Source organism: Alteromonas confluentis, from assembly GCF_001757105.1.
Lineage (GTDB): Bacteria > Pseudomonadota > Gammaproteobacteria > Enterobacterales > Alteromonadaceae > Alteromonas > Alteromonas confluentis.
In genome coordinates this window covers 1-57671 of the sequence record NZ_MDHN01000010.1, presented here as the reverse complement: position 1 = coordinate 57671, position 57671 = coordinate 1, and the positions used below count along the sequence as shown (strand labels likewise).

53 protein-coding genes (1 of these 53 running past the window's edge) are annotated in these 57671 nt (G+C 47.2%); 32 read left to right on the top strand and 21 right to left on the bottom strand.

The features are described from left to right. Positions 1–496, top strand: partial view of a sialate O-acetylesterase gene (locus BFC18_RS04790; protein WP_070124060.1) — the 3' portion only. 419 nt of this gene lie to the left of the window's left edge; only the last 496 of its 915 coding nucleotides appear in the window; its start codon lies beyond the left edge, outside the window; it ends in the stop codon at positions 494–496. 68 nt (positions 497–564) lie between these two features. On the opposite strand, the gene BFC18_RS04785 is transcribed toward BFC18_RS04790, so the two are convergent. Beyond that, a complete protein-coding gene (locus BFC18_RS04785) occupies positions 565–1311 on the bottom strand; it encodes a YciK family oxidoreductase (RefSeq protein ID WP_070124280.1) in 747 nt (248 codons plus the stop codon). A gap of 313 nt (positions 1312–1624) precedes the next feature. Between BFC18_RS04785 and BFC18_RS04780 the strand changes: the two genes are divergently transcribed. Then, positions 1625–4219 carry a VolA/Pla-1 family phospholipase gene (locus BFC18_RS04780; protein WP_070124059.1) on the top strand — a complete coding sequence of 865 codons (2595 nt, stop codon included), beginning with the start codon at positions 1625–1627 and terminating at the stop codon, positions 4217–4219. Positions 4220–4316: 97 nt separating this feature from the next. On the opposite strand, the gene BFC18_RS04775 is transcribed toward BFC18_RS04780, so the two are convergent. The 4 genes from BFC18_RS04775 to BFC18_RS04760 form a co-directional block, all read right to left on the bottom strand. Further along, entirely contained in the window at positions 4317–5813 is a 1497-nt protein-coding gene (locus BFC18_RS04775) for a TolC family protein (RefSeq protein ID WP_083272921.1), read from the bottom strand. Next, positions 5806–8988: an efflux RND transporter permease subunit gene (locus BFC18_RS04770; RefSeq protein WP_070124058.1), complete on the bottom strand. Its 3183-nt coding sequence runs from the start codon at positions 8986–8988 to the stop codon at positions 5806–5808. The genes BFC18_RS04775 and BFC18_RS04770 overlap by 8 nt, the downstream gene beginning before the upstream one ends. Positions 8989–9000: 12 nt before the next feature. Beyond that, complete coding sequence (locus tag BFC18_RS04765; RefSeq protein ID WP_070124276.1) at positions 9001–10086, bottom strand: efflux RND transporter periplasmic adaptor subunit; 1086 nt, start codon at positions 10084–10086, stop codon at positions 9001–9003. 202 nt (positions 10087–10288) lie between these two features. Beyond that, positions 10289–10561 carry a hypothetical protein gene (locus tag BFC18_RS04760; protein ID WP_170826564.1) on the bottom strand — a complete coding sequence of 91 codons (273 nt, stop codon included), beginning with the start codon at positions 10559–10561 and terminating at the stop codon, positions 10289–10291. A gap of 405 nt (positions 10562–10966) precedes the next feature. On the opposite strand from BFC18_RS04760, the gene sohB reads away from it, so the two are divergent. The 4 genes from sohB (at position 10967) to BFC18_RS04740 (ending at position 14256) form a co-directional block, all read left to right on the top strand. Further along, positions 10967–12001, top strand: coding sequence for a protease SohB (sohB, locus tag BFC18_RS04755; RefSeq protein WP_070124274.1), 1035 nt, complete (start codon positions 10967–10969; stop codon positions 11999–12001). Positions 12002–12013: 12 nt separating this feature from the next. After that, the gene (locus tag BFC18_RS04750; protein WP_070124056.1) at positions 12014–12643 is read left to right on the top strand and encodes a TetR/AcrR family transcriptional regulator; all 630 of its coding nucleotides are present in this window, start codon (positions 12014–12016) and stop codon (positions 12641–12643) included. Between the two features lie 28 nt (positions 12644–12671). Then, positions 12672–13433 carry a Nif3-like dinuclear metal center hexameric protein gene (locus BFC18_RS04745; protein WP_070124055.1) on the top strand — a complete coding sequence of 254 codons (762 nt, stop codon included), beginning with the start codon at positions 12672–12674 and terminating at the stop codon, positions 13431–13433. Between the two features lie 67 nt (positions 13434–13500). Further along, positions 13501–14256, top strand: a complete 756-nt coding sequence (locus tag BFC18_RS04740) for a methyltransferase domain-containing protein (RefSeq protein WP_070124054.1) — start codon at positions 13501–13503, stop codon at positions 14254–14256. A gap of 47 nt (positions 14257–14303) precedes the next feature. On the opposite strand, the gene BFC18_RS04735 is transcribed toward BFC18_RS04740, so the two are convergent. Next, complete coding sequence (locus BFC18_RS04735) at positions 14304–15320, bottom strand: 2-hydroxyacid dehydrogenase (protein WP_170826563.1); 1017 nt, start codon at positions 15318–15320, stop codon at positions 14304–14306. Between the two features lie 18 nt (positions 15321–15338). Then, positions 15339–15818, bottom strand: a complete 480-nt coding sequence (locus tag BFC18_RS04730) for a glutathione peroxidase (RefSeq protein ID WP_070124271.1) — start codon at positions 15816–15818, stop codon at positions 15339–15341. A gap of 144 nt (positions 15819–15962) precedes the next feature. Here BFC18_RS04730 and BFC18_RS04725 point away from each other — a divergent pair, with 144 nt between their 5' ends. Beyond that, complete coding sequence (locus BFC18_RS04725; protein ID WP_070124053.1) at positions 15963–16829, top strand: NAD(P)-dependent oxidoreductase; 867 nt, start codon at positions 15963–15965, stop codon at positions 16827–16829. Positions 16830–16860: 31 nt separating this feature from the next. On the opposite strand, the gene BFC18_RS04720 is transcribed toward BFC18_RS04725, so the two are convergent. After that, positions 16861–18516 carry a response regulator gene (locus tag BFC18_RS04720; protein WP_083272920.1) on the bottom strand — a complete coding sequence of 552 codons (1656 nt, stop codon included), beginning with the start codon at positions 18514–18516 and terminating at the stop codon, positions 16861–16863. A gap of 250 nt (positions 18517–18766) precedes the next feature. Here BFC18_RS04720 and BFC18_RS04715 point away from each other — a divergent pair, with 250 nt between their 5' ends. The 5 genes from BFC18_RS04715 to BFC18_RS04695 all read left to right on the top strand — a co-directional run bounded on the left by BFC18_RS04715 (position 18767) and on the right by BFC18_RS04695 (position 24490). Further along, positions 18767–20254, top strand: coding sequence for a CoA-acylating methylmalonate-semialdehyde dehydrogenase (locus BFC18_RS04715; RefSeq protein ID WP_070124052.1), 1488 nt, complete (start codon positions 18767–18769; stop codon positions 20252–20254). A 12-nt stretch (positions 20255–20266) separates the two neighbouring features. Continuing rightward, entirely contained in the window at positions 20267–21421 is a 1155-nt protein-coding gene (locus BFC18_RS04710; protein WP_070124051.1) for an acyl-CoA dehydrogenase family protein, read from the top strand. Between the two features lie 67 nt (positions 21422–21488). Continuing rightward, on the top strand, positions 21489–22634 hold the full coding sequence (locus BFC18_RS04705; protein ID WP_070124050.1) for an enoyl-CoA hydratase/isomerase family protein: 1146 nt from the start codon (positions 21489–21491) through the stop codon (positions 22632–22634). Then, the gene (gene mmsB / locus BFC18_RS04700) at positions 22631–23521 is read left to right on the top strand and encodes a 3-hydroxyisobutyrate dehydrogenase (RefSeq protein WP_139138958.1); all 891 of its coding nucleotides are present in this window, start codon (positions 22631–22633) and stop codon (positions 23519–23521) included. Before BFC18_RS04705 ends, mmsB begins: the two co-directional genes overlap by 4 nt. A gap of 141 nt (positions 23522–23662) precedes the next feature. Then, positions 23663–24490, top strand: coding sequence for a putative RNA methyltransferase (locus BFC18_RS04695; protein ID WP_070124048.1), 828 nt, complete (start codon positions 23663–23665; stop codon positions 24488–24490). 91 nt (positions 24491–24581) lie between these two features. On the opposite strand, the gene BFC18_RS04690 is transcribed toward BFC18_RS04695, so the two are convergent. Beyond that, entirely contained in the window at positions 24582–26099 is a 1518-nt protein-coding gene (locus BFC18_RS04690; RefSeq protein ID WP_070124047.1) for a DUF3413 domain-containing protein, read from the bottom strand. 9 nt (positions 26100–26108) lie between these two features. Then, the gene (locus BFC18_RS04685; protein WP_070124046.1) at positions 26109–26324 is read right to left on the bottom strand and encodes a YejL family protein; all 216 of its coding nucleotides are present in this window, start codon (positions 26322–26324) and stop codon (positions 26109–26111) included. Positions 26325–26474: 150 nt separating this feature from the next. Between BFC18_RS04685 and yejK the strand changes: the two genes are divergently transcribed. The 3 genes from yejK (at position 26475) to BFC18_RS04670 (ending at position 29404) form a co-directional block, all read left to right on the top strand. Further along, complete coding sequence (gene yejK / locus BFC18_RS04680) at positions 26475–27530, top strand: nucleoid-associated protein YejK (RefSeq protein WP_070124045.1); 1056 nt, start codon at positions 26475–26477, stop codon at positions 27528–27530. 171 nt (positions 27531–27701) lie between these two features. Continuing rightward, on the top strand, positions 27702–28574 hold the full coding sequence (locus BFC18_RS04675; RefSeq protein WP_070124044.1) for a 6-carboxytetrahydropterin synthase: 873 nt from the start codon (positions 27702–27704) through the stop codon (positions 28572–28574). Continuing rightward, positions 28574–29404, top strand: coding sequence for a M23 family metallopeptidase (locus tag BFC18_RS04670; RefSeq protein ID WP_070124043.1), 831 nt, complete (start codon positions 28574–28576; stop codon positions 29402–29404). The genes BFC18_RS04675 and BFC18_RS04670 overlap by 1 nt, the downstream gene beginning before the upstream one ends. Before the next feature lie 84 nt (positions 29405–29488). On the opposite strand, the gene BFC18_RS04665 is transcribed toward BFC18_RS04670, so the two are convergent. Then, positions 29489–31261, bottom strand: a complete 1773-nt coding sequence (locus BFC18_RS04665) for a M61 family metallopeptidase (RefSeq protein WP_070124042.1) — start codon at positions 31259–31261, stop codon at positions 29489–29491. Positions 31262–31371: 110 nt separating this feature from the next. Between BFC18_RS04665 and BFC18_RS04660 the strand changes: the two genes are divergently transcribed. The 4 genes from BFC18_RS04660 to BFC18_RS04645 all read left to right on the top strand — a co-directional run bounded on the left by BFC18_RS04660 (position 31372) and on the right by BFC18_RS04645 (position 34603). Beyond that, positions 31372–32049 carry a flagellar brake protein gene (locus BFC18_RS04660; RefSeq protein ID WP_070124041.1) on the top strand — a complete coding sequence of 226 codons (678 nt, stop codon included), beginning with the start codon at positions 31372–31374 and terminating at the stop codon, positions 32047–32049. A gap of 47 nt (positions 32050–32096) precedes the next feature. Then, positions 32097–32558, top strand: coding sequence for an Mpo1 family 2-hydroxy fatty acid dioxygenase (locus BFC18_RS04655; protein WP_070124040.1), 462 nt, complete (start codon positions 32097–32099; stop codon positions 32556–32558). 142 nt (positions 32559–32700) lie between these two features. Further along, entirely contained in the window at positions 32701–33765 is a 1065-nt protein-coding gene (locus tag BFC18_RS04650; RefSeq protein ID WP_070124039.1) for a sensor histidine kinase, read from the top strand. Positions 33766–33775: 10 nt separating this feature from the next. Beyond that, complete coding sequence (locus tag BFC18_RS04645) at positions 33776–34603, top strand: LytR/AlgR family response regulator transcription factor (protein WP_070124038.1); 828 nt, start codon at positions 33776–33778, stop codon at positions 34601–34603. A gap of 70 nt (positions 34604–34673) precedes the next feature. Here the strand turns inward: BFC18_RS04645 and BFC18_RS04640 are convergent, their stop codons facing one another. Continuing rightward, positions 34674–35672 (bottom strand): 6-phosphofructokinase, encoded by a 999-nt coding sequence (locus BFC18_RS04640; protein WP_070124037.1) that lies wholly within the window; start codon positions 35670–35672, stop codon positions 34674–34676. Between the two features lie 236 nt (positions 35673–35908). Here BFC18_RS04640 and BFC18_RS04635 point away from each other — a divergent pair, with 236 nt between their 5' ends. Further along, positions 35909–36754: a DUF6279 family lipoprotein gene (locus BFC18_RS04635; protein WP_070124036.1), complete on the top strand. Its 846-nt coding sequence runs from the start codon at positions 35909–35911 to the stop codon at positions 36752–36754. Beyond that, positions 36755–37714, top strand: a complete 960-nt coding sequence (locus tag BFC18_RS04630; protein WP_245680340.1) for a DMT family transporter — start codon at positions 36755–36757, stop codon at positions 37712–37714. On the opposite strand, the gene BFC18_RS04625 is transcribed toward BFC18_RS04630, so the two are convergent. Beyond that, positions 37685–39355 carry a response regulator gene (locus BFC18_RS04625; RefSeq protein ID WP_245680339.1) on the bottom strand — a complete coding sequence of 557 codons (1671 nt, stop codon included), beginning with the start codon at positions 39353–39355 and terminating at the stop codon, positions 37685–37687. The genes BFC18_RS04630 and BFC18_RS04625 overlap by 30 nt on opposite strands. A 32-nt stretch (positions 39356–39387) precedes the next feature. On the opposite strand from BFC18_RS04625, the gene BFC18_RS04620 reads away from it, so the two are divergent. The 3 genes from BFC18_RS04620 (at position 39388) to BFC18_RS04610 (ending at position 41374) form a co-directional block, all read left to right on the top strand. Then, complete coding sequence (locus BFC18_RS04620) at positions 39388–39951, top strand: VC2046/SO_2500 family protein (RefSeq protein WP_070124034.1); 564 nt, start codon at positions 39388–39390, stop codon at positions 39949–39951. A gap of 122 nt (positions 39952–40073) precedes the next feature. Beyond that, entirely contained in the window at positions 40074–41072 is a 999-nt protein-coding gene (trhO, locus tag BFC18_RS04615) for an oxygen-dependent tRNA uridine(34) hydroxylase TrhO (RefSeq protein ID WP_070124033.1), read from the top strand. A gap of 59 nt (positions 41073–41131) precedes the next feature. Next, positions 41132–41374 (top strand): EF-hand domain-containing protein, encoded by a 243-nt coding sequence (locus BFC18_RS04610; protein WP_070124032.1) that lies wholly within the window; start codon positions 41132–41134, stop codon positions 41372–41374. A gap of 57 nt (positions 41375–41431) precedes the next feature. Here BFC18_RS04610 and BFC18_RS04605 read toward each other — a convergent pair whose 3' ends face one another. The 3 genes from BFC18_RS04605 to BFC18_RS04595 form a co-directional block, all read right to left on the bottom strand. Further along, entirely contained in the window at positions 41432–42763 is a 1332-nt protein-coding gene (locus BFC18_RS04605; RefSeq protein WP_070124268.1) for a DEAD/DEAH box helicase, read from the bottom strand. A gap of 142 nt (positions 42764–42905) precedes the next feature. Next, a complete protein-coding gene (locus BFC18_RS04600; protein WP_070124031.1) occupies positions 42906–43562 on the bottom strand; it encodes a CoA transferase subunit B in 657 nt (218 codons plus the stop codon). Between the two features lie 2 nt (positions 43563–43564). Next, the gene (locus BFC18_RS04595) at positions 43565–44272 is read right to left on the bottom strand and encodes a CoA transferase subunit A (RefSeq protein WP_070124030.1); all 708 of its coding nucleotides are present in this window, start codon (positions 44270–44272) and stop codon (positions 43565–43567) included. A gap of 104 nt (positions 44273–44376) precedes the next feature. Between BFC18_RS04595 and BFC18_RS04590 the strand changes: the two genes are divergently transcribed. Continuing rightward, positions 44377–45261, top strand: a complete 885-nt coding sequence (locus tag BFC18_RS04590; RefSeq protein ID WP_070124029.1) for a LysR family transcriptional regulator — start codon at positions 44377–44379, stop codon at positions 45259–45261. Positions 45262–45413: 152 nt separating this feature from the next. On the opposite strand, the gene BFC18_RS04585 is transcribed toward BFC18_RS04590, so the two are convergent. Beyond that, a complete protein-coding gene (locus BFC18_RS04585) occupies positions 45414–46175 on the bottom strand; it encodes a hypothetical protein (RefSeq protein WP_139138953.1) in 762 nt (253 codons plus the stop codon). Positions 46176–46248: 73 nt separating this feature from the next. Further along, positions 46249–46947 carry a sensor histidine kinase gene (locus tag BFC18_RS04580; protein ID WP_070124027.1) on the bottom strand — a complete coding sequence of 233 codons (699 nt, stop codon included), beginning with the start codon at positions 46945–46947 and terminating at the stop codon, positions 46249–46251. A 268-nt stretch (positions 46948–47215) separates the two neighbouring features. On the opposite strand from BFC18_RS04580, the gene cysB reads away from it, so the two are divergent. Then, positions 47216–48190 (top strand): HTH-type transcriptional regulator CysB, encoded by a 975-nt coding sequence (gene cysB / locus BFC18_RS04575; protein WP_070124026.1) that lies wholly within the window; start codon positions 47216–47218, stop codon positions 48188–48190. Between the two features lie 30 nt (positions 48191–48220). Here the strand turns inward: cysB and BFC18_RS04570 are convergent, their stop codons facing one another. The 3 genes from BFC18_RS04570 to pabB form a co-directional block, all read right to left on the bottom strand. Continuing rightward, complete coding sequence (locus BFC18_RS04570; protein WP_070124025.1) at positions 48221–49594, bottom strand: L-serine ammonia-lyase; 1374 nt, start codon at positions 49592–49594, stop codon at positions 48221–48223. Positions 49595–49743: 149 nt separating this feature from the next. Beyond that, positions 49744–50319 carry a CoA pyrophosphatase gene (locus BFC18_RS04565; RefSeq protein WP_070124024.1) on the bottom strand — a complete coding sequence of 192 codons (576 nt, stop codon included), beginning with the start codon at positions 50317–50319 and terminating at the stop codon, positions 49744–49746. Between the two features lie 18 nt (positions 50320–50337). Next, positions 50338–51756 carry an aminodeoxychorismate synthase component I gene (pabB, locus tag BFC18_RS04560; RefSeq protein WP_070124023.1) on the bottom strand — a complete coding sequence of 473 codons (1419 nt, stop codon included), beginning with the start codon at positions 51754–51756 and terminating at the stop codon, positions 50338–50340. A gap of 171 nt (positions 51757–51927) precedes the next feature. On the opposite strand from pabB, the gene BFC18_RS04555 reads away from it, so the two are divergent. From BFC18_RS04555 to BFC18_RS21825, 6 genes are all read left to right on the top strand, one after another. Next, positions 51928–53457, top strand: a complete 1530-nt coding sequence (locus BFC18_RS04555; protein WP_070124022.1) for a fumarate hydratase — start codon at positions 51928–51930, stop codon at positions 53455–53457. A gap of 89 nt (positions 53458–53546) precedes the next feature. Beyond that, positions 53547–54986 (top strand): DNA recombination protein RmuC, encoded by a 1440-nt coding sequence (gene rmuC, locus BFC18_RS04550; RefSeq protein WP_070124021.1) that lies wholly within the window; start codon positions 53547–53549, stop codon positions 54984–54986. A 252-nt stretch (positions 54987–55238) separates the two neighbouring features. Further along, positions 55239–55646, top strand: a complete 408-nt coding sequence (locus tag BFC18_RS04545) for a hypothetical protein (protein WP_070124020.1) — start codon at positions 55239–55241, stop codon at positions 55644–55646. 120 nt (positions 55647–55766) lie between these two features. Beyond that, the gene (locus BFC18_RS04540; protein ID WP_070124019.1) at positions 55767–56150 is read left to right on the top strand and encodes a hypothetical protein; all 384 of its coding nucleotides are present in this window, start codon (positions 55767–55769) and stop codon (positions 56148–56150) included. Between the two features lie 660 nt (positions 56151–56810). Next, a complete protein-coding gene (locus tag BFC18_RS04530; RefSeq protein ID WP_070124017.1) occupies positions 56811–57206 on the top strand; it encodes an energy transducer TonB in 396 nt (131 codons plus the stop codon). 126 nt (positions 57207–57332) lie between these two features. After that, positions 57333–57671: hypothetical protein (locus BFC18_RS21825; RefSeq protein WP_070124016.1), on the top strand; the 339-nt coding region annotated here is incomplete at its 3' end.

Sequence of the window (57671 nt, the reverse complement as noted above, 5' to 3'; positions counted from 1 at the left end):
CAAAGAGAAAACTGGGGTTAATCAATACGATCATTTTCTGACCGCCTTACGGCATGCTTTTGAGCCGACTGATATCGATTTAGATGGTGAGCTGGATACGCTAGTGCCTGCTGGCATCGTGTGGATGCAGGGAGAGTCTGATGCAGCGGAAAGTAAAGAAGTGGCAGAAGCTTATGAAGCAAACCTAAAACAGTTGATGACACTGATCCGCGCTGCATTGCGGGATGATGATTTGCCGGTAGTCATTGGCAAAATCACGGACTCTGGTATGGATGAAACTGACGGCAAGCGCATGGATTATCACAGGATTGTTCAGAAAGCGCAGAAGTCTTTTGTTGATAATGACGTATGTGCTGCGTTTGTCACCACGCTCGATAATGAAAAGCATGTAGCAGACGGCTGGCACTATACATCAGAAGGTTATGTTCATCTAGGCGAAGCGTTTGCCGAGGCGATGATGAAACTACACCAGAACTGTGATAAATCTGTCATCTGAATCACCCAATAAAACGGGGAGCGTTAAGCTCCCCGATTCATGTTAATAACGTACTGTTTCTGTTCTCGTTACTTCGGCTGACAGTCAATTGACTGACCATTCACGTTCAAACTGTCATCACCCATCAGGTAAAGATAAACCGGCATCAGGTCGGCAGGGGTTTTCAGCGTCATTGGATCTTCCGCAGGATAGGCACTGGCGCGCATTTTGGTGCGGGTGGCACCAGGGTTGATACAGTTAAAACGTAACCCCCTGTTTTCAAACTCTGAAGCCAATACCTGCATCATACCTTCTGTCGCGAACTTAGATACGGCGTACGTGCCCCAAAATGCACGGCCTTTTTTGCCCACACCCGAACTGGTAAATACCACTGAAGCATGCTGCGCTTTTCTAAGCGCAGGGATCAACGCTTGCGTCATCAGTGCCGCACTGTTTACGTTTATCTGCATCACATCCATCCACTCCGTTTCTGGAATGTCTGAGAAAGCACTTAAGTGACCAAGCATAGAGGCATTGTGTAAAACTCCATCAAGCTTTCCAAACTGATCAATGATGGTTTGCGCCATATCTTGGTAGTTTTTCGCTGTCGCCCCTTTTAAATCCAGCGGAATGATGGCTGGCTGCTGGCCTCCGGCCTCAACGATGTCATCATAGACTTTTTCCAGCTTGGATACCGTTTTACCTAATAAAATGCAGGTGGCACCAAAACGGGCGAAAGTTCTGGCTGCTTCAGCGCCAATACCATCTCCTGCGCCAGTGATCAGGATAATTTTATTTTCGAGTAATTCTTCAGCTGCCTGGTATTTAGTGGGCATAGATTCTAACCTTGAATTCGACACTACTGAGGGCGCAGCGCCTTGAGTGACCTGATAATACTCAGCGTCATGCACTTGTAAACCATTAGTCATGAAATTTCCCTGAAGAATTCAGGTTATTAAATTTAATTTACTAATTTTTAACAAACCTTTGCAAAATTTGGGTAATGCTCATAATATTAAGCCATACTCAACTGGTCATACTTGTTTGAACATTGGTTGTTTTACAACGATATAATTCTATCAAGCAGTGACTCGTGCATGACTTTATCCATGAAGCACAATAACAACAAAGCCTATTAAGGGAGAAAAAATGAGAAAACTCTTTATTAGTACCAGTGTGGCCCTGGCACTGGGTCTAACGGGTTGTGGTGGCTCAGACACACTCGAGGACATTCAGGCTGATACGCCGGTCCAGACGCCTTTTTCTCGCATTGTTTTTGACCCGGCAGCGGGCGATCTCAACATTCCAAACGATTTACTCATGCTGCCCGGTGATGACGGTTTTTTTGATTACACGCTCAATATTCCTGTTGCAGACCCTTCTGATTTTTCCGATCCACAAAACGCCTTGAATGTGTTGGATGGCTGGTCAACACAACATCCGTTTGTTATTGAGGTGACGACGCCGAGTGGGGTTTCTCTCGATGCTTCGACATTGGCTGATGGAATAATGTTGTTTGAAGCGACGTTAGGTTTGGATCAAAGCGATCCTGATTGTGCCAGCCTGGCCATTCCATCGTCGGGTTGTAAAGTGGGTGATCAGCTTCAGTATGGTGTGGACTATGTTTTGTCACTGGTCGATAGCGACACGATTTCTGTGGTACCGCTGCAACCTCTGAAACCTGCACATGGTTACATGCTGGTTATGACAACCGACTTAAAAGACAGCAGTGGTAATGGTGTGATGGGTTCAACATCCTGGGAGTTAGTGAGACAGGATATTAATACACTGCCACTGAGTTCATCGGCGCAGTTACAGTTACAAACATTGGTTAATTCCTTGGTCGATCCCATCATTGATATGGGCTACGCCCGTGAAGATATCAGCTATGTTTCGGCCTTTACCACCCAAAGTACAGACATTGCCTTGAACTCGGTGAAGCGTGTCATGGTGGCGGAATTTGCTGGCCGTGCAGCAGCGGGAGACCCTACCGCAGCGCAAGCATTACCGGTAATCACGATTACTGATCCCGAGGGCGCGACCAATGCAATGGAAGCGCTAAACCTGGTTGACGATGCAACGTTAGCGGGTGCGGTTCAACAGGGTATTGCGGCGTTACCTGAAGCGTTCGCTGCTTTTATCCCTACCATTGAAGCCACACTGGCGGCGGGCGGGTTTGACAGTCTACAAACCTGTTCTGGCTTACTTGGCACCTCGTCTGGTGCGATGGCGGGTACATGGGGAGCACTCAATGATTTCGCCGTGGGTGTCTCGACAGGCATTTTGGCCCAGGCGGGGCCATTCTGTGCTGCATCTCATTATCAGGGCAGTGTTTCATTACCTTATTACCTGGCGTTGCCTTCTGCGGAAGATCCATTAGCACCCACCACGGGATTCTGGCAAGCAGCCTGTGATAGCGGCATCGTGCTTGCTGGCGCACCGGATGAAGCGTTAGCGGCCGCGACACCGGGGCCCAATTATACCTTGTGCGAACAAATCGGATTAGCCGACCTTCGTGTAAATGGCGAAATGCTGGATTCGGCCCGGAACATCACGAAGTTTAACCCTGTGCCACAGACAAATGTTGTTCAAGCGTTAGATGTGCAGGTAACCGTACCAGAACCCACTGTGGCAGCTGGCTTAGGCTTCCCAATCAGTCAACCTGAAGCGGGTTGGCCGGTAGCCATTCTGATGCACGGCATTACCAGTAAGAAAGAAGATATGTTGGCGATTACGGGTGCGTTGTCACTGGCTGGTATTGCCACCGTTGCCATTGATCACCCCCTGCACGGCAGTCGTGGTTTTGATTTAAACGGTGACGGTACGGATGAAATCAATGCAACCACGGTAAGTGCAACCCATTATATGAACCTGCTGTCGCTGCCAACGGCCCGTGACAATGTGCGTCAGAGTGTGTCTGACTTACTGGGTCTGCGATTAGGCTTAAATGCGGTTAATGATATGACCACCATGAGTGCGGCACAGTTTGATCTTAGTCGTGTGTACTTCATGGGTGTATCGTTAGGCGCAATGACAGGCGCTGACTTTGCAGCGGTAACCAATTCAACCATGGGTGGTGATTTAGCGGCACTCGACAGCATGTATGCAGTGCAAGCTGCTTCTCTGGAATCACCGGGTGGTGGTGTTGCGCAATTTTTAATTGACTCGCCACGTTTTGGTCCGCTGATCAAAGGGCTGCTTCTGTCCGAAGCGTCTGAAGACTTCCAGGGCTTGCTGGTACAACTTTATGGCACAGTCGATGTGACGCAGGAGCAACTCGTAGCCGCCGTCGCCGTGTTTGAAGAGAATGTGACAGAGGCCCAGGCCGCGGAAGTACAAGCCGTGCTGTCGCAGTTTGCTTTTGCTGCACAAACCGTGCTGGATGCGGGTGATCCGAACAACTATGCGCAAACCATGACGGCAACCACACCAGTGCACATGATGACCGTGGTCGGTGATGGTGGTGAAAACTTACCTGATCAGGTGATTCCGGTAACGACTTCGCTGCCTCTGGCGGGTCAGGCTCCTTTTGCTGCTATCGCTGGCCTGGAGCAAATCAGTGTAACGGCGACGGGCGATCCGGTAAGTGGACTGGTGTTATTCAATCAAGGTGCGCATGCATCAAGCTTGAGTCCTGAAGCCAGTGCCGCAGCGACAACTGAGATGCAGCGAGAAGTAGCGGGATTCTTGTCTAGCGATGCGACAGTTATCCCAATCACGGATACATCGGTGGTGGCAAACTAGTCAATTAGTTATTCACAAAAATAAAGCCGGCTCATTAATGAGCCGGCTTTTTTCTGGTCTTCAAGAACACCGTTAACTTAACGGGTTAACAGGGCAGCTAACCGGTACTTTTGTCAATTCCAGCAGAATTGGCTTTTTCAGATATCGCTTCTTTCCATCCCCCACCTAATGACTGGTAAAGCTCAACCAGCGCCGTTAACTGATCTTTACGAGTATCGATGAGCGCATTTTTAGCTTCCAACGACTCCCGTTGGGCAAGCAGAACTTCAAGATATTCACCTCGCGCCGATGCGAAGAGCTTATTAGCCACATCCACAGACTGATCTAGTGCTTCTATCTGTCTGCTTTTCAATGCAAAGCTGTTGTTGAGGTTGTCCAGTTTCGACAGCCCCGAAGACACTTCAGACACGGCGCGTACAATGGTGTACTCATATTCGTATGCAGCCTGAATTTGCGCTGCACTGGCATCTTTATATTGCGCTTCAATGGCACGCCGGTTGATAAGCGGCGCGAAAATATCGCCAGACAAGGAATATGCTACCGATTCTGGGGTGTTAAAAAGGTATTTCGCATCGAACGCTTCCAAACCTACGCCCGCATGCAGGGCAAACGAGGGATAGAAATTGGCTTTTGCGACACTGATATTCAGTTTCGCAGCGGCTAATTCCAGTTCGGCTTCCCGGATATCGCTACGGTTACTTAATAATTCCGACGGCACCCCGGCAGCAGGTTTATGCAGTTTGGCCGACATTAACTGATCCGCATCGCGTTCGATGTGCTGCGGTGCGCGTCCTAGCAGCAGATTCAGTTTATTTTCGGTTTCAACAATTTCTTGCTGCACGATATAGCGTTCGCTTAAATTTTTGTTTACCTCCGCGTTAAAGCGCGCAACGGGCAGGGAAGATGAACGCCCGAATTGCTTAAGCTTTTGAATGGTATTTAACACATTTTTTTGCAGCGCTATGGTGGCATCTAAATTACTCAGGTGGTTATCCAGAGCAAGCAATTCATAATAGGTTTTTGCTACCTCAGCCACCATTTCAGTAATGAAGAACTGACGACTTTCAATGCTGGCAAGGTATTCAAGTGATGCCACCTTGGACGCATCACGCAGTTTATGCCACACATCTAACTCCCACGATGCATTGAGTCCCAGGCGAAGGTTAGCCAGAGGGTCGGGGAAGTCTTTGTCTTCGCGAATATGCAATTGCTCTTCCACGGCACCGTCGCGGGTATATTCGCCCACTTTACCGGTTTCAGCTTCCGCTCCCGCCGACACGCTGGGCAAATATTCCCCCTCTCTGGCGTAAACTTCGTTCGCCGCCATGTTGATGCGCTGCAACATCATGGCCACTTCCTGGTTATTTGCCAGCGCGGTGTCGATGAGCTCGATGAGGTGAGGATCTTCGAACCATTCATTCCAATCTATCTTCACGTGCTCGCTCGATAACGAAGATTGATAATTCGAGGGCAGTGCCACCTGGGCGTCTCGTGTTTGAATATCTGGTATGGCGCAGCCTTGCAGCACCAAGGCGGCTGTGACTGCTAACGCAAGTGGCTTAAGGGTATTACGCATTGAGAATGAATTAATCATGTTTAGCCTCCTCGTGGTTATAGTCGTAGGTTTCGGTCAGTGGCATGTGGTCTTCGTTTTTAATCAGTGTTTTACCTTCACCCATTTTGGCGAAAAGGTAATACAAGCCCGGAATGATAAGCACACCAAATACGGTGCCGAAAACCATACCGCCAAGAGCAGATGAACCGATGGTACGATTTCCTACCGCACCGGCCCCGGTGGCGATAACCAGCGGGATGAGTCCGGCAACAAAGGCAAAGGATGTCATCAGAATAGGACGGAACCGGGCCGTAGCCGCCTCAATCGCGGCTTGATTGATGGACAAGCCCTGTTCTTTTTTCTGTACCGCGTATTCCACAATCAGAACGGCGTTTTTACCCAACAAGCCAACTAGCATGACGAGACCCAACTGCGCATAGACGTCGTTACTTAACCCCACTGCTTTGAGCAGCATCATTGAACCAAAAATCCCCGTGGGCAGAGACAGGATCACTGCAAAAGGTAACAGTAAACTTTCATACTGCGCCGCAAGCACGATATAAACGAACAACAGAACAACCACAAAGATGAGTACCGCTTCATTCCCGCGCTGTGCTTCATCGTATGACAGTCCTTCCCAACCGATATCGTAGCCGTGAGGGAGTGTGGCCGCGGCAACTTCTCGCACTGCCTGAATGGCATCTGCCGAGGTATAACCTTTTGCCGGTTCTGCCCGAATAGCAGACGACGTATACAAGTTGTATCGGGTAATTTCATTGGGGCCCTGGGTTTTAATCAGTTTCATAAAGGCGGAATAGGGCACCATTTCACCTTCTTCGTTGCGTACATAATAATCCAGCAGATCACTCGGGTAACGGCGATACTCGGGCGCCGCCTGGGTGTATACTTTGAAGAAGTTGTTGAAGCGGGTGAAACCCTGCTCGTAGGTACTACCGATTAGAATGTCCAGGTTTTCCATGGCGGTTTTAATGGAAACGCCTTTTTGCATGGCGGCCTGATTATCAATTTCGATTTTGTACTGCGGGTAATCGGCTGCGTAGAAGGTAAACAAGCCTTTAAGCTCTTTGCGTTTTGCAAGTTCAGCCATGAAGTCTTTGTTGATTTGATCAAATTCCTGGTAGTCGGTGGTATTGGTTTTATCCAATAATCGGAACGACAAGCCGGATGATGCACCATAGCCGGGTACCACTGGCGGCTCGAAGTATTCTATGGTTGCACCAAGGTGATGGGCTTTTTCTTCTAATGCTTCGATGATTTCAGGCACCGTTTGTTCACGATCCGCCCAATCCTTTAAGTTGATCAAACAGGTACCAGCATTGGAACCACGTCCTTCGGTGAGGATTTCGTAACCAGCGAGGGAAGAAACCGACGATACACCTTCAATTTCCAGCGCCATGCTTTGAAGTTCTCGCGCCACTTTATTAGTTGCTTCCAGTGTAGAGCCGGGTGGGGTTTGAATTATCGCGTAAATCTGGCCCTGATCTTCACCGGGAATAAAGCCAGATGGCAGGATTTGGTTTACCCATCCCGTACCGGCAATAAACGCAATCAGCACAATACCTGTTACAACCCGACGATTAACGATGGCGGTGATAATACGGGTATAGCGACCTGTTACTTTTTCAAATACACGGTTAAATGCATCGATGAACATGCTGACAGGCGTGCGCTTTTTCGGATGACCATGATGGTTTTTCAGCAGCATTGCACACAGCACCGGAGTGAGTGACAGGGCAACGATACATGAAATAACAATCGACGACGCCATGGTAATGGAGAACTGGCGGTAAAACACACCCACAGGGCCGGCCATAAATATCAGCGGTACAAAAACGGCAACCATGACCAAGGTAATGGCGATAATGGCGCCTCCCATTTCACCCAATACTTGCTTCGTTGCCACGTAAGCATTCATGGTGGCATCGTCTTCCATTTTGGCGTGCACCGCTTCCACCACAACAATGGCGTTGTCGACCACAATGCCGATGGCAAGTACCAAGGCAAATAGCGTGATTAAGTTAATATTTACGTCGAATGCCTGCATACAAAAGAAGGTGCCGATGAGCGACACGGGCACGGCGATGATGGGAATTAAGGTTGAGCGCCAGTCACCCAGGAAAATAAATACCACCAGGGAAACCAGAACAAACGCTTCTCCCAGGGTGTGCAGAACCTGTTCTATGGATGCATCAAGGAATTTAGAAACGTCATAGTTGATTTCATAGTGCATACCAGCGGGGAACGATTTTTCCAACTCCGCCATCTTTTCTTTTACGTTGTCGATGACTTCGTTCGCACTGCTGCCGTAGTTTTGCTTAAGTACAATGGCCGCCGAAGGATAGCCATCTTTGTTGGAATAAATATCAAAAAATTCACTGCCCAATTCTACGTCGGCGACATCGCCGAGTTTCAGCAATTTACCGTCTGAGTCGGCACGAATAATGATATTTTTATATTCTTCGGGTTTGTTGTAACGCCCTTCGTACACCAAAACATATTCTTTCGACTGTGCATCAATGCCCGAACTTCTGCCTAAACGACCAGGACGACCAATTAAGCTTTGCTCATCCATAGCTTCCATTATTTCATCGACGGAGATGTTATAGGCACGCATTCTGTCGGGCTTAAGCCAAACACGCATTGCATACTGGCGGCTACCTAGTATTTTTGCACTGGCAATGCCTTTGACACGTTGCACTTCAGGAATGACATTGATATTCGAATAGTTATACAAAAACTTCTCATCCGCATCTTTGTCGGTACTGTAGACATTGATATACATGAGCATGCTAGGTTGCACGCGGTTAACCACAACGCCTTCAAGCTGCACAAGTTGCGGTAACCGGTTCATGATTTGATCGAGCCGGTTTTTCACGTTCATCAGCGCCTGATTGGGGTCGACATCCAGATCGAAAATGACCTGGATTGTCGCTTCACCGGCGCTGGTGGCGTCAGACACGATGTATTTCATGCCAGGCACACCATTGATCGAGCGCTCAATGGTGACCAACGAGGACTTAACCAGCACATCAGCATTCGAACCCGGGTAAGCCAGCGAGATCAGTACCCGAGGCGGCGCAATATCGGGGTATTGCGATGTCGGCAAAGAGAAAATCGACAATACGCCTAAAAACACAATCATGACAGAAAGCATAATTGCCATTACCGGTCGTTTTATAAAAACTCCAAACATAAACCTGTGCCCTTATTCCGCGTCTAAATGAAGTTCGGCGAAGGCTTGCGCTGCCGGAACAGGATCAGGATTGATATGGTCGCCATTCGCCACACGGCGTAAACCATCAATGAGCACCGTATCATTCTCATCAAGACCCGAGGAAACAATAAAAATGTTGGGTAATTCTGCAGCAACCTGAATGTGACGAGAATGAATAACATCATCCTTATCAACAACGTAAACATAGGTTTGGTCGAGAATTTCAAACGTCGCTTTTTGCGGAATGATGATGCTGTCAGGGTAGGCCACATCCATCAAAATATTTCCGGTTTGACCGTGACGTAATAAGCTATTCGGGTTGGCAAAAGAGGCCCGCATTTCGATGGTACCAGTATGGTTGTCGAAATCCGCTTCAACGGTATCGATACGTCCGGTTTGTGAATACACCGAACCATTCGCTAGCTTTAAATGGACTGGGGTTTCAGTAATGTCTCTACCGTGTTGGACATAATCTAAATACTGAGACTCGGGCACGTTAAAATACACCCACATTTCACTTAAATCAGACAGGGTTGTCAGTAACTCGCCTTCGTCGAGCAAGCTGCCGGTTCGGGCTTCGAGGTGGTCCATTTTGCCTGTAAACGGGGCCCGGATATCGGTGAAGTCCAAATGGGTTTGCGCCAGTTCAACTTCTGCCAAGGCTTTGTCGTACTTTGCCTTCTCTACGGCCAATTCCGTAGACGATACAATGTCTTGTGATTCCAGCGATTGCGTATTTTCCCATTCGACCCGTGCCGCGTTGGCTTCAGCTTGTGCCTTGTGAAGTTCGGCTTCGTAAATAGTGGGTGTAATTTTAAACATCGGCTGACCCTGTTCAACGGTCTGTCCTTCGTCAACAAACGTTTGTTGCAGGTAGCCTTTTTCCATTGCGCGTACTTCAATGTGTTGGATGGCACGGATTTGACTCACGTACTCTTTTACAATGGTATTGTCTTGTTTAATGGGATGGGTGACCGCCAGTGCCAGCGAGGGTTCATGGAAGGTTTCTTCTTCCTGCCCACAACCTGAAAGGAGGATGGAAACGACACTCAGTGCAACGATTGTTTTTTTGTTCATAAATAATTTTTGTAAATGGATGCCTGCCGCCGGACTGATAAGCCAGGCGAACAAAAAATAAGCGCGACAACAGACTCACCAGCCAGTGAAGAATAAACAACTGGCAGTGTGGTCGCAGATAAACGCCAGAGCGAAATTAATGCGCTCCGGAGTACATGAATAAAAAAGAACAGTGGATGTTAGTCAGCGAATGCTGAACTGATCAGAAAACCGGTGGCGCGCGAGTGGGAGGTTGGACAAAACGGAAAGAAGACGTAAAAACCGCGTATTGAGGAACTTCAAATAACGATACCAGATGATAATGCGGGGTCGGGATTTGCTGAGCAATGGGGGGAGACGGATCAAATTGCTCGTCTTCTACGTCTTCTACTTTAAACGACAGTGTAAAAATGGACGCGTCAGAATGAAACTGAACAGCGGTGGTAAGATAACACTGTTTTGTCTCTATCAGCAGCGCACAGAAAAACACCATCAAGAAGGCTGGGAACCTTTTTGATATAAGTGTTTGACGTATTTGGTTAAAAAATAACAAAGGAATTGCGCTTACCTGCATTTAAGACAATAAAGATGCTACGAAGTGTGAGGTTGTTAAACAAGGTGCTGTGAGATAAACGACCCTTTTTCACAGGTGTTTCACTACGACTTATTTATTAGTGCACAAAGGATAACCTGGCTTGTAAACGGCGTGTGAAAACCAGTTAAAAAAGCATGAGGTTATTCTCCGCCAGTTATCGATATAACACAAAACCGTTAGCACCAACATGAAATCAGAGTGTCGTCAGTCATGGCTTTGTTTGTTAAACTATCCCGCTGTTTAAACGGTATTAATATGCTGTTCGCCCTGTGAGGGCCGTAGTAGAAGAAAAATCAGGAGAAGATGTTGGAGTTTTTGTACGAATACGGACTATTTCTGGCAAAGGCTGTCACCTTGGTAGTGGCCATTGTGATTGTATTGATTGCCATAGTGGGCAGCGCCAGTCGCCAAAAGCCAGGCAAAGGCCAGCTTGAAATTATATCGCTGACTGAGCAGCTAAATGACATTAAACATTATGCGCGCTCTGTATTGCTTGATAAGGCCGCACAGAAGAAGCTGGCCAAGGAACAGAAGAAAAAAGACAAAGCAGATAAATCAGATAGTAAGAAAAGTGAAGAGGGTGAGAAAAAATCCCGCCTGTTCGTTATTGATTTTGAAGGTTCTATGGACGCCCATGAAGTTGAGCGTTTGCGTGAAGAAATTACCGCGGTGTTGTGCGTCGCAGAAAAGCAGGATGAAATTCTTGTGCGTTTGGAAAGTGGTGGCGGTGTGGTTCACGGATACGGTCTGGCCGCATCACAACTGCAGCGGATTAAAGAAGCCGGTATCAAACTCACCATTTCTGTCGATAAAGTCGCCGCGAGTGGTGGTTACATGATGGCGTGTGTTGCCGATACGTTGTTATCTGCTCGCTTTGCCTACATTGGTTCTATTGGTGTACTGGCTCAAATTCCAAACGTAAATAAACTGCTCAAGAAGCATGATATTGAGTTTGAGCAACACACTGCCGGCGATTACAAGCGGACACTGACCGTATTCGGTGAGAATACTGACGAAGGCCGGGAGAAATTTCAACACGATTTAGAAAACATTCATACGCAGTTCAAAGCGTGGGTGAAATCTCAGCGCGACGTGCTGGATATTGAAAAAGTCGCCACCGGTGAAGTTTGGTTAGGGGCGGAAGCACAAGAGCTTGGCTTGGTTGACGACATTATGACTTCTGATGATTATATTCTTTCTCATCATCCGGCCCGCGAAATTTTTGCGGTAAAATATGCACAGAAGAAAACCATGGCAGAGAAGCTGGGCTTTGCTGTTTCAACAGCGGTAGAGCGTAGCATTATGCGTGTAATGTCTAAATCCAGACAGTGGTTTCAGTAGTGCTGTAGCGCCATGGCGAAAGATACCAAAGTCAGAATACTCAATGCCGCTGAAGCCTTGTTCGCTGAACAAGGCTTCACACAAACCTCCATGCGCGCAATTACTACTCGTGCTGATGTGAACCTGGCTTCAGTGAATTACCATTTTGGTAGCAAGAAAAACCTCATCCAGGCCGTGCTGAAACGCTACTTTGACGTGTTGATGCCGCAAATTGATACGGTACTTGCTAAGCATAAAGTGGAAACTGGCGTTGGTGGCGTACAAAGCTTGCTTATGTCGCTAGTGCCACCAATGATGACCCTTTCTAACGTACGACCCAAAGGCACAGCACTGTTTGTACAACTTCTTGGTCGTGGCTACAACGAAACTCAGGGGCATTTGCGGCGGTTTATCATGCACGATTATGGTAAGTCTGTGGCCGGATTGATGGCGGCACTGCATGCCAGTTTGCCAGAGGTCGACGATCACGAATTATTCTGGCGACTGCATTTCGCTATCGGCAGTTTTGTGTTTTCCATGGCTTCCAGTCAGGCCCTGACTGAAATCGCAGAAGCCGATTTTAATCAGGATGTCGATATTCAAGCCGTCATTCTGCATCTCGTGCCTTTTGTTTCCCAAGGCATTGCCGGGCATTCTGCCTAAGTCTTATCGCCATTATCAGGAGGGCATTATGGCCGTCACCAGACACCAACTCACAGCGTTTTTAGATGAATTATTGCGCCCCGCAGACATTAACGATTTTTGCCCCAATGGCTTACAGGTTGAAGGTAGCCATGACATCAATAAGATAATTACGGGCGTTACGGCCTCACAGGCGTTAATTGACGAAGCAGTGAGGTTGAACGCCGATGCTATTCTGGTACATCACGGGTACTTCTGGAAAGGCGAAGATCCTGCGCTTACCGGCATGAAGGGGAAGCGTATTCGTACATTGATTAAGAACGATATTAACCTTCTGGCTTATCACTTGCCCATCGATGTTCACCCACAATACGGCAATAACGCACAACTGGGTGACATCATGGGGCTAACAGATTTAGCGCCTTTATCTGGTGTAAAACCTAACGGCATCATTTTTACCGGACGCACCACCCATGCCATGTCTGGTGAGGTATTTCGCCAGCAACTTGAATCGGCGTTGGGCCGAAACGTGTTGCAGGAAGGGCATCCTCCGAAAGACATCAATACTGTTGCGTGGTGCACCGGTGGCGGACAGGGCTATATCGAGCAAGCCATTGCCGCTGGTGTAGATGCATTTGTTACCGGTGAAGTGTCGGAACAAACGGTACATGCGGCCCGGGAACTCGGCATCCATTTTTATGCTGCAGGCCACCATGCCACAGAGCGTTACGGGGTAAAAGCCGTGGGAGAGTGGCTCGCTTCAGAGCTGGAAGTGAATGTCGAATTTATCGACATTGATAATCCTGCCTAATCTCTTCTTAGCAACGTTATTAACGAGTATGTAGCTACGAGTCGTTCAACTTACTGCAGATGCATTCATGAAATCTACCGACCAATACTTTGATGGTATTGCAAAAAAGTTCGCCACCAATATCTATGGCACCACCAAAGGGCGTTTGCGTCATCTACTGTTGGTAGAAACGCTCACACAATACCTGCAATCGTCGCGGCCACTTAACGTTATGGATTTAGGTGGTGGTACCGGCATTATGACAAAAGTGCTTGCCGATGCTGGTCACCAAGTGACATTAGTGGATGCATCGGAAGATGTATTGGTACTCGCAAGAGAATATTTGGCGGAACTCCCCCATGTGACCATCCGTCAAGGCAGCATTCAGACCGAAACACAGATCGACCAGCAAGATCTCATCGTTTGTCATGCCGTGCTGGAATGGTTAGCCGAACCCCTCGAGGCTTTAAGCCTTATCTATAAAAAAATGAAACCTGGCAGTGCACTGAGTTTAACGTTTTTTAACCGTGATGCGGCGCTGTTTGGCAACGCGATCTACGGTAATTTTGACTACATCAATCGTGGGATGAAAGTAAAAAATCAGGTGCGTTTAAACCCGAACAATCCGCTGGTGCCGGCAGAAGTGATCTCTCATGCAGAATCACTTGGGTTCACTGTGAACGCTGTCACTGGCATACGTTGTTTTCATGATTACATGCGAGAACGGCAACTCACCGATGCTGAATTTGAGGCCCTGGTGGCATTGGAAAAGCAGTATATGAATCAAGCGCCTTATTGTTGGCTAGGAAAATACATTCACCTGATGCTGGAGAAACCGGCCTAAGTAGACCGGTGGTGCTTGTTTTTTGCCGCGCAATGCATAAAGGGCGATCAGGGTTTCACTAAAAACGTGGTGGTATCCATATTCTTGTCTGCACATTTTTTCACATTAGATAATGTGGTTTGGGCAATTTGACTTAACGCTTCCTGGGTAAAAAAGCCTTGATGCCCGGTAATGAGCACATTATGAAAGGTGGATAATCGCTCAAATACATCATCCTGGATAATTTCGCAGGAATGATCTTTGAAAAACAGTTCAGATTCCATTTCGTACACATCGAGGCCAAGGTAGCCAATTTTGTGCATTTTTAGCCCATCTATAAGCGCCTGGGTATCCACCAAGCCGCCTCTTGATGTGTTAATAAGCATGACACCATCGCGCATTTTACCAATACTGTCTTGGTTAATCAGGTGGTAGCTGTGCTCGTTTAACGGGCAATGCAAACTGATAATGTGTGACTCTGCAAGCAGTTTATCGAGGGCGACATACTGTACGCCAGCATCTTGCAGATGGCGATCGGGGTAAGGGTCGAAACACAATACCTGACAGCCGAAACCCAGTAAGATTTTTGCCGTTGCCTTGCCAATATGCCCAGTGCCTACAATACCTACGGTTTTACCCGCCATATTAAAACCGAGTAAACCGTTGAGATTAAAATTACCGTCTTTTACCCGGTTGTAGGCTTTGTGCATACGGCGGTTGAGGGTAAGCATGAGCGCTACCGCATGCTCAGCGACGGCTTCCGGTGCATAGGCGGGAACGTGGGATACGGCGATACCCAGTGCTTGAGCTTTATCGAGATCCACATTATTAAAACCCGCGCATCGCAGGGCAACATGTTTAACGCCCATCGCACTGAGTTGTGCTAACACCGTGGCACTCACATCATCGTTAACGAATACACAAACCGCATCGAGCCCGTTACATAGCGCCACTGTGGCGTCGTTAAGGTGGGCGGAAAAATACTGAATACTCATCCTGTCGTCTGCCAGGGCAGACAACGATGTTTCGTCGTAAGGGTTACTGCTAAACACACCGATTTTAATAGCCGAGCTTTTACCCGCCATAATATTTCCTTATCAGGCTTAAATCAGAGAGAGCAGAGACTTCTCCAATTCTTCTGGTTTCGTTGTTGGCGCAAACCGGTGGCGTACTACACCGTTTTTATCGACAACAAACTTGGTAAAGTTCCATTTTATGCCCTTAGTACCGAGTACGCCCCGGGCTTCATCTTTTAAGTAGTTAAACAACTGCGCGGCATTGTTGCCATTGACATCGACCTTCACCGACATGGGAAACGTGACATTGTAGTTAAGATCGCAGAACTGCGCGATATCGGCGTCGGTGCCCGGCTCCTGGCTACCGAATTGATTGCAGGGAAAGCCAATCAGCACAACATCTTTATCTTTATATTGTTGCCACAACTTTTCAAGCCCTTCATATTGGGGGGTAAAGCCGCAGCGACTGGCGGTGTTAAATATGACGAGTACTTTCCCTTTTAATGATGCTAAGGGCAGTCTCTCGCCATTATTTAATGTCACGGTGAAATCGTAAACCGAAGGCATGTTATCGTCTCTCAGTTGGTTTGCAGCGCGCATAGGCTGCTTTTACTCGTAGTTTTGTTATTATCCTGATGATGACAAAACCGTTTAAATGAAATCAGCAAGTTAGCTGAATATCTCATTATCACGTATAACGAAGAGAATACAATGTCTGTGAAAAAAGTTACTTTTCTTGGCCTTGGGGTTATGGGCTATCCCATGGCGGGTCACCTGCAAAATGCGGCCTTCGACGTTACGGTTTATAACCGTACAACCAGCAAAGCGAAAAGCTGGCAACAGCAATATGGCGGCAATTTCGCTGAAGACATTGCTGCAGCGGTATCTGGCGCAGACATCGTGTTTATGTGTGTGGGCAATGACAACGACGTACTCGCGGTGGCAGGAACAGCCATAGATAACATGGCGGCTGGCGCGGTGCTGGTTGATCACACCACAGCCTCTGCTGATGTGGCCAGAACGCTTAGCCAGCGCTGCAAAGAAAAATCACTTGGGTTTCTAGATGCACCGGTTTCCGGTGGCCAGGCAGGCGCTGAGAATGGTCAGCTCACTATTATGGTGGGAGGAGATCAAGCGGTGTTTGATCGCGTGCAGCCAGTGATGGATGCCTATGCGCGCCATAGCCAGTTACTCGGTGATGCGGGCAGTGGCCAGTTAGCCAAAATGATGAACCAGATTTGTATTGCCGGTATTGTTCAGGGCTTGTCGGAAGCATTGCATTTTGGTCAACAGGCAGGGTTAGATTGTGGTGCCGTTATCGATGTTATTTCTAAAGGTGCGGCACAGTCATGGCAGATGGAAAATCGCGCGCAAACCATGCTGGAGGGGAAATACGACTACGGTTTTGCCGTTGATTGGATGCGAAAAGACTTGTCGATTGCCCTTGATGAAGCCCGGCGCAATGGTTCTACGCTTGCGCTTACCGCACTGGTTGATCAGTATTATGCCGATGTACAAAAAGCAGGGGGCGGCCGCTGGGATACATCGAGCTTACTGACCCGACTGTCAACGTCTTAGTCTTGCAGTCTCTCGCACTCAAAAATTACGCTCAAGACGCAGAGTCTTGGGCGTTTTCATTGTCTGGTGTTTGCTCAGCATAGAAAAAGCTCGCTTCAGCTTGTGCTTGGGTTCTTAGTTGATGCAGACGTTTACGGTTGCTGTTATTGAGCGCCCCAACATCGAGTTTACTTAGCAAAGCCGGTACGGTGTACGAGCGGTAATTGGCATGGCGAGACTCCAGCATGCACTGTACCAGGTTCAAGCCAAATGCTGCCGTGCTGGGCTGCATCTGATAAGCCTGATAAAAGTAGTACATGGCTCTGATGTAGTCTCTGCCAATAAAAAGTCGCATTCCCGTATTGTTGAGTTCAAGTGAACGCTCTTCGGCCATACCCATATCAAGCTCTGCATTGGTCAGTACCTGTTCGTTTAACGTTTGCGAGGCCAGATTGCCTACAAGGTGATTTCGCTCATGTGCCATCGCCAGTAATTCACGGGCTTTTTCACTGTTTCCAATGGCATTGTGGGTTTTTGCTGCGATGGTTAAGGTGGCAGGATCGGTGCGCGACAGCAGATCCATATGTTCCAGCGATAATATCTGAGTCACTTTATCGTGATCGTCTTCGAGAGATGCCGCGAACGCGAGCAGGTAATCTTTCTTCTGAATTTGCTGTTGATCCACTTGTGCCCGACTTGCTATGCCAATCAGGCGGCGGGCCTGGCTAAGACTTTCGTCACGATTTGTTTTCGGTTGTTGTTCAGCAATGGAAAGGTAAAACTCAGCCAGCTCCACAGTGAATTCATTGAAGCGTTCGCGGGTACTGCGATTGTAATCACGCTTTTTTTGCAACAACTCTATGCCTTCAATGACCTTATCCTGTTTCTGGTAGGTCAACGATTTAAGACGCGTAGCGGGAACACTTAACTCGCTAATTTTTATATGATCTAAATAGAATTCAGCTTGTGACCAGGCTTCCTGTTCAAAGCAAAGGCACGCGAGCCATTCGAAAGCTTTATCGCGTGCCAGTGAATTAGTCATTAAGTCAGAAAGCTCATTTCTGCAATGCGACCAGTTGCCCGCCAGATATTCGCACTTAATTTTTCCCCATTGTGCCCATAACACTTTGTCTGAATGGGCTAGCACGGTTTCATACAGCTTTTTGGCTTCTAACAGTTTACCAAGCTGAAACAAAATACGGGCGTGTAACTTCACCACATCATTTTTAAGTCTGCCAGGGGTTTGCTCGCTGTCTAGTTGGTTGATAATGCGAAGTGCATTTTCTGCATCATTGTTATCCAGCGCGTCGAGGGCCTGTTTAACAAAGCTTCTGTAGCTCAAATAGTGCTTTAAACCGCGGGTCAATGTGGCAATGTTGTAAGGCTTTATGACAAATAAATCCGGCTGTGTATCAATGATCTGACCTACAGTTTGCGGGAGCCGGTCGGCGGTAATAAATATGATGCCTGTACTCGGACGAATAAACTGGCTCTGTCGTAACTGTTGCACCCATTCCACGCCATTTCTGCCTTGTCCGAGGTGAAAATCCATCAGAATTATTTCAAAATTTTGTCGGCGAAGGGCCGCTTTTAACTCGGAACCGTTACTGAAACTACTAATTTCAAACTCGCCCATGGGCAGCAAGTGACTGCGGATCGCCGAGCGGGCAGTGGCGTTATCTTCAATAATTGCCAGACGATAGGGCATGATGGCGAGCAGCTTCCTGATATAACAGCGAGAATGGCACGTACCTTAAGCATAACAGCGTAGGTGAAATTCGTCACCCTGAGAGCGCTCTATTAAAAGTGTTTCACCAGAACGTGCTGAACGCATCAATCGTTGTCACAAAAAATTTACAATATGCTTTTAATTGTTTTACGTTAACGTTTACGTAAACCTTCAGAATTGTTTAAGGTGTTGCATAAGCCAATAGCAAGCAACATGAAAAGAGAGCGATATGCAAAACGTGCCGATGTTGATTAACGGGGAATGGGTGTCAGGGAAGGGGGAGCAGACGATTGCTGTGACTAATCCTGCCAATAACGAAACCATCGCCAATATTCAGTGTGCTTCTGAAGATGACATGACCGCAGCCATTGATAGTGCGGTGAGGGCGTTTGAGACTTGGCGCGACGTGCCTGTCACCGAGCGTGCTCGATTGATGATGCGTTATCAGGCATTACTCAAACAATATCATGATGAACTGGCCACACTTTTGGCCAGCGAAACAGGCAAAACATTCGACGATGCCAAAGGCGATGTGTGGCGTGGTATTGAAGTGGTTGAACAAGCCATGAATGTGCCGTCTATGATGATGGGCGAAACCGTAGAAAACGTTGCCCGCAATATTGACACTGCCAGCTACATACAACCTTTAGGTGTGTGTGTTGGCATCACGCCGTTTAATTTTCCGGCAATGATACCGCTTTGGATGTTCCCTCTCGCCATTGCATGTGGCAACACGTTTGTGCTCAAGCCTTCAGAACAGGACCCGCTGACTCCCAACCGTCTTGCTGAACTGTTTCTGGAGGCGGGAGCACCGCCAGGCGTACTTAACGTTGTGCATGGTGGTAAGGCGCAAGTCGACCGTTTACTTAATGATGATCATATCAAAGCCGTTTCGTTTGTGGGATCTGTGCCTGTAGGTCAAGCCATTTACAAAACCGCTACGGCAAATTTGAAGCGCGCCCAATGTTTCGCCGGTGCAAAAAACCACACCGTCGTGATGCCTGATGCGAACAAAGAGCATGTATTGAATAATCTCGTCGGGGCATCTGTTGGTGCAGCAGGGCAGCGTTGTATGGCTATTTCAGCAGCGGTATTTGTTGGCAAGGCGAAATCGTGGATCCCCGAATTGGTTGAACGTATTGCCAAGGTGAAACCAGGTTTATGGAACGACAGCGAAGCCGGCTTTGGCCCGTTAATTTCACCGGCGGCGAAGCAACGTGTACTGTCGTTAATTGAACAAGGTAAAAAGCAGGGCGCAAACTGTTTGCTGGACGGCTCTGATTTTACCGTACCAGGTTACGAAAATGGCAATTGGGTTGGTGCCACGGTGTTTTCAGAGGTTACGCCAGACATGGCTATTTACCAGGAAGAAATTTTCGGGCCGGTGCTTTCGTGTATGACCGTTGACTCTCTGGACGAAGCGCTTTCGCTGGTGAACGCGAACCCCTTCGGTAACGGCACTTCTATATTTACTAACAGTGGTGCGGCTGCACGTAAGTATCAGCATGAAGTCACCGTGGGGCAAGTAGGCATCAATGTACCCATTCCGGTGCCACTCCCGTTCTTTTCATTTACCGGCTGGAAAAACTCGTTTTACGGCGATTTACACGCTTACGGAAAGCAAGCCGTGCGCTTTTACACAGAAACTAAAACGGTTACGAGTCGTTGGTTAGACGATGATATTCCTGGTCCACTTAATCTCACCATTTCAATGTAAAAGGAGGCATCAATGGACTTTTCTTTAAACGATGACCAAATCGCCTTCATGGATGCGGCCAGCCAATTCGCTGCTCAGGAATTTGCTCCGAATGCAGCTCGCTGGGATAGAGAACATATTTTTCCTGTAGAAGCCCTACGCAAGGCGGGTGAACTCGGCTTTTGTGGCTTATACACACCGGAAGACGCTGGCGGCCTGGGGCTGTCGCGACTGGACTCATCGTTAATCTTCGAACAGTTAGCGATGGGCTGTACCACCACCACAGCCATGCTAACGATTCACAATATGGCGACCTGGATGATTGCCACCTGGGGCACCGAGGAAGCGAAAAGCGACTGGTGTGATGCATTGGTTAGCGGAGAAAAGCTTGCTTCTTATTGCCTTACTGAGCCCGGGGCAGGTTCAGACGCCGCATCGCTAAAAACCAAGGCGGTTAATTCACAAGATGGTTATGTGATTAACGGCTCCAAGGTTTTCATTTCTGGCGCGGGTAGTACAGATGTTCTGGTCGTTATGGCGCGAACGGGCGGCGAAGGACCAAAAGGTATTTCGGCTTTTGTGGTTCCTGCTAATGCAGAGGGCGTGAGTTACGGTAAGCCAGAAGAAAAAATGGGTTGGAACGCGCAGCCAACGCGCATGATTACCTTTGAGAATGTGCATGTGCCTGCATCGGCTTTATTAGGCAATGAAGGTGAAGGTTTCAGTATGGCAATGCAGGGGCTGGATGGCGGCAGAGTGAACATCGCAACTTGCTCCGTTGGCACAGCCCAACAGGCGCTGGAAACCGCAAGGCAGTACCTTAACGATAGGGAGCAGTTTGGCAAACCACTGGCAGCCTTTCAGGCGCTTCAGTTCAAATTGGCCGACATGGCCACAGAATTGGTTGCGGCTCGCCAGTTGGTTCGCCTGGCTGCGTTTAAATTGGATAACAATGATGCTGATAAAACCACCTATTGCGCCATGGCAAAACGATTCGCTACTGATGCAGGCTTTATGGTGTGTAACGAGGCACTGCAAATACATGGTGGATACGGCTACATAAAAGAATATCCGCTAGAGCGACATGTACGCGACGTACGTGTGCACCAAATTTTGGAAGGTACGAATGAGATTATGCGCGTGATCATCGGTCGCCGACTCATCGCGGACATGGGTTCTGTGTTATAACCCAGCCAAATAGACTAGGCTGGTGATGCTTGATAGCCCACATCTGATACCTAATGCCGACAAGGATATGCTTGTGAACGAACAACAAAAGGTGATTGCGACAGAACATCGTACCCGCTGCGGACAGCGATTCGGACAACTGACGCTGAATAAACCAAAAGCACTGAATGCGCTGGACGTAGACATGGCAACCACAATGCTCGCTGTGTTGAAGCAATGGGAACAAGCCGATGACATGGTGTTTGTGCTGATTGACAGTGTGGGTGATAAAGCGTTTTGTGCGGGTGGCGACATCGTTTCGATGTATCACGCAATGGCAGAGCAACCCGATACGGTGCCTCCATTTATCAAATCATTTTTCACCGTGGAGTACGAACTCGATCATACCATCCACACTTTTAGCAAACCGGTGGTGGTATGGGGTTCAGGAATTGTTATGGGCGGTGGTATGGGCCTGTTACAAGGTGCAAGTCATCGTGTGGTCACCGAAACCAGTAAATTGGCCATGCCGGAAATCTCCATTGGCCTCTTTCCTGATGTAGGAGCCAGTTTTTTTCTGCCGCGACTGCACCATAAACTCGGATTGTTTTTGGGCATGACGGCGGCGCAGTTGAACGGTGCTGAATCGGTGAATTACGGAATGGCCGATTTTCTCTGTAACAGCGGCGGATTGAATGCGCTAATTTCACAATGGCAAGATACTGATTGGTCATCGACGGCGTCGCCAGGCAGTGCGCTTTCTCGTTTGCTACAAGACCATTCTGCGACCATAGCGCCCGATGATGGTATTGCGCTAAACGACCGTGTTGCACCTTGGCTGGCAGAGATTGAGCGAATTTGTGCGGCGAGTACTGCCAGTGTCGTTAAAGCCGGTCTTCTCGCTATTGATGCGGGCGAAGATCCCTGGCTGCGCCGTGCGCAACAGTCATTGTCAGCCGGTTCTAGTCTTACTGCAGCGCTGTTCTTCTCGCAATTTAGTAAAGGTGCACAGTTGTCGTTGTCAGACTGTTTCCGTATGGAACTGATCATGGCGTGTCGGTGCGCTGAATTTGGCGAACTCAAAGAGGGGATAAGGGCGCTGCTTATTGATAAAGACGGTAATCCTGCCTGGCGTTTTAATCACATCGACGCCATTCCAGACGATGTTGTCGCCGGCTTCTTCGCGCCACCGTGGGAAGAAGCGCACCCGCTCGTACATTTAGGAGAATCATAATGCATATTGCGTTTTTTGGATTAGGAAACATGGGGTCGCCAATGGCGGCAAACCTGCTAAAAGCAGGTCATGAAGTAACGGTGTATGACCTGGTACCTGCGGCAGTAGAAAAGCTAACAATGCAGGGGGCCAACGGTGCCGATAACGTCGCAGATGCAGTAACCGACGCCGATGTAGTGATATCTATGCTGCCAGCCGCATCCCACGTAAAAGCGCTGTATTTTAATGACGATGGTATATTTTCTCATCTTAACAAAAGCACGTTGATTATCGATTGCAGTACCATTGATGCGCAAACGGCAAAGCAGGTCGGTGATGGAGCGGAAAAAGCCGGTCACGCGTTTATTGACGCGCCTGTGTCTGGTGGTGTAGCCGGTGCCACGGCGGGTACGCTAACCTTCATTATGGGCGGAGAAACAAACGCCGTAGAACAAGCCAAAGCTATTTTATCTGCCATGGGTGCCAATCTGTTTCATGCCGGCCCGATGGGGGCTGGTCAAATTGCCAAAATTTGCAACAATATGCTGCTTGCGGTGCTCATGGCAGGTACGTCGGAAGCATTGCAACTCGCCATTGACAACGGCCTTGATCCAAAAGTGATGTCAGACATCATGTTGCAGAGCTCGGGGTGTAACTGGACTCTACAGAAATACAACCCTTGCCCGGGCGTGATGGACAATGTGCCCTCGTCGAACGGGTATCAGGGAGGATTCATGGTGCAACTGATGAACAAAGACTTGAGCTTAGCAATGGATACCAGCGCTGCAAGCGGTTCAGCCACACCCATGGGCGCTGCGGCGCAGCAACTTTATCGGTTGCACCAGCGTAACGATACCGCAACTCAGGACTTTTCCAGTATTTTTAATTTCTATAGCCGAAACAGTTAATGCTTACGGTCACCAGTGACAGGGCAGTAATGGGTTAATTTCTGCCCAACTTTCTACTTTGCGCGTTTGCCAGGCAGCGCTTACTTCTTGCCGTTATTTTTGCTACATTGCCCCGGATTTTACCGCTAAGAGAACCAATCCATGTGGCGATGCCCGTTATGCCAGTCTTCCCTTACTACCGATACCGTTTGGTACTGCGAGAATAACCACCGTTTTGACGTATCCAAGCGGGGTTATGTCAATTTACTTCCAGTACATAAAAAGGGCAGTAAACAACCTGGCGACAGCAAAGATATGCTTTCAGCTCGACAGATGTTTCATCAAACGGGCGGCTATCAACCGTTGATGGACAAAATGGCAACGCGACTGATATCGGCGCTGAAAACAAAAACAGGCGAATTAAGCCTGTACGATGCCGGCTGTGGTGAAGGCAGCTATTTGAACGAAGTGCAGTGCGCGTTACAAAATCATGGGGTGTCAGTTTCTGCGGCTGGTAGTGATATTGCAAAAAGTGCCGTCGACTTTGCCGCGCGCCAATACAAGCAGGCGCAATTCGTGGTTGCCAGTAGTTTTGATTTACCGGTAGAAAATAACGCGGTGGACGTGGTGCTTCAGGTATTTGCACCTGGTGATGATGAAGAACTCCACCGGGTATTAAAGCCGGGTGGACTACTCTTGCATGTTGCACCTGGGCCCGAGCATCTGTATGCACTCAAATCGGTGGCTTACCAAACACCACGAAAACATGAGCAACCGGTTGATCACAGAGCTGGCTTTGTGCTGCAGTCACGAGAACCTTTGTCGTTTGATATCAATTTTAGCTCGGCTGAACAAATTAGCGCTCTGCTTATGATGACGCCGTTTACCTGGCGATTAAGCGAAGAAAAACGAGAGAGTTTGGTTCGCGATTTGAAACAGATAGAAGCCGATTTTGTCGTCAGTTTGTGGGCAAAATCTGAAACGGTTTAGCGCTGAGCGCGACAATAAAAAAGTAATAAGGCTAAAAGCAAAAAACGCAGGATGTTTATCCTGCGTTTTTAATGGTTAATGATATCGCCGGCTATTTCGAAAAGTGGATCAGATGCTTAATTGCCCTGCTTAATAAATCCACATTTAATGGGTCGTTACTGCGTGCACGGGTATCGACATCAGAGATTTCAAAACTACCATTGCTTAACACTTCAATCATTTGGTCGTTATGGACCACAATGACTTTCTCTCCAGAGGTACTCACCAGCCAGTTGCGTTGCGGCGCAAGCAAGTTCTGGCCCGAAGAGTAGAACTGAACCGGCGCATGACAACCAAGTGCATTCATGATCGTAGGCGCTAAATCTTCGGTGCTCGCCAACTTACCTTTTACATTCAAGGTGGTGTATAGCTTCCCGCGGCTGGTGCCACCGTCGGTATCGAAACCCGTTGCGATAATCACATCGCTGTTCGCAAACACCTCGTTATTCAGCATTTCTGCAATTTTTGCTGCAGGTAAAAAGGCAATATGCAGTCCGTCGTGATTATTACTCACCGGCTGGCGGTAACCATTGAGCGCTTCTGTTGGCAATGTCTCATCAACATGAATAGACACTGGCATGCCCAAACCGACAGGCAATGCGAGTAGTACGGGACGCTTGTCTTTTAACGTACCCTGATAGATTTCAGGTACACCGAACAAGGTGGTGTGAATCAGGCCATCGAGTGACGATGCGGTGGTGAAATAGTTATCCATTTCACGGAGATCAAACTGCGGTAAGTCGGGCAGTGGAGCATCGTCAGTTTGTACAACCAGTGCAAATGTACGCGTTGATTCAATATTGCAGTACACCGGCTCGGTGGGATAAGCCACTTGGTGGATTTCCGGATCAAACTGTAATTGTTGTCGTTCACGGTAACGATCCAGGTCGAGTAACCCATAACGTGACATGGTGGTTTTTGCGGTGGCCGGGTACGACAACGGGAACATGTTGTCCTGCTTTACGATAGGCTGGTACAACTCGGCATCGGCCCACACGTGAATAGCATGGCTCGCCACAAAGCAGCCTAAGAAAAACACCATGACTTTGGTGCCAATTTTATGCTGTTGCAAACGTTCGACCCGCTTCCAGATAGCATTGGCAAGAATGAGTTGGAAACCCAACCACACTACAAACAACAGCAAGAGGTACATCCATTGTTGCAGTCCGAATTCAGTGACTTGTGTATTGGCTTCGCTGCGTAATAAGTCGGCGGAACTGAAACTTAAATGAAAGCCCGTGCGATTAAACAGCAGTGCATCGAAGGCCATGAGGGCGAGCCCTACAGCAGCGATGGCGGAAGCGGCGAGTTTGATGATCCTGGGATTGGTGGCCAGGTAACACAGCGGCAGTACAAATATGACAAAACCGGAGAAGGTCATAAAGCCAATATGACCGAACCAGTTGCACACTAAATACAGTGCGCCGAGCAACGTACCCGGTGCCGGCGATGAAAAGATAAACACCGAAGCAATGATCATTGCGATGGCGATGTTTGCCAGAGCGAACCAGTGGCCCCAATTGACCAGACGGGTAACGCGTTGACGGCGCGGAGATTCCGCTAAAATCATGGTTGCAACCTATTCCTTGACACTTTTTACCAGTACGGAAGCAAATTGTTCTGCCATTGCTTTTCGACTCGCTGGCGATACCTGCGTATTCAAAATATGGGTGATAACATTTCCCAGCACCATGAGCTGAAGATCTCTGTTTGCCTGATTTTCCTCAAGGGTGAGGATAACTTTATTCATTAGCGCTTCAAAATCCGAATCGGAGTAACGGCTTTGTTGGGGCATTGCGACGCCTCTTTTACTGTTTTCTTTTTCAAAAAAGAATGGAATTTAATTTCAAATGATTATAATCGTTGCTCGGGTGATAACAATCATTCATTCGTAAATCCCGCAAATACGCTGTAAATTCTTAACAAACAGGACTTCTTTTAGCCTATGAGTGCACTGATTCACCATTTTGTCGTTCATCGTTTGGTCGTTACCGATGAAGGCAAGCTCTCAATTATTCCCCGTGACAAATGCCTTGCAGTAACGCCGGAAATTGAATCATTGGCCCATCAGATAAACCACAGTTTTAACAGCAAGCCGGGTAAAGGGGTTGGCCACTTTACCGATTCAGCGGAAACCGCAGAGGGTAGCGTGCCGTTTAAAGCCTCTCTTGCTGACTTCATGCATGCGCAAAAAGAACGGGTGGATAATTTAGAAGACATCTTTCATCAGTTTACGGTGTCGTCGGGTGACAAACTTATCAAAGCCCTTACTGACACGGGCAGTGTGCAAACCGGTTTTCTGATTTTTTGTCAGTATGAATTCCTGGCAACCCAATACTTAATGATCACGTTGTTAAACACCCGTTCCCACGTGGAGATTAACCAGGCGTTGGAATTAAATGCCCGCGAGCACCTTGATTTAGCCAAAATGCAGCTCGCGGTACGTATTGATCTTACACAGCTTGAAATTCAGCCGGAGCAAAAGCGCTACGTGAGCTTTATTAAAGGGTTGATGGGTCGTAAGGTGTCAGATTTCTTTATGGATTTCATTGGCTGTGAAGAGCTGGTGGATATTAAGCAACAGAATAAACAGCTTATCTCGTCCGTTGACGCTTATCTGGCCAGCGAAAACCTGGATCGTAATGAACAAGAGCAGCATCGCGAAGAAGTAAAATCTTACTTTAAAGAAAAAATTGATGCGGGAGAAAGCCTGTCTATCACAGAGTTGTCTGGACGTTTATCACCCGAAAGCGACAGTGAGCACAGTTTCGAGGCCTTCACGCAAACGCTAGATGCACCCTTGGAAGCGTCTATTCAGCCCGATCCTGCTGCGTTACGCCAGTTAGCAAAATACACCGGCCAAGGCGGCGGTGTTTCGTTAAGCTTTGAGCGAAAGCTTCTAGGTGAACGGGTCATTTACGACCCCGTATCGGATACCCTTACCATTAAGGGCATTCCTCCTAATTTGAAAGATCAGTTGACCAGACAGTCAAAAAATTAACTAATTTTACCGCCGGCACTGGCTTGGCTGGCAGTGTGGGTGGTAAAATCGCACATTCTTTGTTTCTGTTCGCTTGCTGCGATGATTCGCCAGGCTTCAAGATGAGAAACAGTTTCTTTTGGTTATTTATCGTATAATGCCGGCTGATTATTTCCGGTAGTAAGGTTTTACATGCAATTATTTGTTAACGACCTCACCGTTATGGATTTCTCTTACCTGTGCCCTAAGCGCGGCATGGTAGGTGAAAGCTGGATTGTCGACGTGGTGTTATCTGGCGATCTGAACGATGAGAGTATGATTCAGGATTTCGGTAAGGTTAAAAAGAATCTTAAGCGCCTGATTGATGACTACGTCGACCATAAATTGCTGGTACCTGCCGATTACAATGATGTTGCAATTATTCGTAACGACGACGAACAAGTTGATGCGCGTTTTACCTGTGAGGATGGCCGGGTGTTGCAACTGTATTGCCCGGCGGAAGCCTATGCGTTCATTTATGGTGAAAGCGTCACCATGGAGTCCGTTGGCTTATATTTGCGGGAAGTCCTTGCCACACATTTGCCTGAGAATGTGGACAATTTGGAACTCATCCTGCGTACAGAAGTGATCACAACGCCGTTTTATCATTACACCCACGGGCTAAAAAAGCATGACGGCAATTGTCAGCGTATTGCCCATGGTCACCGCTCTAAAATTGATGTGTTTGTCGATGGCCAAAATAGCCTGGAGAGCCAGGAATACTGGGCTTCTCGCTGGGAAGACATTTATATTGCTTCGGAAGAAGACCGTCTGGCCTTCGATAAACGTCAGGCCAGTGGCGATGTGCCAGGTGATCAGTCTTACAGCTGTTTTGCCTATGAATCATCACAAGGCTATTTCGAAATTTTGTTGCCCGATGCTGACTGTGAAGTGGTCACCACAGATTCTACCGTAGAGTGTTTGGCACAGTTTATTTATGATCAAGAAAAGCAGCGCAAGCAAGGGGCTGCGGTCAAAATTCTTGCTTATGAAGGCGTGGGCAAAGGCGCACTGGTGTGCGACTGATGAAAAGCATCGCCCAGGCCGTTGTGGCCTGTACATTTTTGCTAAGTGTATCTTCTATGGTGCATGCCGAGGCCAACGACTCTGGGCTTGTATTGAACGGAAAGTTTACCCAGGGCAGTTTATTTCGTGGTCAATTACCCGTTGGAAGCAAAATTATGCTCGATGGGGAAACACTGAAGCAAAATGACCAGGGCAAGTTTGTATTCGGCTTTGCCCGTGATGCCAAACTGAATCATCGTCTTAGCTGGACACTGCCAGATGGGTCATCCGGCAATCGTGACATCACGCTTAAAAAGCGTGATTACAATATTCAGCGCATAGACGGCCTTAAACCTTCCATGGTCACGCCGCCACAAGAAACCATCGACAGAATCAATCGCGATAGTGCCAATGTGGGTAAAGCAAGAGCAGGCGTTTCTGAGCTTGATGCATTGTTCACCGGGTTCGTCTGGCCAGCAGAAGGCCCTATCACCGGTGTTTACGGCAGTCAGCGTGTATTAAATGGTGTACCAAAAACACCACATTATGGCGTTGATGTGGGCGCGCCGACGGGCACACTGGTGGTTGCACCGGCTGCAGGCGTTATTACGTTATCGGATGATTTGTATTACAGCGGCAACACCGTCATTCTTGATCACGGGATGGGTGTGTATTCCACATTTTTGCACCTCGATGCGTCTGATGTGAAAGTGGGCGATGTTTTAAAGCAGGGCGATCCTATTGGTAAAATTGGTGCCACAGGCCGTGCTACTGGGCCCCATTTAGACTGGCGCCTGAATCTTGGTAAGATGCGCCTTGATCCGGCCTTGCTGGTACCCGCGCGACATTGATCTTAGCGATTGAAGTGATAAACAAAAACGACGGTTGCAACCGTCGTTTTGTGTTTAAGGCACATTCATTCTGCTAAAGGCACCTTAGCTAGTGAGCCATTCCGCCAGTTTTTCTTTATCCTCGATGGTGAAGTAACAAGCTTCCTGGCGTTCTTCGATAACCGGCAATTTCAGAGTAAGCAACCGACCATCACGGATAACAGTGATTGCGAGTTCTGTTTTATCTGTTTGATTAAGCAGACGTTGCAGCAGTACATCACCAACCACGTAGCCTTCAAGGGCGATGATCTTATCATTCACCTGTAGACCGGCGAGATCAGCGGCACCGCCTTCAAATACTACCTGTACTGTCACACCCAAATCGGCAGATTTAATGGCAGCGCCCAGCGGGTGTTTTTGATACGCCGGCGAGGGTGGAACGCCACCGCGATCGGCGGCTGAGTTTTTAGGCCGCGTGTGCAGGCACAAGCCGATATCTGCCAGCCAATCATTAAGTGGTACATCTTCGTAGCCATAAACCACTTTCTGCAGATAGTCAGACACATCAATGTTGAATTCAGACTGACACACTTTCTCTATGACGTCGTCTGGTGTGCCTTTTTCGTCGGCCCCGTAATCTCGCCACAGTGCTTGCATCAGATTATCTAGCGAAAACTTGCCAGCCGACGCTCTACGCAACAATAAATCCAGCCCAAATGCGATAATGCCGCCTTTGGTGTAATAGCTGACAATATTGTTGGGTGCACTGGCGTCTTGTTTGTAGAACTTTGTCCATGCATCAAAACTGGATTCCGCCACAGATTGCTTAAAGCGGCCTTTTGTTACTTGTAGGCGGGTAAGGTTCTGACCCACAATCTCCAAATATTTTTCCGGCGATATCAACCCAGTTCGCGCCAACGTGACGTCATCGTAAAAACTGGTAAAGCCCTCATAAATCCATAGTTGAGGCGTGTACACTTCCTGGCTGAGATCCGGTGTGAGAAAAACGGCAGGGCGTAATCGCTTTACATGCCACGTATGAAACAATTCATGGCAACACAGGCTGAGGAAGGTGACGTATTGATCTGTTTTAGCGCCACCTTCACGTTCCAGTGGTAAATCAAAACGGGGATAAAGCAGGGCGGTTGAACTGCGATGCTCCAGGCCGCCGAAACCTGCGTCACTGAGCAGCGTCATAAAGATGTAGCGATCGACAGGGTATGGTTTTCCGAACAAAGAAAGGTGATGCTGACATACCGGTACCATGTCTTCGCAAATGCGTTTGGTATTAATAGGCGTATTGCCACTGAACAGGAATACAAATTCCGCGCCGTCTACGTTAACGCTGTCGAGCACACATTCACCCATAAAGAGGGGGTGATCGATAAGTTCGGCATAATTTTCACACAAATAATGCGCGCCATTTTGATCGGTTAGCGGCATACTGGTTTCTACGTGCCAGTGATCGAGGGCTTCTGGCAACGATACGGTCACTTCACACGTCGCGTTGGATAACGCCGGCACTTCCAGAAACACACTGGTACCATTCACAAATCCGTATTCGTCATTGAGATAGGCTGCGCGTACCGATAGGTCGAAAGCATAAACAGTATAAATGACACTGGCTGCTTGTTTGTTGGTGACCAGCGACCAGGTTTGTTTATCTGTTTTTTCCACAGCGAGTGACTCGCCTGACGCGTTGGTTGCATTGAGCGTGATGATATTTCGGGCAAAATCACGCACCATATAGCTTCCCGGGATCCAGGCTGGGAGAGCGAGCACCAACACATCATGGTCTGTAGCCGGAATTGTCATTGTGACGGAGAACGTATGCTGTGAACGTGAAAGAACAGAAATGTCGTAACGAAGTGATGTCATTGAAACACCCGATAAATAAAGCGGTAATTAATGATGCCCTAGACAACACACTTTGTCAGCAAGGAAACCTGTTATAAAATCATGGCGATCACAAAGGAGTTAACGGATTAATGAGTAAACAGGATGCGCTTGGTCTGAACAAAGAAGACATCGCGGCTTTACGCAATCTGCAACCGGGTACGGTAGTAGACGTGCAGGTTGATACGCCCGTATCGGTTCAGCGTCTGAAAACTCACTATATCGGCATGGATATTGGCAAAGCCTTTTTCTTCCAAATTCCCAATACCCACAAGTGGGCGAATGTACGTGGGCATTTAGCCGCAGGCAGTGAAGTGGTGGTTCGCTTTATCATTGAAGGCGGCTACGGTGAGGTGATTGCATTTAAAGTGTCGTTGATGAAGGCCTTTAGTAAACCGGTTTCTATGCTCATTACGACATTTCCCGATAGAATTCAGAAGCTGGGTTTGCGTAGTGATCAACGCGCTCAGCCCGGAATTCCAGTTAGCGTCTACACTGATAGTGAAGAAAAAGAGCGCGTTAGAGGGCTCATCATTGATGTGTCTAAAACCGGATGCAAATTGGCCATCAAATCGGATGACCCAGATCTAAAATTCGATGCTAACAAAATGATAACATTGGGCTGTAAATTAGATGGCGATACGATTAGGATAGAGAGCAAAGTGAAAAACGTCGCTGAAGTAAAAGGCTACTTTTACTACGGTATTCAATTCACCGGTGAATTAGCCGCTGTGGAAATATTGATAGACAGATACATACTCGCATTGTGAAGCACATTAAGGTGGGGTCTGCTTCTTATGCCTGGTAAGGAGCATTAATGCGTCACATTGAAACACTACTCACGAAATACGAAGAAAGCCATCGCAATCACACCAATGTGCTCATTCACGCGATTGCGGTGCCGTCTATTTATCTTGTCACGCTGGGATTGTTGTGGAGCATTCCGTTACCGGCTTTTCTCGCTGAAACCGATTTAACCTGGGCACACATTCTGGTGTTGCCGGCACTTTACTACTACTTCATGTTGTCGGGGCCGATAGGTGCAGCCATGACATTTCTTACCATTGTCAGTTTTGGCATTATCAACCTAATTGATTCACTGGGTATTTCGGTATGGCAATTTAGTTTGCTGTTATTTGTGGTTATGTGGATTCTGCAATTTGTCGGTCACAAAATAGAAGGAAAGAAACCCTCGTTTCTTGATGACGTGCGATTTCTGCTTGTTGGGCCTGCATGGTGGTGGACCCATTGGTTTAAAAGAATGAATATTAACTGGTAATTGAAACGCTTAGCTGGGGCAATTACTTCGTTTAAATGCTATTCATCACTGCGACCAGAAGCCCCCGAGGCACGACCAAGTCAGTCACGTTCATCAGCAAACTGCGTATAATAAAATTACTATTTGATTTATCGGTAATAAAGTGAGTCGCTGGCAACAACTTTTCGAAAGCAACGAGCGCTTGTTCTGGACTTTGCACAGTGTAGGCTGGGCAGGGTTTGCACTAATTTATTATATCGGCTCGTTCCTTCATGATGTGCGTCCTATTTGGGTGTTCATTATTTTACTGAATGCCTATGCTGGCTGGCTTCTTACCGTTCCTCTTCGTTATATTTTCCGCTGGGCGCGCACCCAGTCACCAATGAAAATGGTGATTGTTGTGGTGTTGTCCTGCTATGTGGTCGCGCTTGTGTGGGCCGTGGTAAAAAATGTCAATTACTGGGAAATTTATAAACACGGCTATCGTCCTGATACCTGGTACCTTTATTTTACCAACACCATTAATTCACTTATTATGGTGGGTTGCTGGACCGGCACGTATTTCGGTATCAAAAACTTCCAGATGCTGCAAAAAGAAAAGCAGAATGCGCTGAAGGCCAGTACTATGGCACATCAGGCGCACATCAAAATGCTGCGCTATCAGCTTAACCCACATTTTCTTTTCAACACCTTAAACGCAATTTCCACACTGATCTTGCTTAAAGAAAATGACATTGCAGAAGCTATGGTATCCCGTTTAAGTGATTTTCTTCGCTACTCCTTAGACAACGATCCTATCAAACGGGTATCGCTGGGCGAAGAAATCAAAGTGCTTAGATTGTATTTAGAAATTGAAAAAGTCCGGTTTGATGATAGATTGGACGTTGTGTGGGATATTGATGACGAATGTGATTCCGCGCTGGTTCCCAGCATGATCCTCCAGCCGTTAATTGAAAACGCAATTAAACACGCCATTTCCAGAATGGAAAATGGTGGTCGAATTTCTATTTCTGCACGTACCTTTGGTAATGATTTATTACTCGACGTGGCCGATAACGGCCCTGGTGCAGAAATCAAAAATGGTCAACTACATCGTGAGAACGGGGTAGGGTTAGTCAACATTAAGGAACGTTTACAGTCTCTTTATCAGCGCAATTTTGCTTTTTCGGTTGAACATAATCAGCCGTCAGGCATACGCGTGAGACTGCGGATCCCTTACGAAGTATAAGATGTAGAATATGAGTGATCGTAAAATTAAAACCGTCGTGGTAGACGACGAGCCACTGGCAAGGAAAGGATTACGCACGCGTTTAGAACGACACACTGATGTTGAAGTGGTTGCAGAGTGTCAGAACGGTCTTGATGCGGTTAGTGTTATTTCAAAAAATCGTCCCGATCTGGTATTTCTGGATATTCAGATGCCGGGACTTAATGGCTTTCAAGTAATTCATAAGCTGCGGGAATTGAATCAGCCAATTCCTATGATCGTGTTTGTTACGGCTTACGATAGCTATGCAATTAAAGCCTTTGATATCCACGCAGTAGACTACTTGCTAAAACCCGCAGACGATGCGCGTTTGTCCGATGCATTGAAAAAAGTACGTGAGTATTATTCTACGCAGCATCAGGATGAGCAGTCCCGTAAATTGGTGAATCTGGTTGCGGAACTCACCGGTGATGATTGCGAAGAAATCTTGCGCAAACTGGCAAGCGGCGAAGAAATTGAAACCAATCCATACCCTGATGTACTAGCTATTAAGGATGGGTCGGAAGTTACCCGTGTTGCGGTACAAGATATTCAGTGGATTGATGCTGCCGGCGATTACATGTGTGTCCATGCTCTCGATGGTATGCACATTATGCGTAAAACCATGAAAGAACTCGAGCAGGAACTGAATCCACAATGGTTTGTTCGTGTTCACCGTTCAGCCATCGCTAATATTCGCTTTGTTAAAAAGCTGGTGAGTCACATTAGTGGTGAATACCACCTTATCTTGCAAAATGATACAGAGTTGAAAGTTAGCCGTAGTCATCGAGATAAAGTGAAAGCGGCAATGAAAATGTAACTGCTTGGAAAACGGAGCTATTTAGCTCCGTTTTTGTTTATCTTGTCTAGGAAAAATGTCCTGTTTACCGTTACGCGTAACGGTTATTCATCAATAATGTCATGGTGTTCACCGATAGATCGTCTAGTGGTTTGCTGTGTTCCCATGTAAGCGGTAAGGGCACTTCCACTGCTTGTCCATTTTGCTCGCCAACCATGATGCCGGTTATTGGTTTGCCAATGAGTGTAGCGGCGTGTGCGCCCAGTTTCATGGCTAACAGACGGTCTTGAGATACCGGCGAACCGCCTCGTTGGACATGACCTAAGATCACCGGTCGCACTTCCGTTTCTGTTCGCTGCTCAAGTTTGCTAACAAGGTCGGCAATACCGCCAGGCCAGAGGTTTTCAGCTAAAATGATGATGTAGCTTACATTGCCTCGTTGGTCTCGACGTTCATTGAGCTGGGTAAGAATATCTTTCAGTGTTTTTTCTTCATTCTCAAAAAGCTCAGGCAGGATGACATAGTCTGATGCGGACGCAAGGGCACCGTTTAATCCCAGAAAGCCCGCATGACGCCCCATGACTTCGACAAGGAAAACCCGTTCAAAGGCATCTGCTGTATCTCTGACTTTATCCACGGATTGCACCGCCGTTTCGATGGCGGTGAAATACCCAATGGTGGCATCTGTGCCTACAATATCGTTATCGATGGTGCCCGGCAGACCAATGATTTGCCCGTCCCAAAAATTGCCCAGATGCTGTGCACCGCGAAATGAGCCGTCACCGCCAATCACAAATAAGGTTGTTACTCCGAGTTCATCTAAATTGGCAGCGGCTAATCGGGCCGATTCGTCGGTTTTAAATTCGAGGCAGCGGGCACTGTGCAATATCGTGCCACCCCGTTGCGTAAGGTTGTGCATTTGGCGAGCATCGAGTTCGCGGTATTGCTGTTTTAGTAAGCCATTGTATCCATGAAGATAACCCAACACATCAAAACCAGAACGTTCACAGACTAAAACGATGGCGCGGATACAGGCGTTCATTCCGGGAGCGTCACCACCAGAGGTGAGAATAGCCACTTTCTTACTCATGGAAATTCCTTACAGTTAAGTCATGCCATTATGACAGCATCACCGGCGATGACTATTGATGTCGGTCAGCTTAAAATTTTTCCACCTGTTGAACCATCATGAAAGGTTTAGCTCTTATCTAAAATTCAAAATGTTACTAAGCATTAATGACGGTTTAACCGCGGCATAAAACCTTGTACTGTGAGTGTAATCGTCTTAGTGCTACTTTCAAATCATTTACTGAACGCGGATATTCAATGAAAAAATGCTGGCTAGTGTTGTTGATGTTGTTCATGAGCGGTTGCAGTAGCAAACTCGCTTATAACAATCTGGATTGGCTGATTTACTGGTACATGGATGACTACGTTGAATTAAACGATCAACAGGAAGCCATCTTTGATAAGCGATTGGAACAATGGATAGACTGGCATCGCAGCGAGGAAATGCCACGTTATATTGCGCATCTTAATGCGGTTCGCGACGATCTTAATGAAAACTCGCTTACCGAATCACGTTTGCTGTCACACTATGAAAAAGCCACGGCGCATTGGCAGCGGTTACGGGCAGAAATTACCCCCGAGCTGGCAAACATGGCGCAAAAACTATCTGACGAGCAGGTTATTCGCCTGTTTGCTGCCCTGGAAAAAGACAATAAAGAATCTGAATCGTCGATTAATGAAATCGACGAGAAATCACCAGAAGAACAGGCGAACCAACGTATAGAAGACCTCCGAGAGGATATGTCGTCTCGCATCGGCGCCCTTACTGACGAACAAAAAGCCATCATAGACAGATTCGCGCCAACGTTTAAGCGTTCAAGCCGGTTATGGCTAAATTATCGCCGTGATTTGCAGCAGCGTGCACGGGCACTGTTTGCTAATCGTGAAAATAACCCTGATTTCGTGAATGATTTAACAGCATTAATGATGAATCCTGAACAGTATCGCAGCCCCGAGTTTCTTGATGTCTGGAATAACAATCGAACCCAGCATGCCAAATTGGCGGCCGAAATCTCTCAAACCCTTACTGCTAAGCAAAAACGCAAGCTTGTAGCTCAAATCGACGATATGATTAGCGACCTTGAGGATTTATTGGATGATTAATTGTTGGATACCGCGTACCGGCCTGTTTATGGTTTTTTACTCTCACTGTTAACGGCTTTTCTTTGGGGTGTGTTACCCGTAGCGCTTACGCTGTGTTTAACCGTGATGGACAGCCCCACCATTACATTTTTCCGCTTTATCACGGCGGGCGTGGTAGTACTTGCTTTACTGCAACTGAATAACAATATTCCAACGTTAAACATGTTGTCAAAAAAGGCGTGGTGGTTGGCCATCGGCGCCACCATCATGTTGGTGACTAACTACGTAACCAATGTAATGGGGCTACGATTTCTCAGTGCATCCAGCGCCCAGGTATTAATGCAAATTGCGCCATTTGTGTTGATGCTTGGCGGCATTCTTATTTACAAAGAGTCGTTTACCAAAGTGCAGTTCTGCGGTGCGGTGCTGCTGGTTTGCGGACTCGGCTTGTTTTTTAATCAGCGACTGCCACAAATCTTTGCGTCGGAAACAGAAAGTGTATGGGGTATTGTCATCATCGCGGGCTCAGCCATCGCCTGGGCGTGTTATGCATTAGCACAAAAGCCGCTGTTAAAGTCGTTGTCCGCCCGTCAGTTAACGTTGATCATGTATCTGTTAGGTAGTGTATTGTTATTGCCGGTGAGTACACCTGGCGAGATTATGGCGATTGACACTATTCAATTTGCCGCCCTGGTATTTTGTTGTCTTAATACATTGGTCGCCTACGGGGCGTTTACCGAAGCCATGCGCGTGTGGTATGCCTCGAAAGTCAGTGCGGTGCTGGCGGTTCAGCCATTGTTTACGTTCATCAGTATGACGATAGCCGAGAACATTGCGCCGGAGGTTTTCCATCAGCCTGATCTCGATAGTATTGCGTATACAGGTGGGTTTTTAGTGGTGTGTGGTTCAATGCTGGCTGCTTTAGGGCGGAAGAAGCAAAAAACGGTTTTATCAAGCCGCCTTGCTGGTAAGGCCGGATAGCTCTTCTTTTAAATCAGACAGTTTTTGTGCGTACTGCTGCTTCAGGGATTGGCCCTCCAGCATGGTTAACAAACGGCGGGATTCATTTTGTAAGCCAGGTTCTTGTTTTGTTTGCGCATGCATTAACTTCACCACACACTGCAGCAAATTCAATGCGACGCCGGTATTCACTGGCGCAAATTGCAATGCACTTGTGAAAGAGCGGCGGGCGGCAGTGTAATCACCGGCTTGGTAATGATCGATGCCTTCTTTGTTATGTCGAGCGTATAACTGTCTTTTTTCCAGGGCTTTAGTCTGTTCCGACTTGAGTGTACTGTCGGTAAACCGGTTCATCTGGTCATCACTTGCCAGTGCGGCCAATGCTTCCGCTTCGTCATATTCACCCACGGCGTAAAGCACTTTTATGCTGTCAGGAATGTAGCTTTGGGGATAGTGATCGTACTTTTCTTCAATGGCTTGCTGTCCGCCAGACAACACTCGTTTTGCTTCAATCAATTTACCGTCGAGGCTATGAAGTCTGGCATTGAAGAGTGCCTCATAAATGGTGAAGTCGAAATCGTCGTTGTATCGAGACAGATAATCATCACTTTTACCCCGTTGCACGGCAAGGCTAGCCTCGTGCTGATATTTATTGCGTGTACGTTTATCGTCAGCATGCTCAGCCACTTCAAGAATACTGCCAATGTAATTACACCACACGTTGGCATTGTTTCTTGTAACTTTGCGGGACAACTTCCAAATGGCCAGGGCACACTCACTAATCATTACGTAATCTGCATTTTCGCGGGCAATTTCGCTGGCAATATGATGACGGTCGGTTGAATATGGACTGATTTTGATCGCCTGCTTGATGGTTTCAGCCGCTGCTTCAGGTTCATTATTGTGTAATTGGCACTCAGCAATAACATCGTATGCCTCGGCATTAAATTTACTTTGCTGAACAACAGCACATGCCGTTTTTCGTGCCTTATCGATTTGGCCCAGTTTAAGCCAATTTCGCGCCAACGCCGTTTGTAGCCAGGGCACTGGCCTGTCTTCATCAAAATCGCTAAGTACACTTAGCGCCTGTTCAAAGCGCTTCTCCCGCCAATAAATTTCTACCAGAAGCCGTGCTATTGAGCCGCGATAGCTTTTATTTGTTTTCAGCAGCTTTTCTGCCTCTTTTTGTGCTTCTGTGAGATCGGCGTTATCGAGGGCTTGATAAATGGGCAGAAGGACTTGGCGTTTATGCCAGCAGCGTTCAAGACGTGTGCTTAACTGGTTTTGAGAAAAAGGCTTTATTAGATAGTCGTCTGGTGTGCGTTCCAAAGAGCCTAGTACGTAGGGTCGTGTGCTGTCGGCACTGATCAACATCACGATACAGTCTGGCTTAGCTAAGCGACGCATTTTTAATTCTTCTATGAATTCGAAACCGTTCTTCTTGTCAGATCCGAGATGAAGATCGCAAATGACGATATCGAACTTGCGCTTTTTACATAATGATAGCGCTTGTTCTGCGGATGATTTGGTGACCACTTCGGTGGCGCCCATTGAATGCATGAGGCCGCGAAGGACCAGCAGAAAAGGGCGCTGGTCTTCAATAATCAACACGCGTTTGTCCGCATAATTCATCGATAGTCGCCCTTTTCTATTCGTCGACATAATGATCGTACCACTTAGACGAAAGTTCAAGTATGCAAATTTGTACGCAAAAGACTTTATTTATCTGTTTCTATGCCGATAACCTCATCATGAACGAACAAAGCCCGACATTACACCGTCATCCTCTGGCGGAAATTACATTACCAGATCGTGAATGGTCTGGTGAACTCGGCCGCGCTACACAAAATGGCGCGTTGTTCTCCTTATACCTTTCTATACATTGTCAACCAGGCTCGGAACCGCTCAGGATAATAGGTGCTGAGGAGCCTACGGTACCTGATGACGATTTTCCTGCGCGTTTAAATCACTACCGCCGTCCTGCGTTGCAGGCTGGCACAGTGGAATATCAAACCTCAGGCGTAACGTCGTTGCTGGCAAACAGTGGCGCTGTTGCCGCATTTTCTTTATGGCAATCGATGCACCCGGACCCGCTCAGTTATCGCGACAATGCGCAATCAATACCACCTGAGGTAAAAGTTAATTGCAGTTTAGCAACGCAGTTACGTTTAAGTGTGTCGACGTCAAATCAAAAAAGCGCGGATGAAACGGGTTTATTAGACGTAATAGAAAAATCCAACGATTTACTTTCGGCTTGATTTACATCAACGATACCGAGAGGGGGTCTGCTGCGCATTTGGCATAAAGGGACTGTTCTGGTATATTTCGCGCCGCAATTTGCACTGGTCTTACGTTCCAATCAGCAAAGGTGAACAATCTTATGTCTCAATATATCGTTTGCGCGATGTACAAATTCGTTGCGCTTGAAAACTTTGAATCTATGCGCCAGCCCCTCGTCGATGAGATGGAAGCGCTTGGTATCAAAGGTACATTACTGCTTGCCCATGAAGGCATTAACGGCACGGTGTCCGGTACCCGCGAAGGGATCGATGGCCTGCTGGCTTACCTTAACAGTGATGCACGAATCAATCCTATTTCCTACAAAGAATCCTTACACGAAGAACAGCCTTTTTACCGCACCAAGGTGAAACTGAAGAAGGAAATCGTGACCATGGGCGTGGAAGGTATTGATCCGCGTCATACTGTCGGTTCTTACGTGAAGCCAAAAGACTGGAATGCACTCATTAGCGACCCAGACGTGTTGGTGATTGATACCCGTAACGATTATGAAATTGAGATTGGCACTTTTAAACACGCGGTCGATCCGAAAACCAAAACGTTCCGCGAGTTTCCTGACTATGTGAAAGACAACATGGACAAGGACAAGCACAAGAAAGTGGCCATGTTCTGTACCGGCGGTATTCGCTGCGAAAAGTCGACGGCTTACTTAAAGGAACAGGGGTTCGACGAGGTGTATCACCTTGAAGGTGGCATCTTGCAGTATTTAGAAGATGTGCCGAAAGAAGAATCGTTGTGGGAAGGCGACTGTTTTGTATTTGATAACCGTGTAGCGGTAAATCATGATTTAGAGAAAAGTCAGTATGACGCTTGCTATGCCTGTCGTTTACCCATCACAGAGGACGATAAGCAGTCTGATAAATATGAAGCTGGCGTGAGCTGCCCGCACTGTTTTGGCACCCACAGCGAAGATCAGATTGCCCGTTTCCGCGAGCGTGAGAAGCAGGTTCAACTGGCAAAAGCGCGTAGCGAGGAACATGTTGGTTCTGATGCCCGCGTTGCAATGGAAAAACGCCGCCAGGAAAAGGCCGATGCGCAGCGTCAACGTGCACTTGCAGCAAAACAGAGTCAGTCTAAGTAGACAGTAGGGAAGTTGGGTTGTACACTTTATTTATAAGTCGTAAATAATCAGGACATTAAGTGAGCACTCAACTTTCAGAAGAAAAAATCGCCGAAATCAAAAGTGACTTCAGCTTTTTTGATAAAGACGGTAACGGTCAAATCGACCTGCCTGAATTTATTGAATTGCTGACCGTATTGTCACCAAAAACGAAAATGAGCCACGTAGAAGAAGGCTTTAAAATTATTGATGACAATGATGACGGCTATATCGACTTCGAAGAATTTCTTGCCTGGTGGCAGGAAGGCTGGTGGGAATATTAATTCCCGCTTAGCGAAAAATACTTACCATTAAAAACGGGCTCTGATGAGCCCGTTTTTTTATTCTTCTTCGTCGTCTACCACATCGGTACGCTTCTTTCTTTTCACCGGAATATGACCGGCTTCGTCGCCTTTCATGGTGTTAACCCGCCTTTTCACAACGGGTTTATTTCCGTCACTCTGCTGTGCTTTGCCGTTTTGCTGTCTATCGGCATTGGCAGCTTTCGGCGTACGTACTTTTTTGCCTGTGAATTTTGCAGGCAATTCAGGGTGAGCAGCACAGGTGACGTCGTAGCTTACATGGCTTTGAATGTTGAGGTAGCTAGTCCAGTCGCGAGGTCCTACAAATGAAATGGCGACACCTTTATCGCCAGCACGGCCGGTGCGACCTATGCGGTGAATATATTCGTCGGACTGTTTGGGCAAATCAAAATTGACGACCAGGCCCACTTTACGTAAATCCAAGCCTCTCGATGCCAGATCGGTGGTGACCAATACACTGTGCTGACCACGACTGAAGTTGCTCATGATGGCTGCGCGCTGGTTTTGCGGCAAATCGCCACGCAAGGCAATAGCTTCCAGATGTTGTTCGTTCAAAATTGCAGCGATTCGGTCGGTATCTTCTCGCGTCGCCGTAAACACAACAGCCTGGTTGTATGCTTGCGCCTCTAATACTGCAAGCAGCATGGTATCTTTGTGTTCAACGTCATCGGCGAAATACAGGCTCTGCTCTATGTCCTGGTGCGCAGCTGTTGATTCACCCACAGCAACACGTACCGGCGCTTTTAATAGCTCACGGGTGAGGTGGGTGAGGGCGATGTTATCCAGGGTAGCTGAAAATAACATGGTTTGCCGCTTGCGGTGGTCGGCAAATCGGTTGATCAGGTTGAGTTGTTCGGCAAATCCTAAGTCCATCATACGATCGGCTTCATCAAAGATAAGCAGTTCTAAACCATTAATGAAGAAAGATTTGTCTTCCAGATGATCGGCAATACGACCGGCCGTGCCTACGATGACGTGAGGATTACGGCGTAACACTTTGGTTTGATCGTTATAATTTTCGCCGCCAACGATAAGGGCGCTTTGAATACCTACACCGTTAGCCAGACTGCGGAGCTCAGAGAACACCTGCTTAGCCAATTCCCGGGTTGGGGCAAGAATAAGCGCACGAGGATCTTTCTTACTCAGCGCTTTGGTGGTCATCAATCTGTGAACCAGAGGTACCAGGAAAGCGAAGGTTTTGCCGGAGCCGGTTTTAGACGATGCCATGATGTCTTTGCCCTGCAGTGCAGGCAGGATGGTTTGTTCCTGTACGTCCGTTAAGGTTTCAAGGCCCTTTTCCTGAAGACGTTTGACAATTTTGTGATGAACCGGGAGATCGGCAATTAACAAGCTCAAGTGAATACCTCATAAATAGCAATGGCGGTATTATCCATGAAAGACAGCACCAGATAAAGGCATCAGAGAGAGTGGCGGCAAGAAAGAGGCGCTTAAAGCAGCGCCTCGGGTAGGGTACAGGCGATTGAGCCCATTATCAGAATTGCATTTCCGGTACATCATCGGCGGCAATCAGTTTACCTGCCGTTTTCTCACGAATTTCATCAACCGAAACGCCCGGTGCTCTTTCAGTTAAATGAAAGGCGCCATCAGCCACTTCCAGTACGGCTAAGTCGGTAATGATACGGGTAATACAGTTTACCCCAGTCAGGGGTAAGGTACATTCTCCGAGCAGTTTGGAGTTGCCATGTTTGTCAGCGTGCGTCATGGTAACGATGATGTTCTTGGCACCGGCTACTAAATCCATGGCGCCACCCATGCCTTTAATAAGTTTGCCTGGGATCATCCAACTGGCGATATTGCCGTTCACATCTACTTCAAAAGCGCCCAGCACGGTGAAATCCACATGACCACCCCGGATCATGGCAAAACTGTCTGCCGAACTAAAAATGGAAGCGCCGGTGATAGCCGTCACGGTTTCTTTACCTGCGTTGATCATGTCGGCATCCACTTCATCTTCATCTGGATAGCGGCCCATGCCTAAAAGTCCATTTTCCGACTGCAGCATTACTTCAATACCTTCAGGTACATAGTTGGCTGCCAGGGTAGGAATACCAATGCCCAGGTTTACGTAACTGCCGTCCTGGAATTCTTGCGCTACGCGCATTGCGATTTGATCTCTGGTTAATGCCATGATTACGCCTCCTTCTTCGCAGTGACGCGACGTTCAATACGTTTTTCGAACGTGCCTTTAATGACACGGTTTACAAAAATACCTGGCGTGTGAATTTGGGAAGGTTCAAGTTCACCCGGCTCAACAATCTCCTCCACCTCAACCACGGTGATCTTACCGGCCGTGGCGGCCATGGGGTTGAAGTTCTGCGCCGTATGACGGTAAACGCAGTTGCCGTAACGGTCGGCCTTCCAGGCTTTAACAATAGCAAAGTCGCCCACGATGGACTCTTCGAGAATATAAGGGCGGCCATTAAATTCTTTTACTTCTTTGCCTTCACCAACGGGTGTACCGTATCCGGTAGCCGTGTAGAAAGCAGGAATACCGGCACCGCCAGCACGGAGTTTTTCAGCCAATGTACCTTGAGGCGTCAGTTCTACTTCAAGCTCGCCATCCAGTAATTGCTTTTCGAACAGGGCATTCTCACCAACGTAAGACGAAATCATTTTTTTCACCTGACGGTCTTCAAGCAGGATGCCAAGACCGAAGCCGTCAACGCCACAGTTATTCGACACAATGGTTAGCCCGGTAACGCCTACTTTTTTAATTTGAGCGATCAAACCTTCTGGGATACCACATAAACCAAAGCCGCCTGCTACAACGGTCATGTTGTCTGACAGACCTTCCAGTGCTGCTTCATAACTGGTTACGACCTTATCGAAACCTGACATATGAATCTCCTGTTGATGAGTAAATAAACAAATAGAGTATCCGCGAAGGATAAAATTTTGTAAAATTGATTTTATATCAATATTAATAAATTAATTTTATCAATATGAGTATCTCTTACCGAAACATGTTGGCCTTCATTAGGGTTGCGGAATCTGCCACCTTCGCCGAAGCCGCTGAAAAATTACACCTCACACAACCCGCACTGTCTTCGGCTATCAAGAAAATGGAAGAACAGTTGGGAGGCAAACTGTTTAGCCGCAGTACCCGTCGTGTCACGCTAACGCCAGAAGGGCATACTTTGCTACCCACAGCAAGACGACTGGTAAATGAATGGGACGAAACTTACCACGACATGCAGAATTTGTTCGCTATGCAGCAAGGTAAGCTCACCATCGCTGCCATGCCTTCCTTTGCAGAGAGTAAATTGCCGGCGTTACTGAATGATTACCATCGGCAGTTTAGTAACATTCGACTTCGGGTGTTGGACGTTGTCATGGAGGCAACGATTGAAAATGTTCTTCAGGGAAATGCGGAAATTGGTTTTACATTCGAGCCGGAAGTGCACGATGGCTTGATTTTCACCCCGTTATTTACCGATGAATTTGTGGCCGTGATGTATCCGGGCCATACGCTGGCGTCTGAATACATGATATCGTGGCATGAGTTGTTACGTTATCCCTTCATTGCCATGAATCGGGGCTCAGCGGTACGGCGCTGGACAGAGCACGTTGCACAGGATATCGGACAGCTTAACATTATCGCCGAAACGGGACAGTTGGGCTCGGTGGGTCAGTTCATTGCGCAAGGTATGGGAATTTCTGTGGTGCCGGCTATTTGCCAGTCGCAAATGGAAAACCGTGGATTGAAGTGCCGGGCCATCAAAGACAATCCGCTGAAGAAGTCTGTGGGCATGGTTCGAAGTCAACGAACGGGGTTGTCGGTGGCGGCGGAAGAATTTTGGCGATTATGTGAGCGCGCATATCAATAGCAAGTCAACTTGCTTGTTAAGCTTGTTTATTTCAATTTATGCTCGTGAATAAAGCGAGTAATATGCTCGGGTTCGATGCATAGAGGTTAATGACAAACGCACAAAGGATGAAAAAAATCCTTTTTTCATTTCAGTTACGGGGTGAGCTTAAATTACCACTTCTTCTTCGGTGCAAATAACTCATCAAGTTCATCCCGCTCTTCTTCTTTACGACGGGCGCGATCTTCTGCATTCGCGTTTTTTAGATCGTCCTGAATGCTACTGAGCCATTCTTTGAGCGATGCTAATCGTGAAGCCATGTATTCGTCGGGTTGCGATTGTGCTTCTAATGCTTTTATGGCTTTTTCAAAATATTGTCTGGCAGAACCAAGCATGCCTGACTGCATGGCTGTTCTGCCCCGTTTAACCAATGTTTCGACATTCACTTTTAACTGGAGTCGTTCGAGGATTTTATCTTCTTCAGCAAAGGTCTTGTTATTGAGACGCCCTTTAGACAGCTCTGAGCGAAGCAAAATGCGAAGTTTCTTAACGGCCTGAATATATTGGATGATTAACTTATCGTTATCGGGCAGAACAAACTCGTTAGTGGGGCTGTTATCTAACGACATTGTGCCATTTTTTTGCTGTTCGGCTTCTGAAATTCTTTTCTTTATATCTGAATTTGCCGCACCCAGCTCAGCCATCCCTTTCAAGCCTGTGAGTACCCGGTCATTCAAAATTTGAATAAGGCGCGGCGAAACCGGCATGGATGCGCATGCTGAGATAACGTTCTCTGTTTCATCAATGAGATTACGGTATTTCGATAATTCGTTGCGTTTCTCTTGCTCTTGACGCGCGCGATGCTGTTGAAAAGCATTAATCACAAAGGCCGCAATGAGTAGCACAACGATGAGGATTATTATTGTAAACATGATTGATTATCCATTTCTAAAGGTTCGACGATTACATTCATTTCGCCGATTCTGTACTGACCTGTCCGATTCATCGTTACGGCAGTGTGACTTCAAAGACACTGCCGCCAAGGTTACCACCGTTACTGAGAGAAATCTCACCATGGGTTGTTTGTTTACAATGGGCATTGGCAATGAGTCTGGCGAAATAAAGCCCCAGGCCAGTTCGCCCCTGACTCACATCGAAACCGGCTAAATCCTGCGTACTCCTCTCTAACATTGACTGGGGATAGCCTTCACCATCATCTTCAACGGTAATAATGAGCTTGTTGTCCACTATAGTTGCAGTGAGTTGTATTTGAGAGGTGCCATAACGCATTGCGTTGATAAGTACATCGTTAATCAACATAAAAATCAATTCTCTGTCGAGATACCAACTTATATCTTCTTGCACGTTAATGGTCACCAGCAGGTTCTTCTGTTCCATGTAAATGCGCACGGAAGACATTACGTCATCGAATAAATCGCTAATGAAACACTCATCAATCGTGACAGGCAGTTTGTCGAGTTCTGCACGGTATAACGACAGGATCTGCACCAGGTTCGTATTCAGCCGTGTTGCCTCGTAGTGCACACTGGCCACCTGTGTTGCCACTTCACCATTACCGGGTGGAACCAGCTCAGACAGCGACTCTATCGACTGTATTAGCAAGCAGAGTGAGTTCTTCATGTCGTGCACAGCGGCAGCAAGCACCGAGGAAAAATCAATGGTTTGAGATGGCTGTGATGACGACATGCTGTTATGTCCTGATAATTTATTTGCTAATCAAACCCACATCGATTGAATGTATTGGTCTGAACTGAGTGTGAGTATAGCTTACAAATAGGTTATCGGTCACTGTCTACAGAACTGAATTAAAAAGGTTTGTTGTAGTGTAAATCATCTTAATCAGGCGCATTTAATCTCGTTATAACCGAATAGCCTATAGCTTTCGTCTGCAGTTTTAGTTATAACGGTAGATCAAAATAGATTATTTTGTTCAAGTCGGTGAAGGACTCGCGCAATGAAATTACAGCAGCTCAGATATATCGTTGAAGTTCAAAACAACAATCTGAATGTATCCGCAACAGCAGAAAGTCTGTACACCTCTCAACCCGGTATCTCCAAGCAAGTTCGTATGCTAGAAGATGAATTGGGCGTACAAATCTTTGGTCGTAGCGGCAAACACCTTACTCACGTTACCGATGCAGGTAACGATGTAATCAATATTGCCCGGGAAATTCTCGCCAAAGTTGAAAGCATTAAGTCGGTTGCTCGAGAGCATACCTTGCCAGATCAAGGCAAGCTGAATATTGCGACTACCCATACTCAGGCACGCTATGCGTTGCCCGATGTGATTAAAGGCTTTATGCACAAATATCCGAAAGTATCTTTGCACATGCATCAGGGTACTCCGTCTCAAATTTCTGATTTGGCTGCCAAAGGCGAAGCCGACTTTGCCATTGCCACCGAAGCATTGCATTTGTATAACGACCTGGTGATGCTGCCTTGCTATCACTGGAACCGAAGTGTGATTGTGAATAAAGATCACCCGCTGTCTAAGAAAGGTTCTATTGATATTTCAGATATTGCAAAGTATCCGCTGGTGACGTACGTGTTTGGCTTTACGGGTAGGTCTGAACTGGATCAAGCTTTTGAACGCGCCGGCCTGACACCAAAAATTGTGTTTACTGCCACCGACGCCGATGTCATCAAGACGTATGTGCGTTTAGGAGTAGGCATTGGCGTGATTGCTTCTATGGCGGTAAGTGAAGAACTTGATAGCGATCTGGTGAAAATCGACGCGTCGCACTTGTTCGATTACAGCACCACCAAAATTGGTTTCCGCAAAGGCTCGTTTTTGCGTACTTACATGTATGACTTCATCGAGCGATTCGCACCGCATCTGACCAAAGACAAGGTGGAAAAAGCGATGATGCTGAAGAACAATGATGAAGTGGAAAAAATGTTCCGTGGGATCACGTTGCCGGTTAAATAATTAACCGGCAAATTCGCACACCTTACATCATCAACATTCGATAATGTTGACTGCGAGACCGCCTCTGGCGGTTTCTTTGTATTTGGTTTTCATGTCATTGCCGGTGTCGCGCATGGTTTTAATTACTTTATCCAGTGACACCTTATGATCGCCTGAACCGCGCATTGCCAAGCGACTGGCGTTGATGGCCTTGATCGCGCCCATGGCATTGCGTTCAATACACGGCACTTGTACCAGGCCACCCACCGGATCGCAGGTAAGCCCTAAGTTATGTTCCATGCCGATTTCCGCAGCATTTTCTACTGCAGACACCGTGGCACCCATAATTTCGGCCAATGCGCCCGCTGCCATAGAACAGGCCACGCCCACTTCACCCTGACAGCCTACCTCTGCACCAGAAATCGACGCGTTCTCTTTATACAGAATACCAATGGCACCAGCCGTTAGCAGAAAACGTGCGGCCGTTTCTTCATCCATGGGGCGGATAAACTTGTCGAAATAGGCCATGACGGCAGGAATAATTCCCGCGGCACCGTTTGTGGGCGCGGTAACCACACGACCACCGGCAGCATTTTCTTCGTTAACGGCGAGGGCAAAGAGGTTAACCCAATCCATAGTTTGCATGGGATCGGCAGAGCGCTCCGATTGTAATCGGCGGTACAAACCCGGTGCTCGCCTCACCACTTTAAGACCGCCAGGAAGGATACCTTCGTTGTCGATACCACGTTCAATACAGGCTTTCATGGTAAGCCAGATATCAAACAGTTTACTTTTAACTTCTTTAGCAGGGCGAAGCACATTTTCGTTTTTCAGCATCAAAGAACTGATCCGCAACCCATTTGTGTTGCACTGCTCGCAAAGTTGCGCCGCTGTTTTAAACGGGTAGGGCACTGTGGCTTGCGTGGTCATTGCCAGCGTTTTTGCAGCATCAAAATCTTCATCTTTGATAATGAATCCGCCGCCTATGCTGTAATAGGTTTGGGATTTAACCAGGTTATCGGTGCTATCGTAGGCAAAAAATGTCAGTGCATTGGCGTGCTTGGGCAGTGTTTTTCGGCGATGAAAAACAATGGCGTTTTTATTTGGAAAACGAACGCGCTGCTCACCGTTTAGTAATAAAAATTGTGTTTTCTCTATGTCAGCCAGGCGGCTGTCGATGGTATCGACATCAACAGATTCAGGCATTTCACCCAGTAAACCGAGAATAACGGCTTTGCCTGTACCGTGGCCTTTACCTGTTTGACCTAAAGAACCATACAACTCTACGGTAACCGCGGTTATTGAAGAAATCGATTGGTCAGCACTAAGCTCAGCGGCGAATTCCGCACCGGCACGCATTGGGCCAACGGTATGGGAACTGGAGGGGCCAATACCCACGCTGAACATATCAAATACACTGATCATAAACTGTCGTAACTCACATTATTTTAATTATGGTTAACGATGATGCATGGGATATCGATTAACTACAATACAGAAAATTTTATGGTTGAATAAGAAAAGCTAATAGGATGTAAATAAATGTTGATAGCAGACGGGCCAGACAAACCCGCTTAGTCGTTTAATAGATGACTGGAAAGATTACGAAGAATTGCCGCAGTTGCGCCCCAAATCATGCGGTTTTCCCAAGGAATAAAATACACCGGATACTGCCTGGGGAAACGCTGCGCCATGTGTACCAGATGATTCTGGCGATTCATAAGAAATGCTAACGGTACTTCAAAAGTAGATGCCACCTCATTGGGGTCGATGGTAATGGCATGCTGCGGTGACACAAACCCCACTACCGGGGTCATGGCATAGCCGCTGATAGTGCGGTATTCCGGAAGCGCACCAATCACTTCTACTTCAGATGGAAGCACGCCCACTTCTTCGTGCGCTTCTCTTAAGGCCGTTTCGATAAGGGAGTTATCTTGTGCTTCGGCACCGCCACCGGGGAAACTAATTTGCCCAGGGTGATGGCGCAAGTGTAGTGCTCTTTCGGTTAGTAGCACCATTAAGCCGTTATCGCGCTCTACCAAAGGGATAAGCACGGCAGCTGCACGTCCCGCTTTGCGTAGAGGAAAATCAGCTTCGTAATCCACCAGTCTGAGATGGTGATAACGTTGCAGAAATTCATTGCGATTCAAGGGCTGTCTCCGGTTCGTTTAGCGCATAAATTGTTTGAGCGTGGGTAAGATGCGCGACACTTTGTCCAGGGTTTCCTGATATTCTTCGTCTGGCTGTGAATCGACCACAATGCCGCCACCGGCCCAGCAGTATAGATTTCCCTGTTCGGCCAACAACGTTCGGATAAGAATGCTGGAGTCCATATCCTGCCGGAAGCCGAGATAAAAAATACTGCCACAATACACATTTCGACGATGGGGCTCTAATTCATCGATAATTTCCATTGCACGTATTTTCGGTGCGCCGGTTATAGAACCGCCTGGAAAAGCGCCAGCTAATAAATCCAGTGGGCTGGCATCGTCATTTAATTCACCCGTCACGGTACTAACCATATGGTGCACGGCTTCGTAACTTTCAAGGGCGAAGAGTGCAGGCACTTCAACGGTGCCAGGTTTGCAGTGTTTAGATAAGTCGTTTCGCAGTAAGTCCACGATCATCAAGTTTTCTGCGCGGTCTTTCTCGGCAGCTAACAATGCGTCAGCACTGGCTTTATCTTGTTTAGCATCTGTGAAGCGCGGGCGTGTTCCCTTAATGGGTTTCGTTTCCACTTTTCCCTCGCGAACTGATAAAAATCGTTCCGGTGAGATACTGATAACGGTGGATTCTGGTAAGCGGAAAAAGGCAGAAAAAGGGGCTTTGTTTGCTGCACTGAGTGTCTGATACGCCTGCCATTCGTTACCAATGTAACTGGCCTTGAAACGTTGCGCCATATTGACTTGATAACAATCGCCGGCGAGCAAGTACTCATGAATTTGATGTAGCGCACTGACATACTGTTGTTGAGTAAGGTTTGATTGCCAGTTACTGGTAAGACGAAATGACTCGGCTTCATCATCTAGCGCATCTACAACAGGAAAATCAGGTGCTTCTATGTTACAGAGTCGACAAAAATAGCGTTTACCGGTTGCCGTGTCTTCTATCACAGATTGCTCGAACAAACCGACAGCAAGATCAGGACAAACGTATTCATCGCAAGCGTTTTCAGGCAGCACTTCGTAATACCGGCCTAAATCATAACCTGCTAAGCCGGCACTTCCGATGAGAAACGGTAATGCTTGTATGTCTGTCGTGGGTACGTTGGTGTCGATTGAAATAGCGGAAAGCGCAGCACGCTGCAAATTATCGAGTACCTTTAATGGCGCCTCTGATGATTCAGTACATTGCCCAGTGTTACTAATAGTAACCCGGGTTTTACCGTGACGACTTTCAACAACCACAGAGGGGGCCCACAACATAATATTGTAACGACCAAACGCGGTATTACCGCCCGAGGTATCGAACAGCATGGCATAGGGAAGGTGCTGTACCCGTTCGAAAAGTTGTGTAAATGGCTCGGTTGTGTCGATTTCACTGATAAACAGTGTGTTGGAAGACGGTTTGTACAAATTGTGACTCATGAAGATATAAACAATTGCTCTGTAACACTATTATATAAACAAAACGCATAAGCGACACCAAAGTCGCAGGCCTGAAACGTGGTGCGGTTTGCCAAGATGCGCTAGTATACGCTCTTTCGATTCCTTAACACCACCAAGAACACCTACAAGGTACTTAGAAAAGAGGACGCCATGACCGTTATCCGTCAACAAGACTTCATTGACAGCATTGAAGATGCGCTTCAGTTCATCTCTTATTATCATCCACTGGATTACGTAAAAGCGGTAGAGCAGGCATACCTTAAAGAAGAGAGCCAGGCAGCCAAAGACGCCATGGCGCAAATTCTGATTAACTCTCGCATGTCTGCTGAAGGCAAGCGACCGCTGTGTCAGGACACCGGTATTGTTACTTGCTTCGTAAAAGTGGGTATGGGCGTGAGCTGGGACAAAACCGACATGACCGTTCAGCAAATGGTTGATGAAGGTACGCGTCGCGCGTATCTGAACCCAGATAACCCGCTGCGTGCTTCCATCGTTGCTGACCCAGCAGGTAGCCGCAAGAACACCAAAGACAACACGCCAGCGGTTGTTCACCTTGATATGGTTGCCGGTGATAAGATTGAAGTGATGATCGCGGCCAAGGGTGGCGGTTCTGAGAACAAATCTAAAATGGTTATGCTGAACCCGTCTGACGACATCGTTGAATGGGTAGTGAAAACCCTGCCAACCATGGGTGCTGGCTGGTGTCCGCCGGGCATGCTGGGAATAGGTATCGGCGGTACAGCTGAAAAAGCCGCGGTACTGGCAAAAGAAAGTCTGATGGATCCGGTTGATATTCAGGAGCTGATTGAACGCGGTCCTGAGACCACCGAAGAGAAACTGCGTGTAGACATTTACAACGCGGTAAACAAACTGGGCATTGGTGCACAGGGTCTGGGCGGTCTGACCACCGTTGTTGACGTTAAAGTGATGTCTCTGCCGACTCACGCGGCATCTAAGCCTGTTGCGATGATCCCTAACTGTGCGGCAACCCGTCACGCTCACTTCTACCTTGACGGTAGCGGTCCTGCAGACCTGAAAGCGCCTAAGCTGGAAGAATGGCCGGAAGTAACCTGGGAAGTCAGCGAAAATACCCGCCGTGTGAACATGGACGAAGTAACCAAAGAAGATATCCAGGAATGGAAAGTAGGCGAAACCGTGCTGCTGTCCGGTAAGATGTTGACTGGCCGTGATGCGGCACACAAACGCATTCAGACCATGCTGGATAACGGTGAAGGCCTGCCTGAAGGTGTGGATCTGAACGGTAAGTTCATCTACTACGTAGGCCCTGTTGATGCAGTGGGTGACGAGGTGGTTGGTCCTGCTGGCCCGACAACGGCTACCCGTATGGATAAATTCACCGACATGATGCTGGAAAAAACCGGTATCGCGGGCATGATTGGTAAAGCAGAGCGTGGCCCTGCGACGGTTGAGTCTATTGCTAAGCATAAATCAGTGTATCTGATGGCGGTTGGTGGTGCAGCATATCTGGTATCAAAAGCGATCAAGAAAGCCCGGGTTGTGGCTTTCGAAGATTTAGGTATGGAAGCCATCTACGAATTTGAAGTAGAAGATATGCCTGTAACGGTGGCAGTAGATAGCACCGGTGCCAACGCGCACAAGACCGGACCGGCTATCTGGAAAGCAAAAATTGAAGAGCTAGACAAAGAACTGGCTAAATAAACAGTATTTTTGCTGTAAACGGGTACCTTTAGGTACCCGTTTTTGTTTGTGGGTGGCACAATAGTGGTTCAATAATAAAGAGAATCACTATGGACGCGTTAACTCCTTTTTCTTCCCTGCCTGTACTTGCTGCCTTCGTTGTGGCAATTGCTATTACGTTGTTATTCGCCAGTTTACGTAATCGACAGCAACGCCAACATTATGAAAGCCAGATATCCTCACTGAATAACCTGATTGCAGAATACAAGCAGCGGACCGATGCCTTAGATGAGGAGTTGGCCGAATATCGCGAGCGTTTATTTAATAACCAGACACAGCTTGGTGAACTCAGTCATCGCGCCTCCATGATTGTGCCGATGCAGGAAGAACTAAAGGAATTTAAACAGCAGTGCCGGGAAGAGCAGCGGATAAATGCAGATCTCTCTGCACGCCTTCAGTCACAACAAGCCCAATTCGATGAAGCCAATAAAGCCAGCACTGAGAAACTGGCGCTAATGGAAGCCGCTGAAAAGCGTCTTCAGGCGCAGTTCGAGAATCTCGCTAACCGTATTTTCGAGCAGAAAAGCGAACGCTTCACGCAAATGAATAACACCGGTATGAATGCACTGCTCGAACCTCTAAAGTTACAAATTGATACCTTCCGAAAGCAGATGGGCGAGCAGCATAGTCGTGAAGGGCAGGAGCGGGCATCACTTAAAACCGAAATTCTGTCGCTGAAAGAGCTGAACAAACGTATTACCGAAGAAGCCGCCGCCCTCACCAAAGCACTGAAAGGCGACAACAAGCAACAAGGTAACTGGGGCGAAGTGGTGCTGGAGCGTATTCTGAAAGAATCCGGCTTGCGTGAAGGCCATGAATTTGAAACCCAGGTATCAGCAAAGGACATCAACGGCAGATTGCAGCAGCCTGATGTGGTGGTACATCTGCCAAATGAGAAAGATGTTATTATCGATTCCAAAGTTAGCCTGCGTGCCTACGAACAATTCTTTAACTGTGATGACGATGCGCTACGCGCAAGATTTCTTTCCGAACACGTTAACTCGCTAAAGGCACATATCAAGGGGCTCGGTGGCAAACGCTACCAGGACATCAAGTCACTGCGAACGCTGGATTACGTACTCATGTTCATTCCCGTCGAGCCCGCTTTTCTCTTGGCAGTGCAGGAAGATCCCTCGCTGGTTTCCCTAGCATTAGACAACAATATTTTGCTCGTAAGCCCAACTAACTTGCTGGTGGCTCTTCGTACTATCAACAACATCTGGCAATACGAATACCAGCACCAAAATGCACAGCATATTGCCGAGCATGCAGGCAAGCTGTACGACAAGTTCGTGGGCTTTATTGGTGACTTAGAAAAAGTAGGTAAGCACGTGGAAAACACGCAAAAATCCTACGACGCTGCCATGAACAAGCTTACAGAAGGGCGCGGAAACCTGGTGCGGCAAGTAGAATATTTCCGCGAACTCGGCGTACAGCCACAAAAGAAACTCAATCCCGGCCTGATGCCTGCCGACGAGGAAGGTGAATAAATGTTTAACCAACCAAGCATTAGAGAGAAAGGAAAAGACAAAGATTGCCTTGGAAAATTCGCTAAGGCGGAATAATTCCCGTTTTGTCGTTTTTAGACAAACCGACAAAAAACGACAATATGGTAACAGGTGGATTTAAGGGATGTTTTGGCTTAATCTGGAATTCTTTATAATCATAAAATATCCCAAACAGGGACCGGGAAAACGGACAGTTTGGGATTTAGTAAGTTGTTAGGTGCACAAGGAGGATTTATGCATCGTATTCTTTTCGTAATAGTTCCTTTATTGATATCTGGTTTCTGTTTAGCCGATGAAGCTCTTGGTTACAAAGGTAAGAATGGAAAAGTGTTCGGTTACGAAAGCGTTGAATTAGCTTTAGAAGCACTTCGTAATAAGCCTAATGTCGATATTAGTGGGAAGGGCGGTTGGACGATTGTTAGTGACAACGCCGAAAAAGCTTTGTGGTCTTTTGCTCCCGTTAACCACTCCGCTTACCCCTCTGTCGTGAGGCGAGTTGTAGTTGAAGAAAACGGTCAAATTTTTATCGATACACAGGTTCGATGCGGTGCGGAAAAAGTCGACTGTGACAAATTGGTTCAGGACTTTATTGAGTTAAATAGTAAAGTAACTCAAGAGGTTAACGGTGCTAAAGGCACCTAACAAACGCATTAAATCGCTCGCAAGCTCGCTGGGACAGTAACACGTGGGCTCTGTCGCTTCGCTCGGATTTTAGCCCACGTGTTACTGCCCCTTATGTGGGTGTTATAAGGCTCGAAAGTAATGGTGAAAATTTTATTAGTCACTCTTTTTTTGACATTCAGCATAACCTGCATAGCTGACTGTAAAAGGTGGGAATATGGAAGTTTACTAACCACAGTTACATCGAATGGTAAAAAACCAGAAGATGAGAAATTCGACAGTGTTACTGTGTGGAGGAGTCCAGCTGGATTAACAGTGTGGTCTAATAACAAGCTACTTAGTAGTGACTCAACTGACAAATCTTTGAAGGATTATTTTTCAGTCAAATCTCTCGACCCTATAAATATACTTAATTCATTGGGTAATTTAGGATGGGAATCTTATGGTTTTGAAATCCCTAAATTTTCAGGTAACGAAAAATCGCAAAACTGGCAGCTAAAACGTTGTAAGCTGGGAGCCTTATAACAAACGCATTAAATCGTTCGCAAGCTCGCTGGGACGCTAACACATGGGCTGCGTCACTTCGTTCCTAATTTTAGCCCATGTGTTATCGCCCTTTATGCGGGTGTTAGATTCTATTTAGTTCTTTCATTTCTCTCTTTGTTTCTTTGTGCGCCTAGATGCGCAAGGTTGTTTCTTCTGGGGCTCATTGAGAGTTTGGCGGCAGCGGTTTCGCTAGCGGCAAGTCAACGAAGTTGTCTCCAGAATCGTAAAGCCAGCAACCAGAAATCACCGCTTTACAGAACATCGCCATGTTGTTTCGGCACGAACATCATCGCTCTTTTGGTATCAGGCTTTAGAAGCGTTGTATTGTTCAGCGCATTTGCAAAAGTAACAGCATATCAATGGTGGTTGTTTGGAAATCGCCTTTTCTTTGGCCACTTTTTCACATTTGGCTTTTCGTATTAGGTTGTTTTAAAGTCAGTTTATGTTTTGAGTTTGCAGCATTTTCAAACCAGCGGTGGCAGCAAAGCTGCGAACGTTGGTCTCTGCGGTATCTAACAATCGCATTAAAACGCTCGCAGGCTCGCTGGGACGCTAACGCATGGGCAGCGTCACTTCGTTCCTATTTTAGCCCATGTGTTATCGCCCTTTATGCGGGTGTTATGTACTTTAAGGATGAAGATGAATAAATTTGTAGTTTTAGCTCTGCCAATTTTGGGATTGCTTGGTTGCCAGTCAACCGCTCCTACCAGCAATGATAATACGGTCATCAATTCGGCAGTTGAGAACAGAAATAATATCAAACCAATTATCATGATTACGGCTATGTACCCTGACTACGAGTTCCAAAACGGAATTGAAGGTAGTTGTAAAGTATCATTTGATTTAATCGATCAAGAAAAATTTGGTTCTGCGCCAGCAAACGTAGAACCGCTGCAGTGCTCAAACTCTAACTTTCTTCGCGCTTGTGAAAAAGCTCTCACCAAGTGGCGTTTCAAAGAACTTTCCAAGCTGGACAAAAGTGAATCGCCAATAGGTTTGCAATACACCTGCAAGTTTGAATTAGAACGTACATAACAAACGCATTAAATCGCTCGCAAGCTCGCTGGGACGCTAACACATGGGCTGCGTCACTTCGTTCCTAATTTTAGCCCATGTGTTATCGCCCTTTATGCGGGTGTTAGGCATTTTGGATTAAGCATAATGAGTTTTAAAACACTCAGTTCCATCACATCAGTTGTCGCATTCATATTGTTTGCCAACTTTCTAGTCTTCCCTGACTTGTTATTTTACATTTTTGGCGTTGAGGGATCCGATAGTGCATATTTCATTGGGAAACGGCTATCCGTTTTATTTTTTGGCATGTCCATTTTAACTTGGTTTAGTCGAAATGCGGAACATTCTGAGGCGCGACAAGCAATATCCTTAAGTATATCTATATCCATGTTTGCAATGGCATTTCTCGGCTTATTTGAGTATTTTCGGGGCTTTGCAGGCATCGGAATATTAATTGCTGTAATCACAGAAATGTTAATTGGGTAT

Bases quoted from the DNA above. Each gene is read 5' to 3' on its own strand.
- BFC18_RS04710 (WP_070124051.1), top strand. From the start codon at position 20,267: ATGGACTTTTCTTTAAACGATGACCAAATCGCCTTCATGGATGCGGCC.
- trhO (WP_070124033.1), top strand. From the start codon at position 40,074: ATGTCTCAATATATCGTTTGCGCGATGTACAAATTCGTTGCGCTTGAA.
- BFC18_RS04730 (WP_070124271.1), bottom strand. From the start codon at position 15,818: ATGCCTTCGGTTTACGATTTCACCGTGACATTAAATAATGGCGAGAGA.
- rmuC (WP_070124021.1), top strand. From the start codon at position 53,547: ATGGACGCGTTAACTCCTTTTTCTTCCCTGCCTGTACTTGCTGCCTTC.
- BFC18_RS04720 (WP_083272920.1), bottom strand. From the start codon at position 18,516: ATGCCCTATCGTCTGGCAATTATTGAAGATAACGCCACTGCCCGCTCG.
- BFC18_RS04570 (WP_070124025.1), bottom strand. From the start codon at position 49,594: ATGATCAGTGTATTTGATATGTTCAGCGTGGGTATTGGCCCCTCCAGT.
- BFC18_RS04785 (WP_070124280.1), bottom strand. From the start codon at position 1,311: ATGCCCACTAAATACCAGGCAGCTGAAGAATTACTCGAAAATAAAATT.
- BFC18_RS04665 (WP_070124042.1), bottom strand. From the start codon at position 31,261: ATGACATCACTTCGTTACGACATTTCTGTTCTTTCACGTTCACAGCAT.
- BFC18_RS04745 (WP_070124055.1), top strand. From the start codon at position 12,672: ATGGCCGTCACCAGACACCAACTCACAGCGTTTTTAGATGAATTATTG.
- BFC18_RS04540 (WP_070124019.1), top strand. From the start codon at position 55,767: ATGGTGAAAATTTTATTAGTCACTCTTTTTTTGACATTCAGCATAACC.
- BFC18_RS04775 (WP_083272921.1), bottom strand. From the start codon at position 5,813: ATGATTAATTCATTCTCAATGCGTAATACCCTTAAGCCACTTGCGTTA.
- BFC18_RS04595 (WP_070124030.1), bottom strand. From the start codon at position 44,272: ATGTCAGGTTTCGATAAGGTCGTAACCAGTTATGAAGCAGCACTGGAA.
- BFC18_RS04625 (WP_245680339.1), bottom strand. From the start codon at position 39,355: ATGTCGACGAATAGAAAAGGGCGACTATCGATGAATTATGCGGACAAA.
- BFC18_RS04765 (WP_070124276.1), bottom strand. From the start codon at position 10,086: ATGAACAAAAAAACAATCGTTGCACTGAGTGTCGTTTCCATCCTCCTT.
- BFC18_RS04685 (WP_070124046.1), bottom strand. From the start codon at position 26,324: ATGCCCCAACAAAGCCGTTACTCCGATTCGGATTTTGAAGCGCTAATG.
- BFC18_RS04530 (WP_070124017.1), top strand. From the start codon at position 56,811: ATGAATAAATTTGTAGTTTTAGCTCTGCCAATTTTGGGATTGCTTGGT.
- BFC18_RS04620 (WP_070124034.1), top strand. From the start codon at position 39,388: ATGCAAATTTGTACGCAAAAGACTTTATTTATCTGTTTCTATGCCGAT.
- BFC18_RS04600 (WP_070124031.1), bottom strand. From the start codon at position 43,562: ATGGCATTAACCAGAGATCAAATCGCAATGCGCGTAGCGCAAGAATTC.
- BFC18_RS04715 (WP_070124052.1), top strand. From the start codon at position 18,767: ATGCAAAACGTGCCGATGTTGATTAACGGGGAATGGGTGTCAGGGAAG.
- BFC18_RS04675 (WP_070124044.1), top strand. From the start codon at position 27,702: ATGCAATTATTTGTTAACGACCTCACCGTTATGGATTTCTCTTACCTG.
- BFC18_RS04690 (WP_070124047.1), bottom strand. From the start codon at position 26,099: ATGATTTTAGCGGAATCTCCGCGCCGTCAACGCGTTACCCGTCTGGTC.
- BFC18_RS04770 (WP_070124058.1), bottom strand. From the start codon at position 8,988: ATGTTTGGAGTTTTTATAAAACGACCGGTAATGGCAATTATGCTTTCT.
- BFC18_RS04780 (WP_070124059.1), top strand. From the start codon at position 1,625: ATGAGAAAACTCTTTATTAGTACCAGTGTGGCCCTGGCACTGGGTCTA.
- BFC18_RS04660 (WP_070124041.1), top strand. From the start codon at position 31,372: ATGAGTAAACAGGATGCGCTTGGTCTGAACAAAGAAGACATCGCGGCT.
- BFC18_RS04695 (WP_070124048.1), top strand. From the start codon at position 23,663: ATGTGGCGATGCCCGTTATGCCAGTCTTCCCTTACTACCGATACCGTT.
- yejK (WP_070124045.1), top strand. From the start codon at position 26,475: ATGAGTGCACTGATTCACCATTTTGTCGTTCATCGTTTGGTCGTTACC.
- BFC18_RS04590 (WP_070124029.1), top strand. From the start codon at position 44,377: ATGAGTATCTCTTACCGAAACATGTTGGCCTTCATTAGGGTTGCGGAA.
- BFC18_RS04670 (WP_070124043.1), top strand. From the start codon at position 28,574: ATGAAAAGCATCGCCCAGGCCGTTGTGGCCTGTACATTTTTGCTAAGT.
- BFC18_RS04735 (WP_170826563.1), bottom strand. From the start codon at position 15,320: ATGGCGGGTAAAAGCTCGGCTATTAAAATCGGTGTGTTTAGCAGTAAC.
- pabB (WP_070124023.1), bottom strand. From the start codon at position 51,756: ATGAGTCACAATTTGTACAAACCGTCTTCCAACACACTGTTTATCAGT.
- BFC18_RS04580 (WP_070124027.1), bottom strand. From the start codon at position 46,947: ATGTCGTCATCACAGCCATCTCAAACCATTGATTTTTCCTCGGTGCTT.
- cysB (WP_070124026.1), top strand. From the start codon at position 47,216: ATGAAATTACAGCAGCTCAGATATATCGTTGAAGTTCAAAACAACAAT.
- BFC18_RS04555 (WP_070124022.1), top strand. From the start codon at position 51,928: ATGACCGTTATCCGTCAACAAGACTTCATTGACAGCATTGAAGATGCG.
- BFC18_RS04750 (WP_070124056.1), top strand. From the start codon at position 12,014: ATGGCGAAAGATACCAAAGTCAGAATACTCAATGCCGCTGAAGCCTTG.
- BFC18_RS04740 (WP_070124054.1), top strand. From the start codon at position 13,501: ATGAAATCTACCGACCAATACTTTGATGGTATTGCAAAAAAGTTCGCC.
- BFC18_RS04640 (WP_070124037.1), bottom strand. From the start codon at position 35,672: ATGAGTAAGAAAGTGGCTATTCTCACCTCTGGTGGTGACGCTCCCGGA.
- BFC18_RS04725 (WP_070124053.1), top strand. From the start codon at position 15,963: ATGTCTGTGAAAAAAGTTACTTTTCTTGGCCTTGGGGTTATGGGCTAT.
- BFC18_RS04635 (WP_070124036.1), top strand. From the start codon at position 35,909: ATGAAAAAATGCTGGCTAGTGTTGTTGATGTTGTTCATGAGCGGTTGC.
- BFC18_RS04655 (WP_070124040.1), top strand. From the start codon at position 32,097: ATGCGTCACATTGAAACACTACTCACGAAATACGAAGAAAGCCATCGC.
- BFC18_RS04545 (WP_070124020.1), top strand. From the start codon at position 55,239: ATGCATCGTATTCTTTTCGTAATAGTTCCTTTATTGATATCTGGTTTC.
- BFC18_RS04705 (WP_070124050.1), top strand. From the start codon at position 21,489: ATGCTTGTGAACGAACAACAAAAGGTGATTGCGACAGAACATCGTACC.
- BFC18_RS04645 (WP_070124038.1), top strand. From the start codon at position 33,776: ATGAGTGATCGTAAAATTAAAACCGTCGTGGTAGACGACGAGCCACTG.